We start from the raw sequence: 57,671 nt of genomic DNA on the forward strand, positions 1-57,671 counted from the left end.
AATTCTCGTCGAAGAGCAATTAATCTAATATAGAATAAGAAATTGGTGTCATTTTTATCTGCATTTTGATAGAATTAAATCCCGTTTACATGCGAATGTAATTTTCATGTATTTAAGGGCACAGGCCCTAATGAACTCAGCATTTTGAACGGGGTCAATATGACAAATTTTATTTTTATTACTGGTGGTGTTGTTTCTTCTTTAGGGAAGGGTATCGCTGCTGCATCTTTAGCTGCCATTCTTGAGGCACGCGGTCTTAGTGTTACATTAATCAAACTTGATCCATACATTAACGTCGACCCTGGCACAATGAGTCCTTTTCAACATGGAGAGGTTTTCGTAACCAATGATGGCGCCGAAACTGACTTGGACTTAGGACATTACGAGCGCTTTGTAAATACCATTATGACAAAGCGTAATAATTTCACTTCGGGGAAAATTTACGAAAACGTAATTAAAAAAGAGCGACGCGGTGACTATTTAGGCGGCACGGTCCAGGTTATTCCCCATATCACGAACGAAATCAAACGATGTATTAAATTAGGGGCTGATGGTTTTGATGTGGCCATGGTGGAAATTGGTGGAACCGTTGGGGATATTGAATCCTTACCTTTTTTAGAAGCCATTCGTCAGTTGCGTATTGAATTAGGCTCGCAACGAGCGATTTTCATTCATCTAACCTTAGTTCCTTACATTGCTACTTCAGGCGAAACTAAAACCAAGCCTACTCAGCATTCAGTGAAAGAGTTACGCTCTATTGGTATCCAACCCGACATTTTAATTTGCCGTTCTGAAAAGGCTTTATCAATGGCTGATCGCGCTAAGATTGCCTTATTCACAAATGTGGATAAAGAGGGAGTAATTCCCTTAGAGGATGCGCCTAGTATTTATCAAATTCCCATGATTTTACATGAGCAAGGTTTGGATGAAATTGTTGTTAAAAAACTGGCTCTCAATGCTAAACCTGCAGATCTAAGCGAATGGCAGCGTGTTGTTGATATGCAAAAGACACGTACCATGACAGTAAAAGTTGCTATGGTTGGTAAGTATATTGAATTAAATGATGCCTACAAATCCATCAACGAAGCTTTATTGCATGCGGGAATTCATACGCAAACTAAAGTGGAAATTGTGTATGTTGATGCCGAACTTATCGAAAAACATGGTACGGAATTACTGGACACAGTGGATGCGATTCTTGTTCCTGGTGGCTTTGGAGAGCGTGGTATAGAAGGTAAGATTAGAGCCATTCAATATGCGCGTGAACAAAAAGTCCCATTCTTGGGAATCTGCTTAGGAATGCAAACTGCGGTAATTGAGTTTGCCCGACATGTAGTCGGTTTAGCTGGAGCAAACTCTACTGAATTTGATAAAAATACTCCCTATCCGGTACTTGGGTTAATTAATGAGTGGATGGATGCTGATGGTTCTAAGCAATTACGTGACGAGCATACCGATTTAGGCGGCACAATGCGTCTAGGAGCTCAGTTATGCCAATTGGAAGAGGGTACTTTAGCGCGCCAAGTTTATGAAAAACCACAAATCATAGAGCGTCACCGTCATCGATATGAGGTGAATAACAAATTTGTGGAAAGCTTAGTTGAGCATGGCTTGATTATTTCCGGTCGTTCAGCGGATAACACTTTGGTGGAAATGGTTGAATTAGCGGATCATCCTTGGTTCTTAGCATGCCAATTCCATCCAGAATTTACGTCAACTCCACGAGGCAGTCATCCATTGTTTAAACAATTTGTACTTGCAGCGCGGACTAAACATCAAAACAAGGATAACGCATGAAATTATGTGGATTTGAAGTAGGCTTAGATAAACCTTTATTCTTAATTGCAGGTCCCTGTGTTATTGAAAGTGAAGGTTTAGCTTTAGAAACTGCTGGCTATTTGAAAGAATTATGCACTCAGTTGAAAATTCCTTTTATCTATAAATCATCTTTTGATAAAGCAAATCGTTCCTCTTTATCCAGTTATCGTGGTCCTGGATTTGAAAAGGGCTTGGCGATTTTAGAAAAGGTAAAGGCACAAATTGGAGTACCTGTATTAACCGACGTTCATGAGGATACTCCTTTAGTTGAAGTATCCAGTGTTGTTGATGTTTTACAAACCCCAGCGTTTTTATGCCGGCAAACGAACTTTATACAAAAAGTGGCGGCTATGAATAAGCCGGTAAACATTAAAAAAGGTCAGTTTTTAGCACCATGGGAAATGCAACATGTCATTACCAAAGCGAAGGCTGGAGGTAATGAACAAATTATGGCTTGTGAGCGAGGGGTAAGTTTCGGTTACAATAACTTAGTTTCTGATATGCGCTCTTTAGCAATTATGCGTGAAACTGGCTGCCCAGTAGTTTATGACGCGACTCATTCAGTGCAGCTTCCTGGTGGAAATAATGGTGTTTCAGGCGGGCAAAGAGAGTTTGTGCCTGTACTTGCTCGCGCGGCAGTAGCAGCAGGTATTTCGGGTATTTTTATGGAAACCCATCCTAATCCAGATCAGGCTTTAAGTGACGGTCCTAATAGTTGGCCTTTAGAGAAGATGAAGCAATTGTTAGAGTCGTTAATGGCTATTGATGAAGTATTTAAAAAGACTGGTGAAATTCTGTAGTTAGATAACCTGGTTGCAAGGCAACCAGGTTACATGATTTTAGAAGATATTATTTTTTAAGTTGGTATCAATAATTATTTCTTCATCCTGATGTTGTGCCAGGTTTACTTGCGGTTCAGCTTTTAGGGTTAAACCAGCAACATTTTTTTTCAGAGTCGATGCGGCATTATCTTTATTAAAAAAAGTAAAATTGCCAGTTGCCACGCGATTTACACCAGCGGCGATAATATAGCCAACAATTAATAAAGAAAGGGCCAATAGTATATTTGAAATAATATGTTTGGAGCTTTCATGTTTGTCTAGCTCTTCCCTAGGTTTTGATAACTCCAAAATACACTCAGTCTTAAAATCGGCTAGAGCTTCTTCTTCATTTTCAGTTGGATTATTACAATATTGAGTAATAATACCCTGAAGTGCAGAAATCAACTCTTCAGCTTCTTGTTCAGCGCGTTCTAGCCTTTGTTTGGCAAAATTATTCTTCAGCTCAACCAGATTATCGATATCATTTAGAATTGGAGCAATTCTTGCCATACGTGCTTGAGTTATTTTTCCTTGCTTTCTAAGTTGCTCATATTGTTGTTGCGCCTCTTGAATTTCAGCCTGCAGCTTTTGCTGTGCTTCTTCAAGTTGGCGTTGGAGCTGTTGCTGTGTTTCAAGATATTCACGTTGTAATCGTTGTTTTTCTGCTTCCATCTCTAACTTATAGCGTTCGAATTCTTGTTCAAGTTGCTGTTTCCTGTCTTTTTCTTGTTTTAATAATTCCTGTTGCTCATCCATTGCCGCTTGCGAGTACAGTTTAGGTGCTTGGTTCAAAAGAGCACGGCACTGTTTGATTTGCTGTTCTAAATTTCTAACTTTTTCTGCCCCAACTTCAGATACAGGATTAACTACGATTACGCTTAGCGTCAAATCAGTTTGGGTTACTTCTAAGGAATCATCCTGGGGTTTTAATAATAAAGATAATTGTTGCTCTAAATCAGAAAGAAATTTGATAATAACTGGATCTTTATTAATATAATCTGATTCAAAGTACTGTTTGATGGCAATTATGTTTTGCACCAGTTCATTGCGCTCATCCTGCAGCTCTTCAAATCGCGCTTTTAACATTAATTCTTGATGGGTGGCATTTAGTCCATTATCTAGTTTAAGTTGTAACTTAAACAATTCATCAATACGTTTAATCGCTTCTTTATATGGAGCAGGTATTGGTTCTGTTGATGTAATTTTATCAATTTGAATAAGAAAATCTTGATAGGCCCCAACGTTACCGTTCTGGAGTCTTTGAATCAATTCGAGCAATGCCGCCTGTAAGACTTGAAGTTCAACTTGCTGTATTTGACTCAAATTACTCTCTTTGATAAAGCTATTATAAACACGCTTTAAATAAGTTTTAAAATCAAGAGCGATATAACTTACATATTCTTGTTTTTCAGAACTAGCAGTTACAGGTTTTTTTAATAAATGCTCTAAGAGCTCACCTTCCGCGTGGCGGTTTGCCGCAGCCTTAAGCTCGTCTATAAAACCCTTAATGGCAGGCCAGTTCGCATCAGTTAGTTTAACTTGCATTGCACCGTATTTTTCAGGTGGGAAGCATCCCTTTTCCAAAACCAGTTTAGCTTGATACACCGGATCGCTAAAATATAATGAAGCAGCAGCTGTATATACATCAGAGGCTCCAATGAGCGAATGTCCTTGATCAAATTGGTCATGTTCCTGCTGTTCATTTGCATGGGATGTTTGATGCCCAGTAAATAATTCAAAAATAGATGCAGCAGGCGCACTTTGCTCCAGTCCAACCATTAATAAATTATCTGGCTCATTTTTGTGAAAATAAACATGCCCACTAAATCCATTAGCAGAAATCGTTTTGCCATAGAAATTCTTTTGGCCCTCACCACCCATGGCGATATTAACCCCGAAGTCACGAGGAGTATTGAGCATAGAGGGTAATTGCCCGCGCAAGCCAATCATTAATCCTTTCCCTTCAACAATAGTCTTTGCATCAGAACGGTATACATTATGAGTTGCTGAACGAGAAACTACAGTATTAGCTGAATTAGGATTAGGAAAATAGCTTAATAACTCAGCTCTATGAGTTTCAGAAAGCTCTTGGTAATCCAGAATAATACGGCTAGCGTGAGATAAATAATCCGCAATAGTTAATTGATCGTTCGGTGCGTGTAATTCTTCCGATGAAGAAAAAGCCGAGCGGGTTTTAAAGTCTCCCATCGCGACACAGGCACTTAATAATTGCATGATCTGCGTGCCCACATCATTGGGATTATTATGTAAAAATGTATTAGCCCATTGGCTCGCTACAGTTTGTTGATCTTGCTCAATTGAGGAAGCAACAATTTCTAATTTTTTATCAGCCATTTTCGTTGCACTTTTTCTAAATTCAAAACAATGTAATATAACAAACGGAGCTTAAGAAAATATTAATAAATGCTTTTTTTATTTTCTTTTTGCGCCTTTTCCATCTAAACGCATGGTAATTTTTTTTACGATATACGTCAATTTAATCACAAGTGAAAAAAAAGTGTAAAGTCACTTAAGTGGGGCAATTATTTAATATTTGGTTAACATTTCGTGATCTAAGATAGAGCATATTTATTTTACAAAGTGAACCAAATGCGAGATAAGGTTGATGGGCTTCATAACCGTGTAAATGGTATTATCGCCTACATAGAAAAAAATTTTCCCCATCCTGATGAAGCGGTTAATACGCATTTTATTTATATTAAATCGTTATTAAAACAAAGTTCTTCAAGTGATGAAGTTAATATTGCTAAGCTTTATGAGGCGGTACATTATATTGAAACCATAAAAATCAGACCTCAATCCTCTTTTTTTTCCTCACAAAGTAATAAAGTAATGACCATGGCTGATAAGATGGTGCAAAAAGGGGAGTTTATTCTTCCTGCTCAAGAGCGAGCTCAAAAGCCAATTAGTGTTATTTCCTCTGCTGGTCCTGTTCCAGTCAAGTCTGATGAGTATTTTGGTGCAGTACATCATGCTTTGGTTGAATTAATTTCTTCTCGTTATCAGTTTTTAAAAAATGAAGAAAAATATGAAAAGGTTAAAAAAGCCCCTGTAATTTGGAGTTATAACTATCCTCTTGATGAGGAGTTAGGTGAGGTTATGAATCAAAGTATAGGAGAGTGGCAGGCTCATCACACGCCGTTACAATCTGAACCGACAAAAGCTTATCGAGATTTTAAAAGAGATATTTGCATTCGAGGCATCACTGCGAGATCCGATGAAGAGGTACAGGATTTATTAGACTACCTGGTTAAGGGAAGTTCTTATTCATTAGAAGAACAAAAAGTTATTAAACAGTGGCTGGAGGCGAATGGTGGGCAAGATATGAATCGCTTTTTAGATTTATTATTGATAAGCGGTGAATTTACTCCGACACCATCTTCATTAGTAAATACGGAAAGCTTACAGCAAGCATGGAGCATCGAGAATGGTAAAGTGGTATTCTCCTACGAGTCTGTAATTTACTCTATTAATATGGATGCTAATGTATATGTGAGTAATGGCAAAGGCCAATTGATATTAGAAGAAAATCCGGAAAAGATAAAAGATAAATTAGGGAATTATCATGTTCCTCCATTAATGCGGGTTCAAAGTAAAATTGAATTAAATATCAATGATGGAGTAGTGACCCCATCCATTACCGCGTTAAGTGTACAGAGTCATAGTTCTGGATTAGTAGAGCCGAGCTCAAAAATATTGAATGATACACAGTTTTCCGTGTATAATTAATAATCATTTACTAAAAATATAAACAAACTATGGATAGCTTACCTGTCGAGATGATTGGGCATATACTGCAATTTTTAGATGCAAAATCATTATTAAGGGTAAGCTATGTATGTCGCGTTCTTAAAATCGTTGCGACCGATCAACTCCAGTGGATTAAGCTTTGCCTTACTGACCTTGCATGCCAACCTTTGGTACGCGCAGCCATGCTTAAAGAGGCTCTATTAAGTAGAGAACTTGACGCAAAATCCTTATATACGAGTATTATGGAAAGGGATAAAGCTAAAATTACGGACTTATTATTTTCTAATTTAGAAGTGAGGGAGTTTGCTCTCTATGCACCTTTTTATGAAAATACGATTCCTCAATTTTTCCCCCGGGCGGTATATCCTGTGAGAAAATTATATCTTACTGAAGAGGCTGCAAGGATAAATACACCTAATGCTGCAAAGGTAAAACATTGGCTTAGGGTGCAAATATCTCTTGATAAAGAGAGCTTTGAGGGGTTATATGATAAGCTGGAAGTACGCTCTGTGGACTCTGTAAAATCGATGCCAATTATTCCTTCGCAGAAGTGTGCTTTCGTCGCTGCTGATGAGCCTGGTCTCGAGACAAAGCTACAGCTCATCTCTTAACTTACAGCGTAGGCGTTCACGCTGTATGTATTCTAATTAAATGTCATTGCGAACAAAGTGAAGCAACCCAGTACTGAGTCTTAACGAAGTATTGTTCTGTTGCTTCGTCATGGCTCGCAATTGACGAAATTTACATATCTCATGAACGCTTACCTTACAGGTAATAATACATTTAGTTGTAGGAGAAATCCCTCTCCCGCGCTGAGGAGAGGGATTAGCTGTTGCTGTTTTTATTAAGCTAAATCACTCATTGTAGAAACGGCATGGTAACCCGCATCAACGTGCACCACCTCGCCAGTAATCCCCGATGCTAAGCTTGAACATAAAAATGCAGCGGTATTGCCTACCTCTTCAATGGTTACGTTTCTATGCAAGGGTGTGATATTGGCATATGCAGTTTGAATCTTACGAAAATCTTTGATGCCTGCTGCAGCTAACGTCTTAATTGGTCCTGCAGAAATAGCATTCACACGTAAACCTCGTTGCCCTAAACTTGATGCTAAATAACGTACAGAAGCTTCTAAGCTCGCTTTGGCAATACCCATAACATTATAATTAGGTACAGCTTTTTCAGCGCCATAGTATGTAAGAGTAATGATGGAACCTTCAGTTCCCTCCATCATGGGTAGGGCTGCTTGTGCTAGAGCAACTAGGCTGTATGCGCTGATGTCATGGGCAATTTTAAAGCCTTCACGCGTACAAGAGCTTACAAAGTCGCCGCTTATTTGATCTGCGGGTGCATAAGCTACAGAATGAACTAAGTTATCTAATTTATCCCAATGCTGTCCTAAGCTAGCAAAAAGAGCTTTAATTTCTTCATCATGAGCAACATCACAAGGGAAGACAAGCTTTGAATTAAATTCAGCAGCCATGGATTCAACACGCTCTTTTAAGCGGTCGTTTTGGTAGGTGAATGCTAATTCAGCACCTTGTTCATGAAAGGCTTTGGCAATTCCATAAGCAATGGATCGGTTGCTCGCTAGACCAATGATCAGTGCTTTTTTACCAGCTAAAAAACCCACAGTTATTCTCCTATCACTATTTGGTATTAGTATGTGAAGCTAATAATTCACGCATTTTTGCTTGAATCATTTCGATAGCAATTCTATTTTCACCGCCACGAGGAACAATAATGTCTGCATAACGGCTTGATGGTTCAATAAACTGCAAGTACATAGGACGTACGGTTGTCTCATATTGGTGAACTACAGACTCAAATGTTCTATGGCGTTCTACAACATCTCTTTTTAAACGTCGTGTTAGACAAACATCCAGTGGAGTAGACATGAAAATTCGAATGTCCATAATGTCACGTAATTCTTTATCACTAAAGAGTAAAATACCCTCCAGGATAATAATAGCATGTTTGCCAATTGTTCGGGTTTCGGGCAATCGAAGGTGTTTTGAATGAGAATAAATAGGAATCTCTACAGGCTTGCCTTCTCTAAGCTGGCGTAAATGCTCACATAAGAGCGCATGATCAAATGAATCGGGATGATCATAATTTATTTTTTCGCGATCCGCGAAAGGCAAATGCCCATTATCTTTGTAGTAAGCATCTTCAGAGATTACTACTACATGATCGGAACCTAACTCGTTAACAATAGTATTTGCAAAAAGGCTTTTACCAGACGCAGACGGGCCTGAAATCCCAATAATAATGACTTCTTTGTTCATGATGATATCGCTTAAATTTTGGTACAAATGTTAATTGTTTTTTGTATTAAATTCAATCTTTAATTCAACAACAATAGAGTCTGATTGCTTGAAACCAGGATTTTCTCCCCTGAATTTAGGTTTTTACACTGCTGTTTGGGAGATCTGATTATCAGCAACTAATGGCACTTACTTATTGCTTTGAACGGCTCGTCATTCCAAGTGCCGCGAGGGATCTCCTTAATGTGACATGGAATTGATACCAGCCAATTCAGGAGATTCTTCGTCGTAAATCCCGCAGGATCACTTGCTTTTCAACGCTTCTTGATGGTCATTAAACGCATCTAAGACTTCTTCTAATGGCTGCCCAACTGCAGCTGAAGGGGCTTTGATCATCAGCAAAGAAGATAAGGTTGTTGCAATATCTGTAGTATAAACTTTGCGGAAAATACGCTGAGCTTTAAAACTTGGATGTACAAACAATAAAGGCACATAACTGTCATAATTCCATGGACTACCATGGGAAATTCGATAAATGCCTTTAGCTCCATTGGATTGATTGGGAGGTTGTACTATGTACACATCTCCAGCTCGATATGGATAATACATTTTATTTACTTTTGCGCTTAGCCAATCTTTTTCAATTTGGGTAACAGGAAGAGGATAGGCTTTAAATATTCCGGGTTTCAACGTTAATTGCTGAGCCAGATAATTACTTACCTTACGAGGACTTAACTGATGTTTTTTTATTACGTGATGGTCCAGATAAACATAAGGCGGCATAACGGATAAGAGGGATTTCTTAGGAAGTTTGTAATGCTTTTTTAGAGTTTTATGAATGAATTGCTCAATCTCGGCAATTTTAACGGGCTGTATTTCAATGATATTATGGGCTTTAAGATAAGTAGGACCATCGTTAACGCCATGATCAGCGGTAAGTACAATTAACGTATTGTTTAATCCAACTTGCTTATCAATTACCCCAAGAAGATGTGTTAATGTTTTATCTAATTCTAATAAATTATCTTCAGCCTCAAGGCTGTTAGGACCAAATTGATGCCCAATTGCATCCACCCCAGAAAAACTAATGGCTAAATAATCAGTTTGGTTTACACTTAGTCCAAGCTTCTCTTCCGTTAATAATTGTTCGGCAAAGCTTGCCGTCAATTGATCTGCTTTTGGTGTTTTAGATAGTCCTTTGAAATAGTCTTGATTTTCTTGATGTCGTACATGATGAGGAAAACTTTGCCCAAAAGCTTGGTCTGCTTGAGGGAATATAGGGGCATTTGCATTTTGATACTCTGCTTTTGGTTTGCTTAGGTTCCAGTCAAAATTGGGAGATTGGTAGTGCTGATTCCAATTTTGTACCCAGTTGGGGTATTGGCGAGCATAATAACTACTGGTTATAAAACCACCATTAGTTGTATCAAACCAAAAAGCCTCGCCTGCATGCCCTGCAAGCGCTATTGCTGAACGATCTTTAAAGGAAACGCCAAAGGCTCGTCCTTTTTTTGCTAGGATTATTTCGTCACTTAGAGTTGAGGCGTATAAATTTCTTGGCGAGCGGCCGGGAATGTTTGTTTTAGTATGTTGTGTGGGTAAGATTTGCGTTTTCAAATCTTCCATGCAATAGAGCATTTGTTTGGATTTTCTGTCATACCAGTCATTATTGATAATGCCATGCATTGCCGGGTAACTACCAGTTGAAATCGTGGCATGTCCTGCACAAGTAGTGGTATTCGCATGAGGATGATGCGCATTATTATAATTGATAGAATGGGTTAATAAATAATTAAATCCTGCATTACCAAACTGGTGTTGATATTTATGAATTAAATCGCCGCGTAATTGATCAACTACTATTTGTACAACTAATTTAGGTTGATTGCTTTCGGCATAGATATTAAAACAGCTCAATGTTAACAGCGCAGAGCAGATATATTTTTTCATAAGAGGGCACCTCGAATGGGGGAATGGGTAACTTAACTTAATGTACTAGGTTAATGCAACCATAAATTAGGAATGAAGGGCGATCAAAATAGATTAGGTTTGCTATAAAAAATAACATTATTTTTTATATCGGACTCACATTAATTAGTTTAGAATTCATTGAGAACGGAATTTTTATCTAGGCCTCTCAGGTATAAATTTAGTAACGCGGTTGCTTTTTCTATTGCGCCTCCTATTGGTGCTTATGCGGATGGCTGTATTTAGAAGTTGATGAAGTTTATGGAGGAATGAAATGGCTTTTACATTAGTGAAATATGATTTACTAAAGCAAAATATTATTAATAGTATTAAGTCCTTAGCAAGGTATTACAAATATTATGACGTAACAGACCTCATTAATGCGTATTTAATAGAAAAAAATGTTGAGCCCTCTGTATGGGAAAAAAAATACAGTGAGATTTCCGCAATAAGGCGTTCTCAAATCGCTTTTTTATTAACAGTTATTCGCTGTTTGGATGAGCAGATTTTAACCCAGCCTGAGACATTAGGACATAGTGAATATTTACTTAATGCCGCTGCATGCTATGTTCGCGATATTATTAATCAGTCCTATGATTCAAAAGCTTCTTGGAGTAATTATTGGGCATCCTTTGTTACTTCGGTCGATAATAGTAAGTTCTTTAGTCTTTTGGGAACAGCACTGGGCATTAATCGTAGTAATTTCCCTACGAATAATGAAGCATCAGTAATGTATACTAGTTTAAAACTTTTTATTTTGAAGCAGACTTACCGAGATCCTCAGAACCCTGAACATGGATATTTAGTGATGGATAGATCACAAGAGCCCCAGGTTTCGAAAACGGTTGTCCCCTCCATAGCATTTTCGAGTGAACGAATAGAAGGATTTGTTGTGGAAGATTTTATTGGTGAATTAATTGCTCGTGTTGCGACACTAGAAAAGAAAGTCATGGATTTTGCAAAAAAAGAATGTAAAACCAAGGTAGAGGTAAGCAAAATTGGAATGTTTCGCACCGAAGTAGCGGAGGAAAGAGGGCAAATTTCGAACCATAATGATCTAGAAGCAGAACATAATTTATTTGTTCTTTGTGTGGAGTAACTTAAGCCTCTTAGTTATATCATCATAATAGCTTACAATGACGGATCTCCGTTAAGGCCTTATACATGTACGCCTGTTAGGAGATCCTCTGGGTAATTTATTGCTCTATAGGATAACCGAACATAGCCCATTCCATAATGCCGCCATCTACGGAATAAACTTCTTGATACCCTAAATCTATTAAACACTGAGCCGCATATAAAGAACGTATACCACCTTTGCAATGAAGATAAATGGGGCTTTCTTTATCCATCATATGTGCTTCAATATTTGAGCTGATGCTGTCTTTAGGAATATGAATTGCATTCGGTATGCGAACAGATTGCCATTCTTCTTGCTCTCGAACATCGATAAGGCATAATTGAGGGTTTTGTTCCATTTTATTTTTCAATTCATGCACATCAATCGTTTTTATCTTAGGGTTTGTCATAACGTACTTCTCTTATTTGGGGTCGTGTTAATGTGGAGTGATGTAATAGCCAGTAAATGGTTGCAGTGAATACACCACCGATTAAAGTTGCAAATGCCCAGGTTGATGCAGATACGAGGACTGTTTTCTGCCCCAGGCGATTCATGCTGCCTGCATCACGAGCAACAGCACCTGCAAAAACTAAATGCAAAATTCCATTAATGATCATAATTAGATAAAAAAAAGTTTGAATTTGAGTAGTAAACTGTTTTGCCAGCTCAGAGATCACTTGCTGTCTCCTTCTCTATAAAAATCAAGTAATAATATAATAACAGAAAATGGTTGAGATCTTTTATTTCTTTGCTAACCTCGGTAACATGCGGGTGAATAAAAATAATAAGAGAGATAACATGAACGCTTCTGAAGTCCCTGTTCCTCATTTAACCACAGCTAATCCAGGCCCTTTACATCACGTTGAAAAAGTTGTTTTAAATCAAGTTGCTGCAATTGAATCTTGGTTTAGAAAGCAATGGAAACTAACGCCTCCGCCTTTAACTTCTTCTGTTGATTTACGTCAAGCAGGCTTCAAATTAGCGCCAGTAGATACTAATTTATTTCCGGCAGGATTTAATAATTTAAATCCTGATTTTCTTCCTTTATGCATCCAAGCAGCCCAATCTGTTTTAGCTGATTATGTTCCTTACTGCACTCGGATTCTCCTGCTTCCAGAAAGTCATACGCGCAATAAATTTTACATGCAAAGTTTGCATGTATTGCGGACGATTTTTAGCAAAGCAGGCTTTGTTGTACGCATTGGCAGTTTGGATCCGGATCTTAAAGAGCCTACAGAAATTACTCTTGAAAGTGGTGATACGTTGTTAATTGAGCCAATACAAAGACAGGGTGATCGGGTTGGTTTATCTGATTTTAATCCCTGCTTTTTAATGCTGAATAATGACTTGTCTCAAGGAATACCGGAAATCTTACAAGGCTTACAGCAAACAATCAGACCTACCGAAAAATTAGGTTGGTCTTCCCGATTAAAATCCAGCCACTTTAGTTTTTTTGATGAAGTAGCCTCAGAGTTTTCTGAATTAGTCGGTATGGATTCTTGGCTTATTAATCCATATTTTAGTGCGATTGACGGAGTCGATTTTATGGCTCAGGAAGGCATTGAACAGTTGGCAATGGAAGTAGACAAGCTTCTTAAATCAATACAAGACAAATATGCTACTTATGGAATTAAAGAGAAACCATTTGTGGTAATAAAAGCGGATAATGGTACTTATGGAATGAGTGTAATGATGGTGCATAATGCCGAGCAAGTGCGCCAATTGAATAGAAAGCAACGAACTAAAATGTCTGCCAGTAAAGGCAGTCAAAAGGTAGAACGCGTGATCATTCAAGAAGGAGTCTATACTTTTGAAACCATGCCCAATGGAGCAGTTGCTGAACCTGTTGTTTATATGATTGGGCAATTTGTGGTTGGGGGTTTTTATCGAGTGCATCAGGAACGAGGTATTGATGAAAATCTTAATGCCCCCGGAATGCATTTTGAACCATTAGCCTTTGCTCAAGCTTGTAATATTCCTTCAGATGAATTGGAAGTAGTGGATTGTCCTAATCGCTTTTATGTATATGGTGTCATTGCGCGATTAGCTGCTCTTGCTGCAGCTCGTGAAATCGATGCAATTGGGGGCGAATAATGAGACTAGCCGTATTAATAGATCCCTTAGAACATTTAAAACCTTATAAAGATACGACTATCGCTATGATCAAAAGAGCGCAGGACCTAGGTTGGTCTTGCGTTTATTTTACCCAGCAGGATCTTTTTTGTCGTGAAGGCCGTGCTTATGCGCGTGTTTATGAAATCGCTATTGGGGATGAGCATAGCCGAGACTGGGCACAAACTAATGATTTGGGTGAAAAACCCTTAGCTGATTTTGACATTATTTTAATGCGTAAAGATCCCCCGTTTAATACTGAATATATTTACACAACCTACCAATTGGAGCTTGCTGAGCGTGAAGGGGTTCTGGTAGCAAATAAACCACAAAGCTTGCGCGATGCTAACGAGAAATTTTTTACGCTAAATTTTCCGCAATGTTGCCCAACAACTTTAGTTTCACGTGATATAAAGAAGCTCCGCTCTTTTTGGGAAATGCACCAACAAGTTATTTTTAAACCAGCCGAAGGGATGGGAGGGAGCTCCGTTTTCCATGTAGATGCGCACGGACGAAATCTATCCGTTATTTTAGAAGTACTCACAGAGCACCAGACACGAACTATTATTGCACAACGTTATATACCTGAAATTACAACGGCAGGGGATAAGCGTATTTTAGTCATTAATGGCGAGCCGGTACCTTATGCTTTAGCTCGTATCCCTGCTCAAGGAGAATTGCGTGGGAATTTGGCGGCTGGGGCACGAGGCGAAGTAGTGCCAATTAATGAGCGTGATCGTTGGATTTGCCAGCAAATTGGTCCCACATTGAAAGCTAAAGGCTTGTACTTTGTTGGCATTGATGTGATTGGCGATTATTTAACTGAAATTAATGTAACTAGTCCTACTTGTCTAAGAGAGATTACTGCTGCTACAGGATTAGATATTGCGGGTGATTTCTTGCAAGGTCTTAAACGTATTTGTTTATCTTAGTTTCCGAAAAAGTAGTCTGGTTGTTTGCAAGCGTGATTAAGTTCACGAGATACGTTTCACTGTCGTCATTGCTGTGCTAATAGCGATAACCCAGACGGGATTTGCGCGATTAGTCCCGCAATTTTAGTTCACTAATGATAGGGTGCGACATTCCATGGCGGTGCCACGTACCCTGGTTGCTTCGTCACTAAGTTTCTCGCAATGACGCGATTTGCGTAAAGTGGTGTGATTTTAAACAATTGGTCCTTAAATCCTGTCATCAGTAATGACGAGATTTACGTAAAATGATGGATTTTGAACAATTAGTCCTTAAATCCTGTCATCAGTAATGACGAGATTTACGTAAAATAATGGGATTTGCCCAATTGGTCTTCAAATCCCGTCATTGCGAACGAAGTGAAGCAACCCAGAGTTTCAGGCTTCGATCAATCAATCAGCAACATTTTCCTGAGTATTTACGAGAAACCCTGGTTGCAATTACTCATCTACGTAATCACTACCCGGATTTACTGCTGCCGCATTCTTATCAGCTTCAACATCATCAACATAAAGCTCGCCATTATCTTGCTCAGCGCCTGAAATGAGGTAGTTACGGTGTTGTAGATATGCATCGCGCATGAATGCGTATTTATCTAAAGCTTCATCCATAATGCGGTCAGTATCTAGCAACTGGGCACGTAGATCAACATAGCGTAATGCCAGTAAGCTATAGACCACCGCGTCATTATCAATGTACACGTAGGGACTGTACAGGGCGAATTGGAATAACCATCCTGCACCATCACGAATGGTACTTGGGCCTAAGAGGGGAAGAACCAAATAAGGAGAGTTCTTATCGCCCCATTTTGCCAAGGTAAGACCCAAATCATTAGAGTGCGGTTGCAAGCCAAATTCTTGAGCTACATCCAAAATACCACCCACTCCTAGAGTTGAGTTGATGAGGAAACGCCAGGTATCTCTAATGGCCCACTTGCCTTCAGCTTGTAAAAGGTCATTACCAACAGTGGGGATTAGATCCAGGTTACTGTAAAAATTATTTACCCCTTTGCGAACAAAGGCAGGAAGTACAGCGCGATATACTTTTGCTGATGGTTTTAAAACTACTTTATCAAGTGCCGAATTGAACTTATATACTTTGCGGTTAAATGATTCATAAGGATCCGCGGGGTTTGTTCCTTTAGTTACACAGCCCGCTAATGCAAGGCTTCCTGCCAAACTGATGCTTATTAATTTTAATCGCATGATTTTTATAACTTATTAAACTTAGGAATGATGTTACACGAGTTTACCGTTCTTGCAAACGAGTAGATTTAAAATTGCATTAAAAAGGTAACCGGACCATCATTGCATAAATGAACTTGCATGTCAGCACCAAAGCAACCGCTTTGTGTTCCTGGGTAAAGTTGTGCTGCCCGAGTCAATAAATGATCAAATAATTGCCGGCCTAACTCAGGAGGTGCTGCGTTTGAAAAGCTGGGACGTAATCCTTTTTGAGTATCTGCCATTAAGGTGAATTGAGGTACCAATAATAAACCACCGTTAACCTCTTTAAGGCTTAAATTCATTTTGCCTTGTTTATCATTAAATAGGCGATAGCTGATGCATTTTTGCAGCATTTTTTCTATGGTTTGTATACTATCACTAGGTTCAAAACCACAAAGTATCATCAACCCCTGATTTATTTGACCCACTGTTTCTTTATTAATATCAACACGAGCTTCACTAACTCGCTGAATTACAGTTAGCATGCATCAAGCCCTTGTTTGGAAATTTCTTTACTGGCATAAATGATCGCATCGATAATTCCTGATTCTCTATCCGAATGACCCGCATCACGTACAATTCTTAAATTAGAAGCAGGGATCGCCTGATGTAACTCATATGCTGCGGCAAGTGGCGAGATAAGGTCAAATCGTCCATGTACTATATAGGTCGGAATATGTCTTATTTTATGGGCATTCTCCAATACCTGATTTTCTTCAATAAAATAATTATTGATGATGTAATGTGTCTCCAAGGTTGCCAGAGCTAGTGCAAAATGTGGATCACTATACTGGTCAATCACGTACAGATGAGGTTGTAGGCTGCTGCATCGGGCTTCCCAAAGCGCCCAGTTTTTTGCGGCACTCATGCGAGCTAAGTCATTAGTACCTTGTAAGCATTGAGCATAATATTGAGGAATTGCATCGCGCATATGGTGTGGAACACAACTAATAAATTCTTGCCAATAATCAGGATAAACTAGGCTGGCACCTTCCCGATAGAACCAATCATCATCTTGCCGGCGACCTAAAAAGATTTGATGTAACAATAATGTTTTAATTTGTTGAGGGTACTTTTGCGCATAAAGCAGGGCGATTAAAGAACCCCAGCCGCCACCAGATAATATAAATTCGGATAACCCTAAATAGTCTCTAATAGCATCAATATCATCCAACAATAAAGGAGTCGTATTTTCCCTGATTTCTAAATGGGGAGTAGAACGACCACAACCACGTTGATCAAATAAAATTATGCGATAATGCTGTGGATCAAAAAAACGACGGAGGTAACCTTCTGATGAGCAGCCACCAGGTCCCTGATGCAAAACAATTACGGGGAGTCCTTCAGGATTGCCGGTTTCTTCTATATATAATGTATGCAAATCGCTGACTTTCAACTCATGTTGTTTGTATGGTTTGATGGCTGGGTAGAGAGAATGCATCTTAATCCTTTAAAGAATCAATGGGGTTTATGTCCTTATTCTGCTCTGGGAATCATCGGAATGCAAGGGCTCGCGGAAAACAGTAGGTGGCCTTGGTGCTGCTTACGGCCCTTGTCGGGCCATAGGCCTCCTGCAAAAGGCAATATTTTTATAGTTTTTATATACTAAATTGAAGATAATACGCCCACAGTTTTTTGTTGGAATAATAGTATGAGTATTGCTGCACTTCTCAATGGCCTGAATGAACGACAACGCGAAGCGGTTTCAGCACCGCTTGGTAACACTTTGGTTTTGGCTGGAGCAGGTAGTGGTAAGACGAAAGTTTTAGTTAGCCGTATCGCTTGGTTAATTGAAAAAGAACAGCTTTCACCCCATGGTATTCTTGCTGTAACGTTCACCAATAAAGCAGCAGGTGAGATGCGTACGCGACTTAACAACATATTAGCAACTCCAGTATTGGGTTTATGGGTAGGTACATTCCATGGCTTATGCCATCGCTTATTACGTCGTCACTATAAAGAAGCGAATTTGCCCGAGCAATTTCATATTCTGGATTCCGAAGATCAGGCCCGGGTAATTAAACGGGTTATTGCTGCATTAAATTTAGATTCAGAGCAATGGCCAGTGAAACAGGCCCAAGCCTTTATTAATGGACGCAAAGATGAAGGTATCCGACCACAACACGTACACACGCTAAGTTATGGTCCTGGTAGAACCTTGTTGGCGATTTATACTGCCTATGAGCAAGCATGCCAGACAGCAGGAGTTATTGATTTTGCTGAATTATTACTTCGTACACATGAATTACTGCGTGATAATCCAGATATTTTGGCACATTACCGGCAGCGTTTTCAGGCAATCTTGGTTGATGAGTTCCAAGACACCAATACGATTCAATATGCTTGGATCCGCCTTTTAGCAGGAGAAAACACTGCCGTGCTGGCAGTAGGTGATGATGATCAGTCTATTTACGGTTGGCGCGGAGCTAAGGTTGAAAATATACAACAATTTGCTCAAGACTTTAAAGGAACACAAATTATTCGCCTAGAGCAAAATTATCGTTCCACATCGACTATTCTCGATGCAGCCAATGCCCTAATTACACATAACAACTCACGTATGGGGAAAGACTTATGGACGGCAGGTGGTGCTGGTGAAAAGATTTTAGTGTTTAGCGCGTTTAACGAGTTGGAAGAGGCGCGCTTCGTGAGCGAACGCATTATGATGGAAATTAACCAAGGCGCTAGCGCTGATGAAATTGCTATTTTATATCGTTCCAATGCGCAGTCACGGGTAATTGAAGAAGCGCTTTTGCGCGCGGGTATTGCTTATCGTATTTATGGTGGTTTGCGCTTCTTTGATCGAGCCGAAGTGAAAGATACTTTAGCCTATTTACGTTTACTGGTTAATCCAGGAGATGATACTGCGTTTGAACGGGTAGTAAACTTCCCAACGCGAGGCATTGGTGAAAAAACTTTGGACGACATACGTCTTCATGCAAAAACAAAAGAATCTTCTTTATGGCATGCTGCTAAAGATTTACTGCAATCCGGAGCTTTACCACAACGGGCAGGTTCCTCATTAATGAAATTTATTGATCTCATTGAGGAGTTACAACGTAATACAGCTGATATGGAACTGGATGAACAATTATCCTCAGTAATTCAAATGAGCGGCCTATATGCACACTTTAGTAAGATCAAAGGAGATAAATCAGAATCTCGTCTTGATAACTTGCAAGAATTGATCAATGCCGCGAAGCAATTCCGTTATGAGCAAGAAGAAGATGAAGAACTGCCCTTAGTTAATGCCTTCTTAGCGCATGCTTCTTTAGAGGCAGGTGAACTGCAAGCTGATGATCATGAACGCTCTGTGCATTTAATGACCTTGCATGCTGCTAAAGGTTTGGAGTTTCCTATCGTCTTTTTAGTAGGTTTGGAAGAGGGAGTATTTCCCGGAAAACAATCTATGGAAGAGCCTGGCCGTTTAGAGGAGGAACGTCGCTTATGTTATGTAGGCATGACTCGGGCAATGAAGAAACTAATTTTGTCTTATGCTGAAGTAAGACGGCAATATGGGCGGGAAGAGTATCATCGTCCGTCTCGATTTTTAAGGGAATTGCCGCAAGAGCTGTTGGATGAAGTGCGTGTTAAAGCACGTTTTCAATCATCGACTCCTACGAGTTATGCTCCACGAAATAAAGAGCCGATGATTGCTAAAACCCAAGCTCAAGAAGCAGGATTGCCTTTGGGGCAGAGTGTATCTCATGCAAAATTTGGGCAGGGGGTCGTTCTTGCCGTTGAGGGAAGCGGGGCGCATACCCGAGTGCAGGTTAAATTTAGTGAACATGGGGTTAAGTGGCTTGTTCTGGCTTATGCAAATTTGGTGGTAGAGGCTTAGCGTGCCATGTTTTAAAATACCCTAGCTATTGAATTTTTTTTAAGTGAATGCTAGGGTGCCGGGTGGAAGTATATAACTATTAAATAAGGGGAATTGTGTGAAATTTACAAATCTATTAACAGTTGGAGCGCTAACAGCATCTTTAGTATCACCTGCAGTAATGGCAGATGATAATACTGCTCCTGCTATGTCTGATGCACAAAAAAAAGAAGTTGAAAAAGTTGTGCATGATTATTTAGTAGCTAATCCAGAAGTATTGCTAGAAGCATCACAAGCGCTGCAACAAAAACAACAACAAAACATGCAGCAACAAGCACAATCTGCTATTAAAGAAAATACTGACCAATTGTTCATGGGCAAAACCACAATCGTTGGTAACCCAAAAGGCAATGTAACTATTGTTGAATTTTTTGACTACCAATGCATACATTGCAAAAAAATGGCACCTGTTATCAGCAGCCTACTTAAAAAAGACAGCGACTTAAGAGTAATTTACAAAGAATTCCCAATTTTTGGTAAGAGCTCAGAATTAGCTTCAAAAGCAGCTTTAGCGGCTGGTATGCAAGGCAAATACCAACAAATGCATCATGCATTGATAAGCATTGATAAGCGCTTAAATGATAAGATGGTTATGGATGCAGCTAAGTCAGTTGGTTTAGACATGAAGAAATTCAAAACTGATATGGATAGCAAAGAAGTTGCTCAAATATTAGAAGCAAACCGCGCATTAGCTGAAAAATTGCATTTGATGGGAACCCCTGCATTTATCGTTGCTTCTACTCCAGATGGCCAATTTAAAGCAGGCACTGAGCCTTCATTCATTCCTGGTGCTGCGAGCGAAGAATCATTGCAAGAGTTAATTAAGAAAGCAGCTGGCAATTAAGCCTAATATATAATTCTTGGAATTGTATGAGCTGTAGGCCTTAGTACCACTGTCGTTATGAAGCTGTCGTCATTGCGAACGGAGTGAAGCAACCCGGATTCGTGTTCCATATTCCTGGGTTGCTTCGTCACTACGTTCCTCGCAATGACGAAGCATCAGTATTTTCCTTTAACTTCATCTTAGTGGTTCTCCGTGCTGGTTATTCCTGCATAGGTCGAGTTACAGTTCATATTTCATATATTCTGCGTTAAAATAATCACCATCGCTTTTTTTTGAGATTTTCATGACAAAACCAACTACATTTCAGGATATTATTCTCACCCTGCAACAATATTGGGCGGCTCAAGGATGCGTTATCTTGCAACCCTTTGATATGGAAGTAGGCGCAGGTACTTTTCATCCAGCAACTTTTTTACGCGCAATAGGGCCAGAGCCCTGGTATGCTGCCTACGTACAGCCTTCCAGAAGGCCTACTGATGGTCGTTATGGAGATAACCCAAATAGAGTGCAACACTATTATCAATTTCAGGTTGTGCTAAAGCCGTCTCCTTTAGATATTCAAGAAAAATATTTGGATTCCTTGCGTGCATTGGGTGTTGATCCTTTAGCTGATGATATCCGTTTTGTGGAAGACAACTGGGAATCGCCTACACTAGGGGCCTGGGGTTTAGGTTGGGAAGTATGGCAAAATGGCATGGAAGTATCTCAATTTACTTATTTCCAACAAGCTGGAGGCTTGCCATGTAAACCTGTAACCGGTGAATTAACCTACGGGCTTGAACGATTGGCAATGTATATTCTGGGCGTAGATAATTTATTTGATTTGCCATGGAGCAATACGGCAAATGGCATGGTGACCTACGGAAATGTGTTCCATCAAAACGAAGTGGAAATGTCTGCTTACAATTTTGAACATGCCAATGTAGACGAGTTATTTAAGCAATTCGATTATTATGAAGGAGAGGCGCAAAAGTTAATTGCGTTGCAATTACCACTTCCTGCATATGAGATGGTGATTAAGGCATCTCACTCGTTTAATCTTCTTGATGCACGTAAGGCGATTTCTGTTACTGAGAGACAACGCTATATTTTACGTGTACGGCAATTATCAAGAGCGGTAGCGCAAGCTTATTATGAGGCACGTGAAGCATTGGGCTTCCCTATGGCAAAAGGTGTGTAATGGTCAATGATTTTATTTTTGAATTAGGTTGCGAAGAGTTACCTTCTGGTTCCGTTTGGCCTCTGGCAGACGAATTTGCAAATCAGTTATTAGCTGCTTTAGATAAAGCACAATTAAGTTATGGGCAGGTAAAACGTTTTGCTACTCCGCGACGTATTGCTCTGATCATTCAAGATTTACAAGCAGAACAAAAAAGCCAACTCGTGACCCGGAGAGGTCCTGCGGTGGCTGCTGCATACAAAGATGGGAAACCCGCTCCAGCATTACTTGGTTTTGCTAAATCTTGTGGCGTGGAGTTGGAACAGCTTTCTCGTATCGCTACGGATAAAGGAGATTGGATTATTTATGAAAGCCATAGCGATGGAAAAAAAACAACGCAATTATTGCCCGAATTAGTCAGCCAAGCCTTAGCCGCCTTGCCCATTGCAAAACCTATGCGTTGGGGCGATGGTGATGAGGAGTTTGCCCGTCCGGTGCATTGGGCTGTCATGTTGTATGGCGATGAGGTAATTGAGCATCAACTATTAGGTATCAAAACGGGCCGTCACAGCCGGGGACATCGTTTCCACCATCCACAGCCAATAGAAATTACCTCTGCACAAAGCTATGAAGCGCAAATGAGAGAAGGGCTGGTTCTTGCCGATTTTTCGCTTAGAAAGCAAGTAATCAAAGAGCAAATTGAAAAACTGGCTGCTACACGCCAGGCTACTGCGGTAATGCCAGATGATTTGCTGGATGAGGTTACATCCATTGTTGAATGGCCTCAGGCCTTAATGGCAAACTTCGAAGAAAAGTTTCTTGAAGTTCCTGCTGAATCCTTAATTGCTTCGATGCAATCGCATCAAAAGTGTTTTGCTTTAAAAGATCAGCAAGGAAAGTTATTGCCTCATTTTATTACTGTATCGAACATTGTAAGCACAAATCCGCAACAAGTTATTTTGGGCAATGAAAAGGTAATGCGTGCTCGTTTAAGCGATGCCGAGTTTTTCTTTAGACAAGATAAAAAACAACCCCTAAGTACTCATATTGCCGCAACAGAACATGTTGTTTTTCAAGCTAAGCTGGGTAGTCTTCAGGATAAAGCATTACGTGTTAAATTGATGATGAGCTATTTAAGTCCTGTATTGGATTTGTCTTTAAATCAGGCTGGACGTGCGGCAGAGCTAAGCAAGTGTGATTTGTTAACAGGAATGGTGGGTGAATTTCCAGAGTTGCAAGGTTTAATGGGCTATTATTATGCGTTGCATGATGGTGAAAGCCCAGCGGTTGCGCAAGCCTTGAATGAGCAATACATGCCACGTTTTGCTGCAGATGCATTACCGGAGTCTACCTTAGGCTTGGCTTTATCTTTAGCAGACCGAATTGATACTTTAGTAGGAATTTTTGCAATTGGGCAAAAGCCATCCGGTGCAAAAGATCCATTTAAATTAAGACGTCATGCTTTAGCGGTGGTACGGTTGTTAATTGCAACTTCTGCGCCTTTAAGCTTAGACATGCTCATTGAGCAAGCAGTCGTACATTATGGGAAGACGTTAACTATTGATCCGAATTTAATTCTTGAGTTAAAACCGTTTATCCTGGAACGTTTACAGTCTTATTATCAGGCTCAGGGTTTGAGTGTGGATTTAGTTCATGCGGTACGCGCGCGCCAAGATGATTGGCTTTATGATTTAGATAAGCGTTTATGCGCATTACAAACCTTTATTACACTACCAGAAGCTGCGTCGCTTTCAGCCGCATGTAAGCGTGTAAATAACTTATTGAATCATGCTGGAGAACAGGCATTAGTTGCTACGATTAATGAATCTTTACTGGAGGAAGGGGCTGAAAAGGCTTTGTTTAACCACATTAATCAAGTAAAACAGGCAGTAGATCCTTTGTACGCATCTGCAAATTATGGAGATCTATTGAAGCTATTAGCAAGTCTTAAAGAGCCTGTTGATGCCTTCTTTGATAAAGTTATGGTAATGGTCGACAATGAGGCAATCAAAGCAAATCGTTTAGCCTTACTAGCGAGCCTACAAAAGTTACTGCAGGGCGTTGCTGATATTTCTTTATTACAGCTCGCATGATTACTGTTTCTGCCGTAGGTTATGCTGATGATAATTTACGTGACCAAGCCCTGGTTTTGGCAGAACAGCTCCATTTTGATTTAGACAAGGATGCAAATCCTTGTCTTTTTCTAAGTGAGGATGGGCTTGCTTTAAAAATGCATCGTTTTTCATTACTTTCTCCTGATTTTCATGCAACGCACTGGCTTAAACGCAGGCAAGAAGGGAAAAAGCAGGGGCTAGTAAGGGCATGTAAGCCTGTGCCGGGTCTAAGGATTATCGATGCGACCGCTGGTTGGGGACGTGATGCGGCCGTTTTGGCCAGTTTTGGTGCGCAAGTACTAATGTTAGAACGGCATCCAGTGATGGCTGCTCTATTGGCAGATGCTTTATCTCGTCAAGACGAGCAGGATAAACAGTACTTACAATTATCACTACAAGCCGGTAATACATTGTCTTTTTTAAAGAAATTACCGGAAGCAGCATATCCTGATGTTATTTACATCGACCCAATGCATCCTGAACGCAGCAAATCCGCGTTAGTAAAAAAGGACATGCAAGCTTTGCAACAAATGATAGGCGCTGATGAGGATGCATTAGAGTTAATCGAAACAGCCATTACCAAAGTAAAACAAAAGGTTGTGGTGAAATGGCCGCAAAAAATAAAACCTTTATTACCGGCCAATGCGAATATTGAAGGTAAGACTGTACGCTTTGATATATACACACCTAACTAAACACGTTGATCTATAAAGGGCAACAATCATGAACGAAGCCAATAGAGGCTAATTAAGCGCCGTATAATTAACTGTTTATTAATTGAAATAGTAAGCGTTCACGCTGTATGTATTCTACTAAAATTAAATAAAAAATTGCTGTCATTGCGAACAAAGTGAAGCTACCCAGTACTGAGTCTTAACGAAGGATCGTTCTGGGTTCGCAATGACGAAATTTGCATATCTCATGAACGCTTACATTGAATATCAGGGATAGAAGGGAATAGCAACCTGAGTTAAGCTCATATAGTCTAACTCAGGTTTAAAATTAGCCGAATTCTGCCAGCTCTTCTCTTAAGAGTTTTTCTTCCAGTAATTCCTCTATTTTTCGTCTACGTTCCAACTTTGTAGAGGGATTTGCTTCTGTAGCGATTGTAGCGCTGGCGCTATAATCTTCCAGTTCATTTTCTTCTTCATCAAAACCACGAGCACTCATAGCCATCTCCTTTTAGCCTTAACCCGTTATTTTCGCGTATAAAATAACAGAATTAAGGACTCAGGGACAGTGATATTTTTTGAGCACCTCTAATTATGAAGAAAAAGTTAGCGTTATACGCTCTGGAACAAAGTTTATCCACTGTGCGTTGGCACTACTATTTCTTCTTCATCATCATCTGCATCATGTTCTAATGGAGCCATCCCCATTTCAACTTCACGTCCTTTACGTTTCATTTCTTCCAGATCTGCTTTGATTGATGCAAGATCACGCTCTGGACCAATAAGTTTATCCATCCTTTTTTGGATTAGATCATCTAAAGCTTTCTTATCCTCTGCTCCATGTTTGATAGCCGCCTCATATCGTGCTCTTTTACTTTTATCTGGATTCTTATCATCAAAATAAAGGCTTGAAATGGCTGCATTTACTTTTTTACCGTCTTCTTCTTTGGGTTCATAGGTATAGAGTGTACCGTTAACCTTGATGTTGATTTTTTCGGGAGGAAAACCGCTTTTTAAACAAGCCTCAAAAGCTTCACGTGCTCTTTCTTCCGCAATTTTTTGGTTTTGAAACGTCAGTGACATGGTAATAGTTTCTGAGCCAGAAGCACGGATTGCTTGTGCCATTGTCAGCATGTCTTTTTTATGATGATCATTAAAATAATAACGGGGATTACTAAACTTCATCCCCATATCTAATGAATAGGTAAGATTGCCATCCTCATCTTTACGTTTTATTTCTCCTCCACCCAGCCGTTGAATGAACTTCAACTGATCAAGGTTGACACAGCTTACCGTGGTCCTATCTTTACCAATATCTATAACCACATCGTCTGCATCTGGCCGATTCGCTCTAGCAAGGCTATCAATCATGGCCTGCATTTTAGGATCATTTCTATGCAAATCAGCCATAAATAAAAAGGCTTTTAACTGTTGCTCTGCAGCTTTATGTAAGGTGATTTCAGCTTGTTGAACTTCTTTGTTATATTCCTCTAACTGTGTTTTATGCCTCTCTTTCAAATCCTCAAGCATGCTTTCTTTAACAGCGGCTAAAGCCTCGGCATTTTCCTCCTCATCCTCAGGGAGGTTAAGTGCTGTTGTCAGATGCGCTTGAAAATCTTCATCCTGAAATAGAGTTTCCAGATCATCAATTTCTTTTTGTTGTTGCGCTTCAATGGCGTTGCGGCCAGAGTTAGAAATGTCTTCTAATAATCCCTTAGCTTCTTGTGCGTGGTACTTTTTGGGGCCTTCTATTAATTTTTGGAAAGCCACCATTGATTCTTTATATTCCTTCTGGATTTTTTCAACATCCTCGCCGCCTAATACTTCATTAAACCCGTCTTTTACTGCTTTAATGGCTGCTTTTTTGGCAGGATCTTTATCACTTAACAGTTCATGAACCAAAGCGCCATCAGGTGTTTGTGCTTTGTCTAACTTTAGAACATCATCAATGCGGCTAGCAGCATATTTGTCCATGGCATCCATAGCTAATTTAGCATTTGACCCTAAACCAATGCTAGGTAGATAACCCTCATACTCCTCGTCAACCTGTTGCATTGCCTGAGGACTAAATCGTGGATGAGTGACTCGATCACCAATAAACTTATTTAGTAGGCGACGGTCTTCAGGTTTTACGGGGTTTAAATCAGGACCACCAATTAAGGGAGCTGATGGAGTTAACTTATCTCGTAGGGCCTCTGCAACACGATTGAAAAAACCAGTAGCCATAATTTCATACCTCTATGCTTGATATTAAATTAAGTATAACACTTTTTTTATTAAGGTAGGATTAAGATATTGGATGTGAAAAGGAAGTTAGCTTACTTGTAACTTGGGTTTATTTTTAATTATTTAAGTATTAAGCCCGTCACCCTGAGGAGAGTATATAATGAGGTTCCTGAATGGGCACGAATTAAATTCCTGCCAGCCTCAGGAGATCCCTCGCAATGCTCGGGATGACGAATCACTGAGGCCAAGAGGCGTTAAAGGCACATCATTCAGGTGTTTAGGAGGAAGGAGCTTCTGAATGGGGCACGAATTAAATTCCTGCCCGCCTCGGGAGATCCCTCGCAATGCCCGGGATGACGAATCACTGAGGCCAAGAGGCGTTAAAGGCACATCATTCAGAGGTGTTTAGGAGGAAGGAGCTTCTGAATGGGGCACGAATTAAATTCCTGCCCGCCTCAGGAGATCCCTCGCAATGCTCGGGATGACGCATTACTGAGGCCAAGAGGCGTTTAAAGGCACGTCATCCAGAGGAGTTTACGACGAAGGAGCTTCTGAATGGGACACGAATTAATTCCTGCCAGCCTCAGGAGATCCCTCGCTATGCTCGGGATGACGAAACACTGAGGCCAAGAGGCGTTAAAGGCACGTCACTCAGAGGTATTTAGCGGGAAGGAGCTTCTGAATGAGGCACGAATTAATTCCTGCCAGCCTCAGGAGATCTCTCGCTATGCTCGGGATGACGGCTCACTTAGGCAAAGCGGCGTTAAAGGCACGTCATCCAGAGGAGTTTACGACGAAGGATCTTCTGAATGGGGCACGAATTAATTCCCGCCTGCCTCAGGAGATCCCTCGCTATGCTCGGGATGACGAATCACTGAGGCACAGAGGCATTAAAGGGACGTCATCCAGAGGAGTTTACGACGAAGGCTCTTCTGAATGGGGCACGTATTTATTCCAGCTTTTCCCTCACGAAGCTTGGGATGACGTGACTCTCAATGGCTAAGCTGGTTATTTACCAGGCAGGAAGGGCTGCATCACCGAATAAAGTTTTCGCTTTTTCTTTTACTTCCTCTGAATTCAGTGCCTTCACAAATAGTTCCAGTTGCGCCTTTTTAGGGCTGTCACTGCGAATGACTATGACATTAGCATAAGGAGAGTCTTTATCCTCAGTAAACAGCGCATCATGTGATGGCGTTAAACCTGCTGGTAGAGCAAAGGTGGTGTTAATAACCGCAGCGTCTACATCAGGCAATACTCTTGGCAATTGTGCCGCATCCATCTCTTTAAATTGAAAACCATGAGGATTTGTAGCGATATCTTTTAAACCACTACTCTCATTATTTTTTAGTGTAATTAAATGAGCTTTTTCTAATAATTGTAAGGCGCGTAATTCATTACTAGGATCATTAGGCACCGCAATCACTGCCTTTTCAGGTAAGTCATTTAAATTTTTGAATTTCTTAGAGTAAATACCTACAGGGTAAACGAAAGTGCGACCAATTGTTTCGATATTATAATGGTGTGCCTTAATTGCTGCTTGAAGATAGGGTAGATGTTGATAGACATTGGCATCTAAGCTTCCATCTTGTAATGCTTCATTCGGTAAGTTGTAGTCGTTAAAAGAGACAATTTTAACATCAATTCCATATTTTTTTTGAGCAACTTCTTTCGCTGTTTCAATGAGCTCTGTTTCAGGCCCAGCAATTGCTCCTACAACTAATGTATTAGGGGAAGGCTTATTGCATGCAACAAGACTAAATAATAAAACTATATAAGTTAAAATCCGCATCTACAACTCCAATAATTAATTATGTACAAAACGTTTTGCTAAATAATCACCGAACATTTGTGTTAACTGCACCATAATTATTAACACGATTACAGTGGCGAGCATAACTCCTGCATCGAATCGTTGATAACCGTAGTTAATTGCTAAAGTACCCAGCCCTCCAGCGCCTACTGTACCGGCCATTGCCGAGTAATTTACTAAAGTAATTGCGGTAACAGTGATTGCGTGGATTAATGCGGGTTTGGCTTCGGGAAGCAAAATATGAAAAATAATTTGTTTCGTATTCGCACCCATCGCATAACCTGTTTCGATAAGTCCATTGGGTAAACTTTGATAGACATTATCAACAAGCCTGGCAAAAAAAGGAATTGCACCTAAAGTTAAGGGTACGATTGCTGCGTTCATCCCAATTGAAGTACCCACAATGAGCCGAGTAAATGGAATGATCGCCACTAGTAATATAATAAAAGGTATGGAGCGTGCCATATTAATAAAAACAGATAAGGCCTTATGTAATTTGGGCATGTGCTTTATATGATTCGACGAATAGAGTAGGGTGCCTAAGGGTAAGCCCAGTAATACTGCAAATACAGTACTGGTAATCACCATATAAAGCGTTTCACCTGTTGCAATTAATAAATCATATGCCATCGGGAAGGACATAACCTAAAACCTCCACAGTTAATTTTGCTTGCTCACAACGCTCAATAAAGGCTTCGAGTAATAAGGGATGAGCAGTTAACTCAACGATTAAAACGCCACAAGTTACCGTATCAAAGCGATCAATGTTTGCTAGTAATATATTGATATCCAGATTTAATTCACGGCTAGTTTGGCTAATGAATGGAACAGTTGCTTCCTCACCTTGGAAAAATAAACGCAGTAAAGGCTTATCTGTAACATAAGAGGCAAGCCGGCTAGTTAAGCATTCTGGAAGCTCTGGACTCAATTGAGCATAAAGCATACTGCGGGCCATACTGTCTTTTTTGTTAAATACATTGGCTAAAGAAGTTGTTTCAGTCAGACGACCATGTTCAATAACTGCAAGTCGTTTGCAAATACGTTTTACTACATCCATTTCATGGGTAATCAGAATAATGGTAATTCCATAAAGACCATTAATCTTTTTTAATAACGCTAAAATTGAATCCGTGGTTTCAGGATCTAAAGCAGAGGTTGCTTCGTCACAAAGCAATATTTTAGGTGAACAGCTTAAGGCACGTGCAATTGCTACACGTTGCTTTTGGCCACCACTTAGTTGACTTGGGTAAGCTAATTTTTTATCGGTCAGTTCAACAATAGGCAATAGCTCTTCAATTTTAATGCGGATGGCTTCTTCATCTATGCCTTGGATGCGCATGGGTAGGGCAATGTTATCATAGACTGTTTTCGAGCTAAGCAAGTTAAACTGCTGAAAGATCATTGCCATCTTATGACGTGCACGTGCTAAATCTTTGCGTGAAAGACTAGTTAGGTATTGTCCGTCAATGACAACATCGCCTTGATCCGGACGCTCCAGTAGATTCATACACCTTAATAAGGTGGATTTCCCTGCACCACTTTTACCAATGATGCCAAAAATTTCACCTTCTTGGATGAACAAGTTAATGTCCTGCAGGACAGGTTTGCCAGAAAAGGATTTGTTTAATCCTATTAATTCGATCATTATTATAACCTGAGATTACGTATTTATGCTTGCGGGACGCTTTGGAGGGAATGATGTTCACTACCCGCTTTAGCCGTATTTTCAAAAAAGAAGACTTTTTTGAGCGTCCGCAAGCTGAATTTCAAATCGACGCCATGTTTAGAATTATACACAAACTGTTTGCTTAAACAAAGGATTATTTTGGCAGTTACGGGGCAACGAACTTAAAAACTACGTCAATTACCTCTAAAATCTATTGCCAGAACAGTTCGCTACATTGTATGATTTTTCCTTTTTGTCACAAGGATGTTCCATGTATTTGGGTAACACGAAGCACCACGCAGCAATCTTAGCATTGTTCTCTACTTTGAGTTGTTCCGCAGCATTTGCAGGTACAATGGGACCTGTAAGCTCAGCTTTTAAAGGCCATTTCCTTGCTCAAATCGGGGGATATTCTGCGATTCAAGGAAAGGCACAAACAATCCATATGACCGAGAATTTAATCGGTAATCGCTATACGGTAACTACGCATAATCAAGGTAATGGTCTTGTTGGGTTGGGGTATTTGCTTGATGGCCCCATAATTCAAGGACGCTTCCCAATTTCTTATGGAATTGATGCCTTTTTCTTAGGCCAAACTTCTGTTCGTGGGTACATAATTCAAGAAGAGGAATTTACCAATCTTTCTTATCGCTACAAAGTACAACATATTCCACTTTATTTTGTTGCTAAAACGGTACTTGATACCAAGGTTGAAAAGGTGAAGTTAGCTTTTGATGCAGGGATTGGTCCCAATTTCATGAGTGCAAGCCATTATAAAGAGGAGGCATTGGCGGCCTTCGTTATCCCTGATCGTGCCTTTTCCGGCCGAAATAACACTACATTTGCTGCAACAGTGGGGGCAAGTCTTCGCTACGTGAACTCACCTGATAGCATTCCTTTAGAATGCGGTTATCGCTTTTTCTATTTAGGACAAGGGAAGTTTCAGACCAATAATGAGCAAGTGCTTAATACCGTTAAAACAGGCGATAATTACGCAAATGCTTTTGTGTGTACGGTTACTATTTAAAAAGCTTGCTTAATTACCTAGACAAACTTGCAATTATAGAATGTGCAGGAAGCGATCAATTAAAAAATTAGGTAAGCGTTTACGCTGTATGTATTCTATTAAAATTAAATAAAAAACTACTGTCATTGCGAACAAAGTGAAGCAACCCAGTACTGAGTCTTAACGAAGCATCGTTCTGGGTTGCTTCGCCATGGCTCGCAATGACGGAATTTACATATGTCGTGAACGCTACATGCGCAAACGCCCAGCTATATGAGCGTTTTGCGCACGAAGAATACTTAACTCATAAGCTCTTTGCGATTTTTATAGTCTTCCAGGGCTTGAGGGTTAGCTAAGGATTGTACGTTATTTACCGGCAAGCCGTGCACCACTTGTCGCACAGCTACCTCAACTATTTTTCCACTAATGGTGCGAGGAATATCATTGACCTGGACTATTTTAGCGGGAACATGACGGGGGGAGGCATTTTGGCGAATGATTAAACGGATTTTATTCATCAGCTCTTTAGTTAACTCGATACCTTCACGTAGTTTAACAAATAAGACTACGCGAACATCATCTTCCCAATCTTGACCAATTACAATGCTGTCGAGGATCTCATCAATTTTTTCTACTTGGCGATAAATTTCCGCAGTACCGATGCGTACTCCGCCTGGATTTAATATTGCATCGGAGCGACCGTAAATAACTAAGCCGTGATTGGCAGTTATCTCTGCAAAATCACCATGGGCCCAAACACCAGGGAAATGCTCAAAATAGGCACGATGATATAGTTCGCGATGCTTATCGTTCCAAAAACCAACGGGCATTGATGGAAAAGGCATAGTACATACTAATTCTCCTCGTTCTTGCTGAATGGAGTTCCCTTCATCATCAAAGACCTCAACTGCCATTCCTAATCCTAAGCATTGTAGTTCTCCGCGGTAAACTGGCAACATAGGATTGCCTAGAGCAAAACAGGAAATAATATCGGTACCGCCAGAAATAGAGCTCAATTGGAGGTCACTTTTTATTTGTTCGTAGACATAATCATAGTTTTTAGGTAGTAAAGGTGAACCGGTGGAAAGAATGCAACGCAAAGCGCTTAAATTAAACTCTTCTTTCGGTTTGACTCCAGCTTTTTCAACACTAGAAATAAATTTGGCGCTGGTGCCAAAAACAGTAACCTTTTCTTCTTCAAGTAGTTTGAACAGACGATTGCTTTCCGGGTAAGTAGGGGAACCTTCATATAAGGTTAGAGTAACTCCTAATGCTAAGGCGGAGACAGTCCAGTTCCACATCATCCAACCGCAGGTTGTATAAAAGCATAAATTATCTTTAGCTTGTAGATCCGTATGCAATCCTAATTCTTTAATATGTTGAACTAAGGTGCCTCCAGCGCCATGAACGATGCATTTAGGTTTTCCAGTAGTACCTGAAGAAAACATAATATAAAGCGGGTGCTCAAAGGGAACAGAGGCAAATTCACATTCTTTGGCAGGTTTTAGAAACTCATCCCAATAACTGGCTTTAGGTAAGTCTGCTAAATCAATTCGTTCATTAATATTAGGACAGATGACGGTATGTTTCAGTGTGGTCATTGCCGAACTAAGTTGCTTAATTTTTTCCGAACCGCTAAATTTTTTACCATTATATTGATGACCATCACAAATAAATAAGACTTTAGGGTCAACTTGCCCTAAGCGATCCATGGCCGCTTGGGTACCAAAGTCAGGTGAACAAGAAGACCATATTGCCCCCAGAGAGGTTGCAGCTAACATGGCAATAATGGTGTAATGAGTATTAGGCATTAAAGCAACAACACGATCCCCATTAATGACTCCAGCAGCTGCTAAACCTGCAGCACATTGTGCTACAGCAGCATATAATTCTGCGTAGGTCATTACGTGGCGCTCATCATTCTCATTCCTGCTGATTAAGGCGATGTGATCATCTCGTCGAGATAAAAGTTTTTGCGCAAAATTGAATTTGGCTCCCGAGAACCAACGCGCCTCCATCATGTCACTGTAATAATTTAAAATTTGATGGGGCGGCATATCAAATTTTAAATGAAAAAAATCGCATAAGGTTAACCAAAATGAGTCTGGATGCTTAATAGACCAAGTGTGTAAATCCTGATAGCTTTCAAAAACTTGGCAATGCTTTTCGGCAGCAAAATCCATAAATTGACACATTCTTGTAGCTTGGGGGTTTTGAGGTTTCCATACTAACTCACTCATTCTTTTATTCTCTATTTCTTGGGTTGTTTCCATTTCGCCTAAAAGATGCACCCATTTAAAGCGACTTATCGATTCAACCCTATTTAGTTACAAGGATTTGCCAATAAGGCATTGGCAACTTTTGATTGATTTTTGCGACCGAGAATCTTACAAATAAGATCACCTACAGCTACAATTTTAAATACGTCAATGCCAGTTTCTATTCCTAAACCATGCATTAGGTATAAAACATCTTCCGTTGCCACATTGCCCGTAGCCCCCAAGGCATAAGGACAACCACCAAGACCGGCAACGGAACTGTCAAAACGATGGACTCCATGGTGTAATGAGGCATAAATATTGGCGATAGCCTGACCATAGGTATCATGAAAATGCATTGCTAATTGTTCTAAAGGTAGTATTTTAAGTATTTCATCTAAAAGTAATTGGGTTTGCTTCGGTGTGCCTACACCAATCGTATCTCCTAAAGACACTTCATCTACACCCAAATCCCAAAGCTTTTGTGTCACATTAACTACTTGAGCAGGAGAAATGCTGCCTTCATAAGGACAGCCTAAAACACAAGAGATATAAGCACGCACCTTAATGTGGTGTTCTTTAGCTAACGCAAGAACAGGCTTAAAGCGCTCAATGCTTTCATCAATAGAACAATTAATGTTGCGCTCATTAAACGCTTCACTGGCCGCAGTAAATACCGCGATTTCTTTAACGCCGGACTCTAATGCTTTTTGCATGCCCCGTTCATTGGGGACCAATGCTGAATAATGTATAGACGGTACTTTATTGATCGCACGAAAGACTTCCTCATTATCTGCTAACTGGGGAATGGCTTTTGCAGACACAAAACTGGTGACTTCAATATATTCCAAACCCGTTTGACTCAACGCATTGATTAACTCAATTTTATGCTTACTGGACACAAAAGCAGATTCATTTTGTAGTCCATCACGTGGTCCTACTTCGATAATTGTCACGCGCTGTGGATAGTCCATATTTATCTCTTTGTGTTCACTGTTATAGTTGAATTAGGTGATAACCATCATCAAGAATTAATTAGGGTCGCTTAAAGATAATAGCTCTTCACCTTCATTAACTTGCGCGCCTACCGCATAAAAAATATCAGCGAGAACTCCATCACTTGGGGCATGAATAGTATGCTCCATTTTCATGGCTTCTAGCACAATGAGGCGATCCCCTGCTTTAACTTGCTCACCTATATTTTTTAGTATAGCTACTACCGTTGCGGGCATAGGTGCAGTTAATTGGCCTTTATGTGTTGATGAGTGCGCACCTAGTGCATTCCAGTTAAATCGCTCAAGAGTAATGTGACCTTGGGTAGTATATAAGGTTAACGCTTCTCTTTTATTGTCTACAATGGCTGTGTATTTTCTTTGATTCAATTCAATCGTCAGTTGCATCCCGTTTAAGGATACGCGAAGATTCTGTTCTTGTTCATTAATTTTTACCTTAAATTGGCTGGCGTTAATAGGGGTAATCGTGGCATCAACTTGTCCTTCATCATCTTGATAGCGGTATACCCAATTGCCTAGGCCATGAGCTTGCCAAGAAAAAGCATCGCGTAATAGGGGATCGGTAATTTCTTTGATGGTATTTAAATAATCAAAGCTTATTGCCATAAGCTGCGCAATTTCTTTATCAGGAGCTGCTAGCTGAATCGATTCTTTAGCTAAAAAGTCAGTACTTAGTTCTGCATTACTAAATTTTGGGTGTTGGCAGATTGCTTTAAGGAAAGGAATATTGGTTTTTAAACCGCCAATATAGTAATGATCTAAGGCTTGCTCTAAGCGTTGTAATGCTTCTTCACGATTTGCACCCCAAGCAATAAGCTTGGCAATCATGGGATCATAATACATGGTAATTTGAGAATGGCATTCAACACCAGTATCAATACGAATACCTTTTCCACTTGGTTCTTTTAAAAAATGAATTTGCCCTATAGAAGGAATAAACTCATTATAGGGGTCTTCGGCATAAATACGGCATTCAATGGAATGTCCCTGGGATTTTATTTCCTCTTGAGTTAGTGGCAAGGGCTCTCCGGCAGCAATCTTTAATTGCCAAGAAACTAAATCAAGACCGGTAATCATTTCGGTAACAGGATGCTCAACCTGTAACCGCGTATTCATTTCCATAAAGTAAAATTGTTCTTGGGAATCCACCAAAAATTCTACGGTACCAGCACCCCGGTATTGTATGGAACGAGCAACCTCACAAGCCGCGTCCGCTAGCTTTTTACGTAAAGCAGGGGAGAGATTCGGAGCAGGAGCTTCTTCTATAATTTTTTGATGGCGGCGTTGAATGGAACAATCACGTTCAAATATGTGGACTACATTGCCATGATTATCAGCCATAATTTGCAATTCCACATGACGAGGATGCAAAACCAATTTTTCGATAATCATCGTATCGTCAGCAAAACTTGCCATTGATTCACGTTTTGCTCCAGCTAAAGCAGCACTAAACTCTTCTTCAGAAGAAACGGTACGCATCCCTTTACCGCCACCACCATTTGCTGCTTTAATTAAAACTGGAAAGCCAATTTTTTTTGCTTCGTTAAGTAGGTGCTCTTCTGATTGCTCGCTACCATGATAACCCGGAGTCAGAGGGACATGAGATTTTTCCAGAAGCTGCTTGGCTAATTGCTTCGAAGCCATGGCTTCCATGGCAGCTACAGACGGGCCGATAAAGATAATTCCTGCATCTTCACATGCTTGGGCAAACTCAGGATTCTCAGATAAAAAACCATAGCCTGGATGAATGGCTTGAGCACCACTTTCTTGGGCGACACGGATAATGGCATCAGTATTTAAGTAGCTATCTTTAGCAGCTGCTTCACCCACGTAATAGGCACTGTCAGCACTACGTACATGAAGGCTATCTTTGTCTACGGAAGAATAAATCGCTACTGTATGAATGCCCATAGAGCGTGCTGTTTTGATTATTCTGCAGGCAATTTCTCCGCGGTTAGCAATAAGAATTTTATTAAACATGCAAGCCTCTAATTCCAGTTAGGTGTTTCTTTATTCAAAAACGCATTAAGACCTTGTTGTCCTTCAGGCGATACTCTTTTTTTAGCAATCAATGAGGCGGTGTAATAAAGCAACTCTTCGTCGATTGGTTGATTAGCCACATGAGCCGCCAATTTTTTAGAGTCTTTAACCGCTTCTGGCGCATTATTACTAATTTGTTTAGCATAATTTAAGGTGAAATCTAATAATTCCTCTTCGGTAACACAGTGTTGTACTAAACCTAATGTTAGCGCTTTACTGGCATCAAATACCTCTGCGCTCATGAATAAAGCTTTTGCATTGCGCTCGCCAATAGCATTCACTACATAGGGGCTAATAACCGCAGGAATTAATCCTAATTTTACCTCCGAAAAACAAAAGCGCGCAGAAGTTGCTGCAATGGCTATATCGCAAGCCGCAGCCAATCCGGCACCACCACCAAAGGCGGCTCCATGCACCATAGCTAATGTTGGTTTAGGGCTTTGATTTAATGTAAACATTAAACGTGCGAGAACCATAGCGTCTTTAAGATTTTCTTCTTCGCTAAAACGGGCCATATCTTGCATCCATCCCAGATCAGCGCCTGCAGAAAAATGTTTGCCATTTGCCTTAATGATAATAATGCGCACTTGTGGATCAGCAATTGCAGCATCAAGCTTGATTTGCATCTCTGCTAATACAGTGTTATCAAAGGCATTATGTTTACTGGTGCGATTTAATGTCAGCAAACAAAGATGATTTTGGATTTCAAATAATAAGTCGCTCACGTGTTATCCCTTACATGCGAAATACGCCAAAGCGTGTTGGTTCAATAGGGGCATTTAAGGCGGCAGACAAACCCAAGCCTAATATTTTACGTGTATCTTGTGGGGCAATCACGCCGTCATCCCACAAACGTGCACTCGCATAGTAGGGATGACCTTGAGTTTCATATTGAGAGCGCATTTGTTTTTTAAATTGCTCCTCTTCTTCTACAGACCATTCATGACCTTGTTTTACGAGTTTATCACGATTAACTTGAGCTAGAACATTTGCTGCTTGCTCTCCGCCCATTACGGAAATTCGCGAATTAGGCCAGGACCAGATAAAACGAGGTGAGTAAGCACGCCCACACATGGCGTAATTTCCTGCACCAAAACTGCCGCCGACAATAACAGTAAATTTGGGGACATTGGCATTAGCAACAGCAGTCACCATTTTAGCCCCATGTTTGGCAATACCAGAAGCCTCATATTTAGATCCCACCATAAAGCCGGTGATGTTTTGCAAAAAGATTAATGGGATCTTTCGTTGGCAGCATAATTCAATAAAATGACTTCCCTTAAGAGCGCTTTCACTAAAGAGGATGCCATTATTGGCGATAATTCCCACTGGATAACCATATAAATGGGCGAAGCCACACACCAAAGTGATACCAAAAAGCGCTTTGAATTCATCAAACTCAGAACCATCAACAATGCGTGCAATGATTTCTCGTATATCAAAAGGTTTTCTTGGATCAGAGGGAACAATACCTGTAAGTTCTTTACTGTCATACAGTGGAGCAATCGTTTCTATACGTTTTATGGGTATTTCTTTTTTTCGATTTAAATTGGTAACTGCAACTCGGGCCAGATGCAATGCATGCGCATCATTTTCTGCATAATGATCAGATACACCTGAGTGTCGGCAGTGTACTTCAGCACCGCCTAATTCTTCGGCACTAATTACTTCTCCAGTCGCTGCTTTGACTAGAGGCGGTCCGCCGAGGAAAATAGTGGCTTGGTTTTTTACCATAATGGATTCATCAGCCATTGCAGGTACATAGGCACCTCCCGCAGTACACGAGCCCATCACTACAGCAATTTGAGGGATGTTTTGTGCGGACATTTGTGCTTGATTAAAAAAGATACGGCCAAAATGATCTCTATCAGGAAATACTTCATCTTGATGGGGTAAGAAGGCACCTCCAGAGTCAACCAAATAAATACACGGCAAGTTATTCATTTGCGCAATTTCTTGGGCGCGTAAATGCTTTTTAACGGTGAGGGGATAATAAGTGCCGCCTTTAACCGTTGCATCGTTCACGACAATGACGCACTCCACTCCGGAAACCCAGCCAATACCAGTAATAATTCCAGCCGCAGGTACTAAGTCATCATATACTTCAAAAGCTGCTAATTGGGAAAGTTCCAGAAAAGGACTTCCTGGATCAAGCAATTGTTGTAAGCGTTCCCTGGGTAATAATTTCCCATGCTTTAGATGTCTGGCACGAGCTTTTTCATCACCGCCAAGCACTATGCGTTCAATATGGCTTTGCAGGTCATCAACTAATGCTTGCATTGCAGCTTGATTTTCTTTGAACTCTTGACTGCCTGTATTAATTTGACTGATTAACTTTGCCATGCTTTAGTCCTTAACGTACCAAAATATCGCTTAAAACGATTACCGTCCAAATGGTCCATGTGATTGCAATAAAGTGAGGCATTTCGCTGCCTTTAATTGCTTTATATAAGAGCGCTGGAATGGCTGTCAGAGTAACTGGTAGAAGTACCAATACTAGAATTTTACGAATTACCAGCCCCCAGCCAGTTTGACTGAATATAGGCGTTAATTTTACATTCACATAAGTAAAAAACATATCAACATAAACGACGATAAGATGGGCGTATTTTGCAAATATGACTACCAGGATACTAAGTCCCAGATAGATAAGACTTTGTCGTAGCATGTACTTCCTTCAAAGGTTATTATTTTTATCAACGGCACAGCTAATGGTGTCAACTTAAAAAACGTAGGCTGGGCTGTTAAGCCCAGCAAACATGCTATGCAGCTTACACTGCTGGGCTTAACAGTCCTACGGTCTCTGCTTCACAAAGCTTCGGTGTTTTTGAGTTGATGCCGTTAACAGCCCGCTTTCTTATAAGCGTTGGTAAAGCTGCCATAATAGCAGGCCTTATACCAATTCAATCGCCATTGCTGTTGCTTCTCCACCACCAATACATAATGCAGCAATCCCGCGTTTTTTACCTTGATGCTTCAGAGCATGAAGTAGGGTAACTAGAATACGGGCACCAGAAGCACCGATTGGGTGGCCTAAAGCACAAGCTCCGCCGTGAATATTAACTTGTTCTGGATTTAATTCAAGTTGTTGAATAGCTGCCATAGCAACTACTGCAAACGCTTCATTAATTTCGTATAAATCTACATCGTTTTGCTTCCAATTTGCTTTGTTCATTACTTTGCGAATTGCATCGATTGGCGCCGTAGTAAACCATTGAGGAGCTTGTGCATGAGTCGCATGAGCAACAATGCGGGCTAGAGGGCGAATACCCCGTTTTTCTGCTTGTGCTGCGGTCATGAGAATTAAGCTGGCTGCGCCATCAGAAATAGAGCTTGAATTGGCGGCAGTGACAGTACCATCTGATTTAAATGCAGGTTTTAATTGCGCGATTTTAGACAGTTTAGCGGCATCAGGGCCCTCATCCGTAGTAATGCTGACATCCCCTTTGCGAGTATTAATGGTTACGCCAGCAATTTCTTCAGCAAAAGCACCACTTTCAATCGCTTTTAGCGCTTTACTCATTGATTGAGCTGCATATTCATCTTGCTGTTCGCGGCTAAAATGGAAATGTGCTGCAGTTTCCTCCGCAAAGCATCCCATGAGTTGTCCGCGAGTATAGGCATCTTCAAGTCCATCAAGAAACATATGGTCTTTCACTTCGCCATGCCCCAAACGGTATCCCGCACGTGCTTTAGGCAAAAGGTAGGGGGCGTTGCTCATACTTTCCATACCGCTAGCTAAAACGATATTTGCTGAACCTGCTTTAATTAAGTCATGAGCCAACATGACTGCTTTCATACCTGAACCACACATTTTATTAAGGGTTGTTGCACCTGCTGAATCTGGAATACCTGCTTTGATTGCGGCTTGTCTGGCTGGCGCTTGGCCAATACCTGCTTGGAGTACGCAACCACTGATTACTTCTTCAATTTCTGCAGGATTAATGCCTGCCTGCTCTAAAGCGGCTTTATGAGCAATTGCATTTAATTCTGGTGCGCTTAGTGCAGAAAGAGTTCCTAAGAGACCTCCCATAGGTGTTCTTTTGGCTGCAACAATTACTATATCATTCTGATCCATGTCGATATTCCTCATGCTGTTTCTTTAAAAAGTTCTCGTCCAATAAGCATTCTTCTAATCTCAGAAGTGCCAGCCCCAATTTCATACAGCTTAGCATCACGTAATAGACGACCTGTTGGATACTCATTAATGTATCCATTGCCACCTAGAATTTGGATTGCCTGTAATGCCATTTGTGTTGCTTTTTCTGCAGTATACAAAATCACACTTGCAGCATCTTTACGGCTGACGTTCCCACCATCACAGGCTTTAGCAATTGCATATAAATAAGCTCTACTTGCATTTAAATCTGTATACATATCCGCCAATTTGCCTTGGATAAATTGGAATTCACCAATAGGTTGTTCAAACTGTTTGCGTTCATGCACATAAGGTAGAACAACATCCATGCAAGCTTGCATAATGCCTACAGGACCTGCCGCAAGAATAGTACGTTCGTAGTCAAGACCACTCATCAATACTTTAACACCCTGATTTACTTCGCCTAAAACCTGCTCTGCAGGAACTTCGCATTGTTCAAAAACCAATTCACAGGTATTTGAGCCACGCATCCCTAGCTTATCTAGTTTTTGAGCGGTTTTAAATCCGGACATGCCTTTTTCAATTAAAAACGCCGTGATGCCTTTACTGCCTGCCTGCTTGTCTGTTTTAGCATAAACTACTAAAACATTCGCATCAGGACCATTGGTAATCCACATCTTGGTGCCATTGAGAATGAATTTGTCGCCGGAAGCTTGAGCATGTAATTGCATACTGACTACATCAGAACCTGAATTGGATTCACTCATTGCTAGAGCGCCAACATATTCTCCGCTAATAAGTTTAGGCAAATATTTTTCTTTTTGCGTAGTATTGCCATTTAAATATATTTGATTAACACATAAATTGGAGTGAGCACCATAACTTAAGCCTACAGAGGCTGAGGCACGAGAAATTTCTTCCATGGCAATGGCATGAGCTAAGTAGCCCATATTGGCTCCGCCGTACTCTTCACTGACGGTAATACCCAATAGGCCCATATCGCCTAATTTTTGCCATAGATGATTGGGAAAAGTATTGCTGGCATCAATTTCTGCAGCCAAGGGAGCGATTTCGGTACGAGCAAATTGGCGTACACTGTCTCGTAAAAGATCATAGGTTTCGCCCAATTGGTAGTTTGGCCCTGTATACATAGATGACTTCCTGTAATTTTTGTAAATGTACTAACTATACCCAATCGCATCGAAGTTGTAACCAGAATTTTTTCGCTTTTTGGTTCTATCTAGTTACTGGTTAATAAACCCGTATTCGCATAAAGATGTAAAGGATCTCAGTTGGCTTATCTTGGTAGCAAAACGGAAAAAATAAAGTCACTTTGGATGATATTGGTGTCATTAATCACATGAATTTATTAAAGAAAGATGAAAATTTATCGCGTTAAGGTTAGCATACGCTATCTTGATTAAAATGGGCACAGACTTCCAGCACGGTAGCATTTATTTATGACGAAAATGATAATCGGTTTTTTTTGTGGTACGGATTATATTCGCAAAAATGATAAGCTCTATGAGAGCCTTCGTTCTAACGTTAATATGAGTAAAACAACCTTATTAGCTTATGATGGCTGCCAAAGTCACGGAGGGCTATTTGCGTTTGGAATACAAAGTTTGGCTGATGCATTTATCAACGACTTAAAAAAAGAAATGGAATCTTTGGATGAAAGAGAAAACATCCAAATTAATTTTATTGCTCATTCCCATGGCTGTTTTTCTGCTTTATGGGCAATTAAAAAAATTCATGCTGATCCTGAGTTAAAGGCTCGAATTCGCATTACTGTCGATTTGCATGAGTTGGTTCCGCGTAATTTTCGTTGGTCTACCGCCATTGGTGGCAATTTATTCATTGCGAATATGGTTCATAATTTGAGTGATTGTGAGCAAGTTAAATATGCCCATGTAACCTTACATGAGAGAGGGTTAGGTTTTGCGGGATGGGATGCGTTCATTCCTAAATTCCATGCGGCCACAAAGGTTGAGGTGGAAGCCTTGCCTGGCTGGTATGATGTCCAGCATAGTGGACAAATTCGGCCCGAGGTTGAGCATCCCGCACTGTTTCGGCTTGGGGAGGCTAAGACCCTAGCTATTCTTGATGCGGATGAGCATGATGTTGGTAGTGATGGAAATACATTAAGGCGCCAACAAATTGATGCATATAAGGAAATCTTGTCATGGGTAAAAAATAGGGCGATCCCCTTTGAGGAAAGAAATCTTCACTATGGGGGCCATCTCATTGCAAATAATACAGAAAAAGAAATTTTGGAAGTAATTAATTGGCGGCATGCTCAGTTGACCGCTGCTGTTCCAGAACATGTTTTATATGGGGTTACCCATACTTTTTATAATTATAAGAAAATGGACCTGGAACACTATTGCAACTTTACATTAATACTGGATGCTTATTTAACAACTCACCCAGAGCAAAATCTTCTAGTTCAAGAGCTTAAGGATTGTGCTCAAGCATATATTGCTGATGGGCATACCGGCTTGGAAAATTTTTACACGAAATGTCAGAAAATCCTTAATAAGGCAGCAGCTCACGACAAACAGCTTTATATGGCAATTAATTCTTTGGGCATGAATGGCTATTTTCTAGAGCTGCACAAGGTTTTAGATCAAGCATCAGGGGATAATGCGCTTCATTATTATTTATTAGCGCTAATATCTGTATTAAAGGAAGAATTAAATTTTGAAATTTGTTTAGGAAAAAGCATTACTCTTATCCAAAATGCGGAAGCATTAAAGGTTGCAAAAAATACAATAGACTTCCTTAAAATTATTTATAGCCCCAACGTAAGTCTGGAAGTTATTCTTACTGCGGCTACTGATTATGCTGAAGCAAATATGTGCTGGGGAAGACATTGGCGTGTCGGAAATAAGGTGCTTGCAAGTTTAATACTGGGCCTTGCTGCGGTCGCAGTAGGCTGTATGGTTGGAGCGGCAATTGGCTTGGGTATTGGGTTAGCCGTTGGAGCCATTACAGGTCCATGCACATTAATTACCGCAATTGTTAATGCGTTTTTAGGTAATTTTCAAGGGGCAATGATTGCCACTACAGCTGTTGGTGCTGCAATGGGTCTTGTTAGTGGTGGTAAGACAGCCTATAGCTTCTTTGCCCCTTCAGCCAGAGAGCAGAGGGTCCAAGAGTTTGCTGATGCAGTTATTCGTAATGAAGGTCTTGTACTGAAATAGTTGAGTCTAATATCGAATTAAAATCCTACCCTGCATTAAGGCAGGATGGGATGAACACGATGCATATCGTGTTTTTTTTTCATCCAGCTTTGATATTTATTTTATAAAAAGCTCCTTTACCTGATTAAAAAAATCGCCTAATCTTAAGCCAAAGTTATGGGGCGTACATAAGAGTGGAATGCCTAATGCTGTTGTAGCCTGGATGGAGCGCGCAGGAATAATCGTTCATGCAAAGCCCTTACCCAGATTACAATTCAGATTTATATTATTAAGGAGAGTTGCTTATGCGGAAGTTAGTGCTCTGGGGACACAGTGTTGATGAGTATCGTGAGATGTTTGATTTATCTCAAGAAGATATGAATTCTCGAATTTTAGAGTATGGATGTGGCCCAAGTGCAGTCAATGCGCAACAAGTTCATGAAGCGCATGAAGCTGTAAGTTGTGATCCTTTGTTTGTTTTAGATAAAGATACCTTATCTTCTAAAGCCGTGATGATTTTTTCTGAAATGGTAGAGGAAGTACAAAAAGCTCAGGATAAATTTGATTTTAGTGAATACGGTAGTTTGGAGCAGCTCATTGAGAAGCGCCAAAAAGGCATGAAAGAATTCTTTGCTGATTATGAGCAGGGTAAGGCCGAAGGGCGTTATTATGGTGCTGCGGATTATCATCTTCCTTATCCCGATTTTTCTTTTGATTTTGCGTTAAGCGCTCATTATCTTTTTGCTGATTTAGAGGATCAAACAGTAGATTTTCATTTAAATGTAATCCGTGAATTAGCTCGAGTAGCGAAAGAAGTACGAATTTTTCCGCTTATCGATCGCGAAGGCAAAAACTCAGATTTTTTAGGTCCTGTTTTATTGCAACTTCAACAAGAAAATTATGGAGTTGAAGTTCGAGAAGTGAATTATCATTTACATAAAGCAGAAAATGCGATGCTTCGAGTGTGGGCGCAGAAGTGTGATGTCTAATTTGTATTCTATTGTACGCCCTTTATTGTTTTGCATGAATGCGGAAAGGGCACATTCATTTAGCCTATCCGCCTTGCATGTTATTCCTTCAGCCTGCTTTAAAACGGTAAAGCCAAATCCGGTTCAGGCCATGGGGATACAGTTTCCTCATGTGGTAGGATTAGCCGCCGGGCTCGATAAAAACGGCGAGCATCTGGATGCTTTGGCCAAAATTGGGTTTTCGTTTATTGAATTAGGGACGGTAACGCCTCGACCTCAAGATGGTAATCTTAAACCACGCCTGTTTCGCATACCCCAAGCGCAAGCCATTATTAATCGTATGGGATTTAATAATCAGGGTGTAGATGCCTTAGTCGCTCATGTGAAAAAGTCGCATTATCAAGGGATTTTAGGTATTAATATTGGTAAAAATAAAGACACGCCTCTAGAGCGAGCCGCTGAAGATTATCTTTATTGTTTAGAAAAGGTATATGAGCATGCTACTTATGTAACTATTAATATATCGTCACCAAATACCCCTGATTTACGCCAATTACAGCAAAAGGCCTATTTTGCTGAATTGTTATCTCGATTACAGCAAGCACAAAAGCATTTGGCTGACAAGTTTCAACGTCATGTTCCTTTGGTTGTTAAAGTATCTCCTGATGAAGATATTGAAACGCTGAAACAAATGACAGAAGTGATTTTAAATCATGGCATTGAAGGAATTATTGCGACAAACACCACTTGTTCTCGTGATGGCGTAGCTAATTTGCCTTATGCACAAGAGGCTGGTGGATTAAGTGGCCAACCTTTAGAGGCGCGCTCATTGCAGTGCTTACGTTTGCTTAAAGAATATGTTGGCAATGCGGTAACTTTAATTGGAGTTGGTGGCATTAATGGCTGTGCCAATGCCCAAGCTAAACTAGATGCCGGAGCTTCGCTAGTTCAGGTATATAGTGGTTTAGTTTATCAGGGACCTGGGTTAGTCCACGAACTGGTTGCTGGATTAAAAACAAAATGAGATGCATCACTAAAGACTTGGCAGCCCAGATGGAAGGGTGTATTAAACAGACTCATATAGAAGTGACCAAGCTATATCCTCAAGGAAAAATATTAAATGTTAATGGCGGAGCCGCTTGTTTTTCCGGCTCTGATTCTTACCTATCTCAGGTGGTAGGGTGGGGATTTACGACTGAGCCGAAACAGTTTAAATCTGAGATAGAAGGCATTGAACAGTTTTATCTGAACCAAAGTCATGGACGTGTGGATATTGAGTTATGCCCTTATGTGGGTAATGAATTAACTCTTTTTTTAAGCAAGCGAGGCTATCAGGTTACTGAGCTTAATAATGTATCGGCTTTGTGTTTAAAAGAGTACGTACCTTTCGATTATCACTCTGAGCCCTTTGAAATTAAGGAAGTACCTGGAGCTCAATTGGATGAATGGGCTACACGAGTGGCTGTAGGTTTTGGCTATCCTGATGCGCGCGAGCAGTTTTTCCAATATGTTCAGGCTAATGGCGTTAAAGCTTTTGCAGCATATGATAAGGGGAAGGTGGTTGCTGGTGCGGTCATTGCTGTGTATGGCGATTTTTGTGATTTAGGGGTTACTAGTACGCTACCTATTTACCGAGGTAAGGGATTGCAAAAAAAATTGTTACAGGCACGACTTAATTTCGCTAAAAAATTAGGGCTTTCTTGGGCTATAGTGACAACTGAACCGGGGACTGTTTCTGATGCAAACATACAAAAGATTGGTTTTCGCTGCGCTTATACGCGCGTAAAAATGACCTGCATGTTGGATTGATGGAAACGATAAGTGCTGAAATTCATGTAGCCTGGCTGTCATCAGCTAGGTTACATTAAACTATTAAAACAATTCTAAGTGTAACTTATTGTTTTAATATTAAAATTATGAAAAAAACACACATTAAGGGCGATCTAATGTATTGATCATTAGCACTTCGGGTTAATAAGCGATACAATCTGAGCCATTTACTAACAACCAAATTCCTTTTGATGAAAACTAAACTTACGGTTAAAACCAGCGTTTTATATAAGCGTTTACTTTCTTATGTCAAGCCATTTTGGCCAGTTTTGGTATTGGGTATTGGTGCTAATATCTTTTATTCGCTAATCGATGCCGGTTTTACGTACATGATGAGGCCATTTTTTGATAAAGGCTTTATTAACATCGATATGGAGTTCATTAAAAAAATTCCCTATATTGTTTTAATTGGGATTACCTTAAGAGGGTTAGTAAGCTCTCTGGGTAGTTATTGCATGACCTGGGTTGCTCGCTCTGTAGTTAAAGTGCTTCGAGAAAAAGTATTTACTCATGTTTCACGTTTGCCTGCTGATTTTTATGACGAAGCTACCTCAGGTCAATTGCTGTCCAAAATTCTTTATGATGTCGAGCAGGTGGCCCAGGTTAGTGCCGAGGCTTTAACTGATTTTGTACAAAATACCTGCTTAATTCTAGGCTTATTGACCGTTATGATGGTAATTTGTTGGCAATTATCACTCATGTTTTTATTAACCATCCCCTTTGTTGGATTTATTGTCAGCTATACCAATAAACGTGTACGACGTATTAGTCATAAAGTGCAAAAAACGATGGGGGAAGTTACCGAGATTGCTAGTGAGGCAATTGATGGTTACCGCGTGGTTCGTATTTTTGGTGGTCTTGATTATGAAACTACGAAATTTAGTAAAGCCATAGAGCGTTCACGACAAAATGACATGAAAGTTGCGGTAAGCAAAGCAATTAATGTGTCTGGTGTGCAAATCGTGATTGCAATTGGCATTGCCGCCATTATTGCTGCGGCAATTCAGCTCTCAACAGTTGTAATTGTATCTGCCGGTTCTTTTTTAGCGATTATTGCGGCAATGCTGCAATTAATTAAGCCGATGAAAACACTAACCACCTTAAATGCAGTAATTCAAAAAGGATTAGCTGGGGCTGAAAGCGTATTCAATTTATTAGATCAGCCCATTGAGCGCGAGCAGGGTACAGTGCTGGCACAAAGAGCACAAGGTGCGATCGCGTTTAAGCATGTTTCCTATGCATACCGTCAAGGGCAACAAGTATTACATGATGTGAGCTTTACTGCTGAGGCAGGTAAGACCATTGCTTTGGTAGGGCATTCGGGAAGTGGTAAAACCACAATTGCCAGCTTACTACCACGCTTTTATGAGATATCTCAAGGAGAGATTACCCTCGATGGTATGCCAATTAATCAAATTAATTTACGCAGTTTGCGTGAGCAAATGGCTTTGGTAAGTCAAAACGTTACCCTGTTTAATGATAGCTTAGCGAACAACATTGCTTACGGCCGTTTGGATGTGAATCGAGAACAAATTATTCATGCAGCAAAATTAGCCTTTGCTGACGAGTTTATTAGTAAATTACCCGATGGTTATGATACACGTGTCGGTGAAAATGGTGTTTTATTATCGGGTGGACAGCGACAAAGAATTGCAATTGCACGGGCAATTTTAAAAGATGCTCCTATATTAATTTTGGATGAAGCAACATCGGCTTTAGATAGTGAGTCAGAACGTTATATTCAAATTGCTTTGGAAGAGGTAATGAAAAATCGCACTACTTTAGTGATTGCCCATCGACTTTCTACCATTAAACATGCAGATAAAATTATCGTGATGCAACATGGGCGGATTGTTGAAGAAGGAACTCATCTAGACTTATTAGCGTTACAAGGACATTACGCCCAATTACATGGAGTGCAACAGACTAATTTACGATATGAGGAAGCGTTGATTTGATGTCTTCATTCATCGAAAATTTATGGTATGGAAATCATGCATTGCGATGGGTTCTCAGCCCTTTTTCTTGGGTTTACCAGTGTATTACTTCTTTTCGGCGTTGGTACTTAGAGCGTTATTGTCAAATTAAATGTCCAGTACCCTTAATTGTTGTAGGGAATATCAGCGTAGGTGGAGTAGGTAAAACACCTTTGGTTGTTGAATTAGCCCGGCAATTCCAAGCTAAAGGATTATCTGTAGGTATTGTGAGTCGTGGGTATGGGGCAGCAATAAAAACTTTTCCTTATGAAGTTCGTGTTCAAGATGGAGCGAATGGCGTGGGAGATGAGCCCTTATTATTGGCACAACGAACTCAATGCCCTGTGGTAATTGCACCGAAGCGCACCGAAGCCGTGCAGTATCTTTTAGAAAAACATCAGTGTCAAATCATCATCAGTGATGACGGGTTACAACATTATCGCATGGGGCGTGCGATTGAAATCGCAGTAATCGATGGAACCCGCGGCTTAGGAAATGGTTTGTGTTTACCTGCAGGCCCCCTGCGGGAACCTGCCGCTCGTTTAGACCAAGTTGATTTTATTATTGTAAACCAGGGTCGCTGGAAAAATGCCTATCCGATGCAGCTAAGGCCTGGTAAAATAACGCAACTTAGTACTGGCAAAGAAATAAATCCACAGTCAGTTAATGGAAAATGGGAAGCGATTGCCGCAATAGGGAATCCGCAACGTTTTTATTCCACTTTAAGTCAATTAGAGATAGAATTCGATACCTGTTCTTATCCAGATCATTATCAGTTTAAGCCGCAGGATCTGAACTATTTGAGCTCGCCTATTATTATGACCGAAAAGGATGCAGTAAAATGCCGCTCATTTAGTTCTGATAATATGTATTATTTGCCCGTAAACGCAGTATTGGATGATGCATTTTGGAACGCATTGTGGTCACATCAACAGTTAAAAGGTTATTACTAATATGTTACCTATTCGACGTTGTGCTTTTTTGTTTGGGATCTTGTTGTTCATTAGTACTTGCTTGTTTGCAGCTGCAACAGAAGAAATAAAACCTGAAAACAAACCAGTTGGTCCAACCATTGGCAGTTGGACTTTTTCGGGAATGGTTAATAATGAAAGTGGTGATAAGTACGGCTATTTTTTTGAGATGCAACGTCAAGGCGAGAAGTTCCATACTAAAGCAGCACTGATTGATGGTCAGACCAATCAGCTTGTATTTTTCTATGAAGGTAATGAAAAAATTGAACAATCCTCTACCTCTTCTTTAGACTGGCACGTGGGCCATTCATTTATCCGTTATAATCCCATTAATGACAGTTGGATTTTTGGAGTCAAGGATCAGGATAAGAAAGGATTTAATTTTAAAGTCGATATGCTAAAACAAGAAAATCACAGCAGTGAAACTTTAGTTTTACGTCCAGGGGTTAAATTACAAGCGTTACAAACCAGCCAATTAAACGGGCATATTCAGGTTGATGGCAAAGAGCAGTTTGTAACCGGAAATAAAACTTGGTTTGGTAAGTTGGTTTTAAGTGAAGGTCAAAAAGACTCACATGATATTAGCACTACCTTTTGCCGTTTAAATGATGATAATGGCTTTTATTCTGCGAACTTAAAAGAAAAAGATGCAACCAGTGCCGCGGTGGCAGGTTGGCTTGATCCTACCGGGAACAGGGTAAAAATGTCGCAATTTGTTTCCATTAAATCTTTAGATAAAGATCAATGCATTGTTAATGTAGGACTTCCTAAATTAACTTTAAAATTGTTAAATACATTGAAATCGGATGATTCCTCTCATTCTATTGCTGGTTTTTCCAAAGAAAATAAAGGCGCTTTTTGTTTTGTAACAGAGCAATCCTTTAAAGAGCAAGCGACTGCATAATGAATTTGTTCTCAATTTAGGCCTTGTATGAGATTGTCTAGGAATGACCAGTACTGGGTTGGGAAACCCAGCATCAATTGAATTTACTGGGCTTAAAGGCCCAGCTTACGGTTGCCCTTCAATCTGTAAGCTAGGATTATCATTGGGAATATTCTCTATTCCATTGCCATCCTTCTCTGGGAGGCATTGTGACAAAATACTGGCAATAACCAATGCTATCGGAACAGTCAAAAGTGCAAATTGGTAATCAGCTAAAGCATAATGTCCTGAATTATTACTCGAATGATCTAACAGAAAGCCTACTAGTGGCTGCATGAGTGGTGCTGAGAGCATTCCTAAGGTGTTTGTAAATCCAGTACATGCAGATAATGACTCTACTGGAGCAAGTTCATTAGCAATAGTAAATGCAAGCATATAAGCGCCACAAAGTAAACCAATCATAAAGAGCAGGAGTCCAGTAATCAGGGTACTGTGCATAGGCAAATAAAGAACTACTAAGAGTAGTAGCGCTGTTGAAATGCAGGAAAAATGAATTAGCGGTTTACGTTTGCTAAGTATGATGGACAACCAACCATAAATAGGGCAGCTTAAGCCTGCCCCGAATAAAACCATTGAGGTTAGAATACTTGCTGTTTTAATATCGCAATGTAATTTAAGTTGAATAAAAGGAACGGCCCACATTGCCGCAAAAACAGTAATTACGGAAAACTCCAGCCCGACAAATAAGCCATTAATCCAAACCAATTTATCTTTTAGCATGAACACTAATTGCTTGTTATATTGTTGTTGGTTTTGCGGTTCAGGCTTATTGCTCGGGATAACCAAACGGCATAAGCTGGCAATGAATATTCCTGTAATGCCCGCAAGAGCAATAAAATACCGCCAGCTAATTTGGCTAATCAGAGCCCCCATGCCTATCATTCCGGTAACGGTAACAGTAAACCCTAAGGTTTCAGACAAACCTATCATAAATGCGTATTGTTTTAGGGGGAAATTTTGTCTTAGGACTCGCGTTAAACCGACAAAAGCAAAGGCAGAACCGGTACCAATAATGAGCCGACCAAAAAATAAAACAGGCAGAGTATGCCCCATAGAAAAGATAAAACAACCACAGGCGCATAACAGTGCATTTACGGATAATAAGGTGCGAGTATTATAGCGATCAAACAGTAAGCCTACAGGGATTTGTAAGCTGGTATAAACATAGTAAAATGAACTGCTTAACAGACCTGCAGTAAATGCAGACAGACCTTGTTCGTGCATGATGGCACCGATAACGATACCAGATGATAATTGTAAAAAAAATTGAAATAATAAAAAAGAAACGCCAACTAACCAAATAATAATACTTTTTGAGTTCTGTGATGATATATTCAATACGATCATGCCCCATATTAAGCCGTGTACTTAGAATACACATTTTAACTAAAAGCCGGAATATATAGGATTGCGCGTGATGTGTAAATTTATTTTAGGTGTAGAACTTAATTATCCTTATTTTACAAACCAGGACTGAATTATTTCTAATGGAAGCACAAAATTAATTGGCATCTTGTTATTCAATACTTCTTCAGCACTAAAATTGGGAACCAAATTCATCACAGACGCTAAGGTTAGCTAGGATTTTTGTTTTTAAAGCAAGGCTTTGCACTGTTGTGAAAGAAATCCCCACCCCCATGTCGGTAAACGAAACCGGGTTGTATATTTAAGGGATTTTGTAGGCTGGTGCTGAGTGCAACGAAGCCCGGCGCCGAGGCTCAATGCCACATCCATGCTGGGCTTCGCGATGCTTAGCACTAGCCTATACTTCATGCTTGAGCTTAAGGGAGTGTCATTAGTTGCAAACCAGGTTTCATTTTAAGGCATAGATGCCAGCTTATCTTTGTTCTCTCCACTAAACAAATGAGTAAGCCAATGCCAAAAGCCAGTTGGTTGTGCAGGTTCTTGAGCTTGGAAAAACGAATGCTGTTCTAAAGCACTTCGTGGCTTACATATTTTTCTTAAACTTGCTAGTTCTTCTTGGAATAGGTCTGCTGTTGCGGCTGAATCATTCGCGTTTGCTTTTTTGTTAATACGCTCAATAATGTCGTCTAATTGAGATAAGTGTTTACTTAAGCGGGAGTTTTTGATACTTCTTTTTAATTGCTCTTTGGCACTTTGCTCATTACTAAATTGAAGCCCTTGAACCATATCCTTTTTAAATTGCTTGCTGTGTGCATTAATTAAAATAGCATATTCAATTACATAAATTTCTTCTTTAGTTTCTGCTGACTTAATGAGGTTTTCGTAATGTTCAGCTCGCGTTTTGCCACGTTTATAATCAAAAAGATAAGAGAAATAACCTAAGGTCTTATCTCTATGGCTGAGATAATGCTCAATCGCTTGGGTGCATTTTTCTTGTTGTGTTGTTAACTCGCTAAAGGCATGGCGATAAATTTGATTATTCAAATTAAGATTGGTTTCAATCATTGCTAATTCAATGCTCGTTAGACCTTCTTGGATTGCCTGATTCCAGGGCGATGCAATTTGCTGCAGTGCATTAGTACTCTGAGCTAAAAGCAAATTAAATAAGCGAGGTCGCATATCCTCTTTATCGAAATGAAGCTTTAAATTTGCAATATAAGCCTTCATAATTTGGCCAGACTGTTCCTGGATTTGTTTTTGCTGTTCCGTATTCAGATCATTTAATTGAGATTGTTCCAATAGATTAGCAACAACATCCCATTTCTGTTGGCCCAGAGCTTCAGAGAGTAAGGCCTCTAATGTATATTTTCGCAGAAAAAGAGGTAATATTTTGGCTGTAGTTACTGGATTTTGTAAGTACGTTAGTACATTTTCATCCACATGCTCAGGTAAATCATTTGCCTCACCAAACATGATATGAAACCGCTCTTCATTTTGTTCTTTTAGTGCTCGTTTTAAAGGTGATAAATAGAGGCTAGTTTTTTGAAACCTATGATCTGTTTCTGGATGCTTAATGGTGTTTAGAAGTTCTTCTCTTGGGTTTTTTAATCCTATTTTTAATAAAAGTTGATACAGTCTGCCATAGCCTTGCTGATAAGTGATTTCAAAATAAGTAGATTGAGGCTGTTCATCAAAAAGCTGTCTAATTGCCTCACTTGTTTCCTCGGTATCAAGGCTAGGTTCTTTGGCAAGCAGCAAGTTTGCTATTTTTCCTTGCTTTAGCGCGCAACTATAAAGAAAAAGCGCTTTATAATCTAAGCCTAAATCAATTGATGATTGGAGCAGATTTTCGATGACCTCATAATGCCCGCGAGTAATAGCTTGTTCAACTAAGCTTATCAGCGGTTGTTCCAGTGTAGCAATACGTTCAGCAGTTAAAAATTTTTCTACTAAATCTTTTTTGTTATTAATAAGCGACGCAATCAACAGTTCTTCAGATTGTTTGCGTGTGAGCTCACGTTCCTCAGGGGCCAAATGAATAACCGCATCCAACAAGTTATTTTGAATTAATAGCGGAATTAATTCTGGTCTTTGTTTTAATTGAGGATATATTTTAATTAACTGTATTACGGCCTCTTCATTTTTATCGCTAATTAAGTCATCGCATAGTTCATTTAATTCTTTTGCAGTCCAATGAACGTTCTGGGTTAATGCGCTTGCCAAGTGAAGTAATTTTTGTTTAAAACAATTCGCAATAAATGTTTTATTTTCTGGCTCTTGCCGTTCGACGATTAGTACTCCAGGAGGAATAAAACGGGCAGCCTGATTTAATTTTTTTAATGCAGGGTTGTTATTTAATGAATTATTCAAGGCAACATTAAAAAATTGTGGAGCATGTTGTGCATAATGTCTGGCCACAGGCACAAGGTTCATGCGTAGACTACTGTCCACAATATATTGTCTTACTTCTGGCTTTGCAGTATCAAATGAATTAAAAATGATGGAGTAATCATTATTATTACGACATAAAGCTAATAGTTTATCAATATTTTTTCCTAAGGGGAGAACATTAAAACCGATGTCTGCAAGAATATTCAACATAGTTAAATTTTCTTTCGTCAATGCCTCTTCATAAAAGTGCTGTAAAGTATCCACATCAATAGAATATCCACATTCCAGCAATTTATTATGCAGCCACATGCTCATTTCGGCATTATCATCCATAAGTGCAATTATTAGTGCACTTTGTAACTGCTCTTGGGAAAAATTAGCAGGCGCCGCTTTAATAAGATACTCTTTATGCAGAAAGACCAAAATCCCTAGAAGAGAAACAGACCCGATTTGTGTCCTTAGGTCGAGTTCTTGAGCTTGCCCTTTTGTAATTTGCTCCCATAGATTTTGTTGCTTGCTGCATTCCATCCAGGCATTTGCCATTAATTTAAATATGGATTTATCTTTTCTATTCATGCAGCGTGGCAGCAGTTGATTATCTTGGATATTTGGAATAAATCCCTTATCGAGCAGTTTTTTTAAACTAGCAACACCAATATGCGTAATTACGTTGGGAGTAAAAACAGTGGTTCGATATTTTGAAGCGATAGGAATGTTAAGTAGTATATCTAATAATTGCTGTTGATTAGTAATTGCAGCATATTGGATATGTTTTACTAGCTCTTCAGAGGGTAGGGTACTTAAAAAATGTTCGAGTTTTATTGAGTTATTATTGTGTACGAGCGTTAGAAAGTGCAAATGATTAAGATAGGTTTGATGCTCTTGGGTAAGTCCTAAGTGTTCGCAGAGGCTTAAAAATTCGCTAAAATCAGCTATTGTTTTCATGCATCGCGTATGGTCGGTTACCGGACTAATAAGTAATTGCTGGATTTGGTTTTTTAAAAGGGCTTGCCCTTCGGCGCTAGGATAGTGTCTTTGATAATGAGTAATCAGTTTATTGGTAGCTTCAATATTTCCCACATAAAAATTAATCCCAATACTTCGGAGTAAAGCTTTTTGCACAGCGGCGGATTTGGGTTGCTTTAACAATAATTCGATGACTTCTTGAATTAAATGGGCCTTAGTTAAATCATCCCAATAAGCAGCATCTTTCTGGGTTAAATAATCTAGGGTTGAAATGTCATGTGCTACAGCTGCAAATTCACAGGCATGTTGTTCTGTTTGGCTCATCGGTCTTGGTCTGACCAGCCGATGAAGTTCGGTTGGAGTAGGGTAGGTTACTGCGGATGAATTGGGATTTGCAAAGGCACGAATGGTAAGGCCAAACACTTTATTTTTATACCCGAAGCAATTTTTAAATTCTTGAATGACCTCTTGGGCTGATGCAAACTCTTTTGTTCTTTGTTGGTAGTTGGGATCATAGATAGAATAGTTCCCATTTTTAAAGGAAACCGCAATCGCATGATCGTTGCTGCAAATATAATAAGCCCTATCACCATGGGTAATTTGCTCCAGGATTTGCGCCCATTCCTGTTCTTCAGCTATTAAGCCAAAATTAAACTCATTACTCAGAGGTTTCGTACCGATATGGAGTATTCGGTCCAAATCACCTTGAATCAGTTGATGTCCACTATAGTCTTCGGGGTTGTATACCTTCTCTATTTGTATAATAAAATCATCAACTACTGGGTCATTGCCGATGCGATAATTCGGAGGTAAATTTGCTAAACGTTCAATGATGGAAAAAAATTGATGAGTTTTGTTTTCAACACTGTATTTGACATACAAGCCGGCAAGGCCTGCGCAAACACCAGAACGATTTAAGAAAAATTCACTATTTTTTTTCTGTCGCAGACATAGATTAACTGCATTAATAATTCGAATTTGGCTTGGCATAAGAACCTAGATTACAATGAACCGTTGGTAAAATTGTAATCAATCTGTTCTTGAAATACAATTTATTTTAAGAAAGGTAGTGTTTTGCGCAGATTAAGCATGCTTACAATAGTCTGCTACGATACCTGATGAATCTTCACAATCATCCCTAGATGATCATTATCTAAATAATAAACCGTATTTCCTTTTAAACGCTGTTTTTGACTTATTGTAAATGATGCATATGGGTTGCTGGGAGGAGAAACCTGCAAATGGGCATCGAAATTATAATAATTGCCTTGAGTTATGCGCAAAGTTCCTTGCATCTGCCAGCCATTATGTTCTGCTAGAGGTAGTGCCACAGTGCTTTGGCTATTGGCTGGTTGTCTCCAAGAATAATGTCCTAAAACGGGGTGAGGAGAGCGGCGGCTGAGTAAATAATATTGATCTTTTAAGCTGGAATAGGAGTTAGAGAGCAAGCAATAAGGTTTCGGTGTTTTTGCTGCGCTGGGCTTGAGGGAAATAGCATTCGAGTGGGTCATAGGAATAATAGGCGAATCTAAACTTGACCCGGAGCTTTGTGCTGCTAAGGGTTGTTGCGCAAAGACAATGAGGTCAATCTGATAATTTGGTTTTGCGAAACTAAAGCAAGAATACAGTAAGGCTATTGTTATTATTAGTAATCGTTGCATGATTCAAATTCTTTGGTTTTTCAGCATTATATACTCAAAAAATACTAAAACGCTATTAGCCTTTAAGGCTTTTGAGAGGTGCGTCATCCCCAACAGCGCGAGGCGGCTGTTTAGGGGGATGTCTTTAAATTAAGAACGCTTAAGCTACCCATTAGGCGCTCCTTATATTCCTTTATTGAAGCACGCAGCAGCTATCCCTTGTTTTTTCTTTCTTAACTGAAACGGTTTGATCATCTTCTGGTGGTTGCGTGAAAAATCCATTCCTGTTTTGGCTTACAGGACTTGCTTCTTTTTCCAGGGCATTCATCGCCAGCACCACTTGCTGCTTAAGCTGCGTAATATGTTCAGTAGGGCTGGTTTGCTGTTGCTCGTTAACCCAATTTAATAATTTATACAAATCGGCAAGGGGATTAATTACAAAATTAAGCATGCTAGAGTATGTTTTATGTTGTTGTATAGCGACAGGGCTATATTCAGGAAATCCTAATGTTTCACATAAGAATGGAGTTAAAAATGGGGAGCGCTCAATGTCTAACCCATTATCTTGGTGGTATTTT

Annotated in this window: 46 protein-coding genes (1 of these 46 cut by a window edge); 20 read left to right on the plus strand and 26 right to left on the minus strand. The window is 39.9% G+C overall.

The features are described 5' to 3' along the window. The first annotated feature begins 159 nt into the window (after positions 1-159). Together BN3124_RS10575 and kdsA are read left to right on the plus strand one after the other, a co-directional pair. On the plus strand, positions 160-1,797 hold the full coding sequence (locus BN3124_RS10575; protein ID WP_058534768.1) for a CTP synthase: 1,638 nt from the start codon (positions 160-162) through the stop codon (positions 1,795-1,797). Next, entirely contained in the window at positions 1,794-2,618 is an 825-nt protein-coding gene (kdsA, locus tag BN3124_RS10580; RefSeq protein WP_058534769.1) for a 3-deoxy-8-phosphooctulonate synthase, read from the plus strand. The genes BN3124_RS10575 and kdsA overlap by 4 nt, the downstream gene beginning before the upstream one ends. Positions 2,619-2,657: 39 nt before the next feature. Here kdsA and BN3124_RS10585 read toward each other — a convergent pair whose 3' ends face one another. Continuing rightward, the gene (locus tag BN3124_RS10585) at positions 2,658-4,994 is read right to left on the minus strand and encodes a hypothetical protein (RefSeq protein WP_058534770.1); all 2,337 of its coding nucleotides are present in this window, start codon (positions 4,992-4,994) and stop codon (positions 2,658-2,660) included. Between the two features lie 255 nt (positions 4,995-5,249). On the opposite strand from BN3124_RS10585, the gene BN3124_RS10590 reads away from it, so the two are divergent. Both BN3124_RS10590 and BN3124_RS10595 read left to right on the plus strand, forming a co-directional pair. Beyond that, the gene (locus tag BN3124_RS10590) at positions 5,250-6,389 is read left to right on the plus strand and encodes a hypothetical protein (protein ID WP_058534771.1); all 1,140 of its coding nucleotides are present in this window, start codon (positions 5,250-5,252) and stop codon (positions 6,387-6,389) included. Between the two features lie 29 nt (positions 6,390-6,418). Next, positions 6,419-7,021 (plus strand): F-box-like domain-containing protein, encoded by a 603-nt coding sequence (locus BN3124_RS10595; RefSeq protein WP_078061541.1) that lies wholly within the window; start codon positions 6,419-6,421, stop codon positions 7,019-7,021. Positions 7,022-7,254: 233 nt separating this feature from the next. Here BN3124_RS10595 and BN3124_RS10600 read toward each other — a convergent pair whose 3' ends face one another. The 3 genes from BN3124_RS10600 to BN3124_RS10610 all read right to left on the minus strand — a co-directional run bounded on the left by BN3124_RS10600 (position 7,255) and on the right by BN3124_RS10610 (position 10,627). After that, positions 7,255-8,043 carry an enoyl-ACP reductase FabI gene (locus BN3124_RS10600; RefSeq protein ID WP_058534772.1) on the minus strand — a complete coding sequence of 263 codons (789 nt, stop codon included), beginning with the start codon at positions 8,041-8,043 and terminating at the stop codon, positions 7,255-7,257. Between the two features lie 16 nt (positions 8,044-8,059). Then, positions 8,060-8,698, minus strand: a complete 639-nt coding sequence (gene udk, locus BN3124_RS10605; RefSeq protein ID WP_058534773.1) for a uridine kinase — start codon at positions 8,696-8,698, stop codon at positions 8,060-8,062. Between the two features lie 282 nt (positions 8,699-8,980). Then, entirely contained in the window at positions 8,981-10,627 is a 1,647-nt protein-coding gene (locus BN3124_RS10610) for an alkaline phosphatase family protein (RefSeq protein ID WP_058534774.1), read from the minus strand. 292 nt (positions 10,628-10,919) lie between these two features. Between BN3124_RS10610 and BN3124_RS10615 the strand changes: the two genes are divergently transcribed. Next, positions 10,920-11,744, plus strand: coding sequence for a hypothetical protein (locus tag BN3124_RS10615; RefSeq protein ID WP_058534775.1), 825 nt, complete (start codon positions 10,920-10,922; stop codon positions 11,742-11,744). A 97-nt stretch (positions 11,745-11,841) separates the two neighbouring features. On the opposite strand, the gene BN3124_RS10620 is transcribed toward BN3124_RS10615, so the two are convergent. Together BN3124_RS10620 and BN3124_RS10625 are read right to left on the minus strand one after the other, a co-directional pair. Then, positions 11,842-12,174 (minus strand): rhodanese-like domain-containing protein, encoded by a 333-nt coding sequence (locus BN3124_RS10620; RefSeq protein ID WP_058534776.1) that lies wholly within the window; start codon positions 12,172-12,174, stop codon positions 11,842-11,844. Further along, the gene (locus tag BN3124_RS10625) at positions 12,161-12,442 is read right to left on the minus strand and encodes a hypothetical protein (protein ID WP_058534777.1); all 282 of its coding nucleotides are present in this window, start codon (positions 12,440-12,442) and stop codon (positions 12,161-12,163) included. The genes BN3124_RS10620 and BN3124_RS10625 overlap by 14 nt, the downstream gene beginning before the upstream one ends. A 121-nt stretch (positions 12,443-12,563) precedes the next feature. Between BN3124_RS10625 and gshA the strand changes: the two genes are divergently transcribed. Both gshA and gshB read left to right on the plus strand, forming a co-directional pair. Further along, complete coding sequence (gene gshA, locus BN3124_RS10630; protein ID WP_058534778.1) at positions 12,564-13,859, plus strand: glutamate--cysteine ligase; 1,296 nt, start codon at positions 12,564-12,566, stop codon at positions 13,857-13,859. After that, a complete protein-coding gene (gshB, locus tag BN3124_RS10635; RefSeq protein ID WP_058534779.1) occupies positions 13,859-14,809 on the plus strand; it encodes a glutathione synthase in 951 nt (316 codons plus the stop codon). Before gshA ends, gshB begins: the two co-directional genes overlap by 1 nt. 477 nt (positions 14,810-15,286) lie before the next feature. Here gshB and BN3124_RS10640 read toward each other — a convergent pair whose 3' ends face one another. The 3 genes from BN3124_RS10640 to pip all read right to left on the minus strand — a co-directional run bounded on the left by BN3124_RS10640 (position 15,287) and on the right by pip (position 17,513). Then, positions 15,287-16,051 (minus strand): MlaA family lipoprotein, encoded by a 765-nt coding sequence (locus BN3124_RS10640; protein ID WP_058534780.1) that lies wholly within the window; start codon positions 16,049-16,051, stop codon positions 15,287-15,289. Positions 16,052-16,119: 68 nt separating this feature from the next. Next, on the minus strand, positions 16,120-16,557 hold the full coding sequence (gene dtd / locus BN3124_RS10645) for a D-aminoacyl-tRNA deacylase (RefSeq protein ID WP_058534781.1): 438 nt from the start codon (positions 16,555-16,557) through the stop codon (positions 16,120-16,122). After that, positions 16,551-17,513, minus strand: coding sequence for a prolyl aminopeptidase (pip, locus tag BN3124_RS10650; RefSeq protein ID WP_058534782.1), 963 nt, complete (start codon positions 17,511-17,513; stop codon positions 16,551-16,553). Before pip ends, dtd begins: the two co-directional genes overlap by 7 nt. 210 nt (positions 17,514-17,723) lie before the next feature. Between pip and uvrD the strand changes: the two genes are divergently transcribed. The 5 genes from uvrD to BN3124_RS10675 all read left to right on the plus strand — a co-directional run bounded on the left by uvrD (position 17,724) and on the right by BN3124_RS10675 (position 24,764). Then, complete coding sequence (gene uvrD, locus BN3124_RS10655) at positions 17,724-19,913, plus strand: DNA helicase II (protein WP_058534783.1); 2,190 nt, start codon at positions 17,724-17,726, stop codon at positions 19,911-19,913. Between the two features lie 97 nt (positions 19,914-20,010). Next, positions 20,011-20,796 (plus strand): DsbA family protein, encoded by a 786-nt coding sequence (locus BN3124_RS10660; RefSeq protein ID WP_058534784.1) that lies wholly within the window; start codon positions 20,011-20,013, stop codon positions 20,794-20,796. A 283-nt stretch (positions 20,797-21,079) separates the two neighbouring features. Then, entirely contained in the window at positions 21,080-21,976 is an 897-nt protein-coding gene (glyQ, locus tag BN3124_RS10665; RefSeq protein ID WP_058534785.1) for a glycine--tRNA ligase subunit alpha, read from the plus strand. Continuing rightward, positions 21,976-24,048, plus strand: coding sequence for a glycine--tRNA ligase subunit beta (glyS, locus tag BN3124_RS10670; protein ID WP_058534786.1), 2,073 nt, complete (start codon positions 21,976-21,978; stop codon positions 24,046-24,048). Before glyQ ends, glyS begins: the two co-directional genes overlap by 1 nt. Further along, a complete protein-coding gene (locus BN3124_RS10675; protein ID WP_058534787.1) occupies positions 24,045-24,764 on the plus strand; it encodes a class I SAM-dependent methyltransferase in 720 nt (239 codons plus the stop codon). The genes glyS and BN3124_RS10675 overlap by 4 nt, the downstream gene beginning before the upstream one ends. 307 nt (positions 24,765-25,071) lie before the next feature. Here the strand turns inward: BN3124_RS10675 and BN3124_RS17200 are convergent, their stop codons facing one another. The 5 genes from BN3124_RS17200 to BN3124_RS10700 form a co-directional block, all read right to left on the minus strand. Then, positions 25,072-25,239, minus strand: a complete 168-nt coding sequence (locus BN3124_RS17200) for a PA3496 family putative envelope integrity protein (protein WP_196398924.1) — start codon at positions 25,237-25,239, stop codon at positions 25,072-25,074. A gap of 134 nt (positions 25,240-25,373) precedes the next feature. Beyond that, on the minus strand, positions 25,374-26,966 hold the full coding sequence (locus BN3124_RS10680; protein ID WP_058534788.1) for a hypothetical protein: 1,593 nt from the start codon (positions 26,964-26,966) through the stop codon (positions 25,374-25,376). 1,012 nt (positions 26,967-27,978) lie between these two features. Beyond that, entirely contained in the window at positions 27,979-28,755 is a 777-nt protein-coding gene (locus tag BN3124_RS10690) for a MetQ/NlpA family ABC transporter substrate-binding protein (RefSeq protein ID WP_058534790.1), read from the minus strand. Between the two features lie 15 nt (positions 28,756-28,770). Further along, positions 28,771-29,418: a methionine ABC transporter permease gene (locus BN3124_RS10695; protein WP_058534791.1), complete on the minus strand. Its 648-nt coding sequence runs from the start codon at positions 29,416-29,418 to the stop codon at positions 28,771-28,773. Continuing rightward, a complete protein-coding gene (locus BN3124_RS10700; protein ID WP_058534792.1) occupies positions 29,396-30,421 on the minus strand; it encodes a methionine ABC transporter ATP-binding protein in 1,026 nt (341 codons plus the stop codon). Before BN3124_RS10700 ends, BN3124_RS10695 begins: the two co-directional genes overlap by 23 nt. Before the next feature lie 292 nt (positions 30,422-30,713). On the opposite strand from BN3124_RS10700, the gene BN3124_RS10705 reads away from it, so the two are divergent. Further along, positions 30,714-31,469, plus strand: coding sequence for a hypothetical protein (locus tag BN3124_RS10705; RefSeq protein WP_058534793.1), 756 nt, complete (start codon positions 30,714-30,716; stop codon positions 31,467-31,469). Between the two features lie 278 nt (positions 31,470-31,747). Here BN3124_RS10705 and BN3124_RS10710 read toward each other — a convergent pair whose 3' ends face one another. The 8 genes from BN3124_RS10710 to BN3124_RS10745 all read right to left on the minus strand — a co-directional run bounded on the left by BN3124_RS10710 (position 31,748) and on the right by BN3124_RS10745 (position 42,009). Beyond that, on the minus strand, positions 31,748-33,688 hold the full coding sequence (locus BN3124_RS10710; RefSeq protein ID WP_058535874.1) for an acetoacetate--CoA ligase: 1,941 nt from the start codon (positions 33,686-33,688) through the stop codon (positions 31,748-31,750). A gap of 83 nt (positions 33,689-33,771) precedes the next feature. Beyond that, the gene (locus BN3124_RS10715) at positions 33,772-34,680 is read right to left on the minus strand and encodes a hydroxymethylglutaryl-CoA lyase (RefSeq protein WP_058534794.1); all 909 of its coding nucleotides are present in this window, start codon (positions 34,678-34,680) and stop codon (positions 33,772-33,774) included. Positions 34,681-34,737: 57 nt separating this feature from the next. Then, positions 34,738-36,699: an acetyl-CoA carboxylase biotin carboxylase subunit gene (locus tag BN3124_RS10720; RefSeq protein ID WP_058534795.1), complete on the minus strand. Its 1,962-nt coding sequence runs from the start codon at positions 36,697-36,699 to the stop codon at positions 34,738-34,740. Between the two features lie 8 nt (positions 36,700-36,707). After that, entirely contained in the window at positions 36,708-37,484 is a 777-nt protein-coding gene (locus BN3124_RS10725; RefSeq protein WP_058534796.1) for an enoyl-CoA hydratase-related protein, read from the minus strand. Between the two features lie 10 nt (positions 37,485-37,494). Then, positions 37,495-39,102, minus strand: a complete 1,608-nt coding sequence (locus BN3124_RS10730) for a carboxyl transferase domain-containing protein (protein WP_058534797.1) — start codon at positions 39,100-39,102, stop codon at positions 37,495-37,497. 10 nt (positions 39,103-39,112) lie between these two features. Then, on the minus strand, positions 39,113-39,427 hold the full coding sequence (locus tag BN3124_RS10735; protein WP_058534798.1) for a hypothetical protein: 315 nt from the start codon (positions 39,425-39,427) through the stop codon (positions 39,113-39,115). A 225-nt stretch (positions 39,428-39,652) separates the two neighbouring features. Further along, positions 39,653-40,837 carry an acetyl-CoA C-acyltransferase gene (locus tag BN3124_RS10740; RefSeq protein WP_058534799.1) on the minus strand — a complete coding sequence of 395 codons (1,185 nt, stop codon included), beginning with the start codon at positions 40,835-40,837 and terminating at the stop codon, positions 39,653-39,655. An 11-nt stretch (positions 40,838-40,848) separates the two neighbouring features. Further along, positions 40,849-42,009 (minus strand): isovaleryl-CoA dehydrogenase, encoded by a 1,161-nt coding sequence (locus BN3124_RS10745; protein ID WP_058534800.1) that lies wholly within the window; start codon positions 42,007-42,009, stop codon positions 40,849-40,851. A 309-nt stretch (positions 42,010-42,318) separates the two neighbouring features. Here BN3124_RS10745 and BN3124_RS10750 point away from each other — a divergent pair, with 309 nt between their 5' ends. The 7 genes from BN3124_RS10750 to BN3124_RS10780 all read left to right on the plus strand — a co-directional run bounded on the left by BN3124_RS10750 (position 42,319) and on the right by BN3124_RS10780 (position 50,692). Beyond that, positions 42,319-44,064 (plus strand): glycine zipper family protein, encoded by a 1,746-nt coding sequence (locus BN3124_RS10750; RefSeq protein WP_058534801.1) that lies wholly within the window; start codon positions 42,319-42,321, stop codon positions 44,062-44,064. Between the two features lie 284 nt (positions 44,065-44,348). Next, positions 44,349-45,032: a class I SAM-dependent methyltransferase gene (locus tag BN3124_RS10755; protein ID WP_058534802.1), complete on the plus strand. Its 684-nt coding sequence runs from the start codon at positions 44,349-44,351 to the stop codon at positions 45,030-45,032. A 1-nt stretch (position 45,033) separates the two neighbouring features. Beyond that, positions 45,034-46,035 carry a quinone-dependent dihydroorotate dehydrogenase gene (locus tag BN3124_RS10760; protein WP_058535875.1) on the plus strand — a complete coding sequence of 334 codons (1,002 nt, stop codon included), beginning with the start codon at positions 45,034-45,036 and terminating at the stop codon, positions 46,033-46,035. Continuing rightward, on the plus strand, positions 46,032-46,820 hold the full coding sequence (locus BN3124_RS10765) for a GNAT family N-acetyltransferase (RefSeq protein WP_058534803.1): 789 nt from the start codon (positions 46,032-46,034) through the stop codon (positions 46,818-46,820). Before BN3124_RS10760 ends, BN3124_RS10765 begins: the two co-directional genes overlap by 4 nt. A 212-nt stretch (positions 46,821-47,032) precedes the next feature. Next, positions 47,033-48,799, plus strand: a complete 1,767-nt coding sequence (gene msbA / locus BN3124_RS10770) for a lipid A export permease/ATP-binding protein MsbA (RefSeq protein ID WP_058534804.1) — start codon at positions 47,033-47,035, stop codon at positions 48,797-48,799. Further along, positions 48,799-49,770, plus strand: a complete 972-nt coding sequence (gene lpxK / locus BN3124_RS10775; RefSeq protein ID WP_058534805.1) for a tetraacyldisaccharide 4'-kinase — start codon at positions 48,799-48,801, stop codon at positions 49,768-49,770. Before msbA ends, lpxK begins: the two co-directional genes overlap by 1 nt. Position 49,771: 1 nt before the next feature. Further along, positions 49,772-50,692 (plus strand): hypothetical protein, encoded by a 921-nt coding sequence (locus BN3124_RS10780; protein ID WP_058534806.1) that lies wholly within the window; start codon positions 49,772-49,774, stop codon positions 50,690-50,692. A gap of 105 nt (positions 50,693-50,797) precedes the next feature. On the opposite strand, the gene BN3124_RS10785 is transcribed toward BN3124_RS10780, so the two are convergent. From BN3124_RS10785 to BN3124_RS10800, 4 genes are all read right to left on the minus strand, one after another. Continuing rightward, on the minus strand, positions 50,798-52,069 hold the full coding sequence (locus BN3124_RS10785) for an MFS transporter (RefSeq protein WP_269057625.1): 1,272 nt from the start codon (positions 52,067-52,069) through the stop codon (positions 50,798-50,800). A gap of 480 nt (positions 52,070-52,549) precedes the next feature. Further along, positions 52,550-56,443 carry a hypothetical protein gene (locus tag BN3124_RS10790; protein ID WP_058534807.1) on the minus strand — a complete coding sequence of 1,298 codons (3,894 nt, stop codon included), beginning with the start codon at positions 56,441-56,443 and terminating at the stop codon, positions 52,550-52,552. Positions 56,444-56,559: 116 nt separating this feature from the next. Then, positions 56,560-57,114, minus strand: coding sequence for a CsiV family protein (locus tag BN3124_RS10795; RefSeq protein WP_058534808.1), 555 nt, complete (start codon positions 57,112-57,114; stop codon positions 56,560-56,562). A gap of 172 nt (positions 57,115-57,286) precedes the next feature. Then, positions 57,287-57,671: the 3' end of an FAD-binding protein gene (locus tag BN3124_RS10800; protein ID WP_058534809.1), read on the minus strand. The gene runs 1,739 nt beyond the window's last position; 385 of the gene's 2,124 nt are visible here — the last part of the coding sequence; the start codon falls outside the window, past its right edge — the gene reads right to left on this strand; its stop codon occupies positions 57,287-57,289.

The organism is Legionella saoudiensis (assembly GCF_001465875.1).
In the GTDB taxonomy this organism is placed as follows: Bacteria; Pseudomonadota; Gammaproteobacteria; order Legionellales; family Legionellaceae; genus Legionella; species Legionella saoudiensis.

Excerpts from the sequence above, each read along its gene's own strand:
- BN3124_RS10575 (WP_058534768.1), top strand. The coding sequence starts at position 160 with ATGACAAATTTTATTTTTATTACTGGTGGTGTTGTTTCTTCTTTAGGG.
- kdsA (WP_058534769.1), top strand. The coding sequence starts at position 1,794 with ATGAAATTATGTGGATTTGAAGTAGGCTTAGATAAACCTTTATTCTTA.
- BN3124_RS10585 (WP_058534770.1), bottom strand. The coding sequence starts at position 4,994 with ATGGCTGATAAAAAATTAGAAATTGTTGCTTCCTCAATTGAGCAAGAT.
- BN3124_RS10590 (WP_058534771.1), top strand. The coding sequence starts at position 5,250 with ATGCGAGATAAGGTTGATGGGCTTCATAACCGTGTAAATGGTATTATC.
- BN3124_RS10595 (WP_078061541.1), top strand. The coding sequence starts at position 6,419 with ATGGATAGCTTACCTGTCGAGATGATTGGGCATATACTGCAATTTTTA.
- udk (WP_058534773.1), bottom strand. The coding sequence starts at position 8,698 with ATGAACAAAGAAGTCATTATTATTGGGATTTCAGGCCCGTCTGCGTCT.
- BN3124_RS10610 (WP_058534774.1), bottom strand. The coding sequence starts at position 10,627 with ATGAAAAAATATATCTGCTCTGCGCTGTTAACATTGAGCTGTTTTAAT.
- BN3124_RS10615 (WP_058534775.1), top strand. The coding sequence starts at position 10,920 with ATGGCTTTTACATTAGTGAAATATGATTTACTAAAGCAAAATATTATT.
- BN3124_RS10620 (WP_058534776.1), bottom strand. The coding sequence starts at position 12,174 with ATGACAAACCCTAAGATAAAAACGATTGATGTGCATGAATTGAAAAAT.
- gshA (WP_058534778.1), top strand. The coding sequence starts at position 12,564 with ATGAACGCTTCTGAAGTCCCTGTTCCTCATTTAACCACAGCTAATCCA.
- gshB (WP_058534779.1), top strand. The coding sequence starts at position 13,859 with ATGAGACTAGCCGTATTAATAGATCCCTTAGAACATTTAAAACCTTAT.
- BN3124_RS10640 (WP_058534780.1), bottom strand. The coding sequence starts at position 16,051 with ATGCGATTAAAATTAATAAGCATCAGTTTGGCAGGAAGCCTTGCATTA.
- dtd (WP_058534781.1), bottom strand. The coding sequence starts at position 16,557 with ATGCTAACTGTAATTCAGCGAGTTAGTGAAGCTCGTGTTGATATTAAT.
- pip (WP_058534782.1), bottom strand. The coding sequence starts at position 17,513 with ATGCATTCTCTCTACCCAGCCATCAAACCATACAAACAACATGAGTTG.
- uvrD (WP_058534783.1), top strand. The coding sequence starts at position 17,724 with ATGAGTATTGCTGCACTTCTCAATGGCCTGAATGAACGACAACGCGAA.
- glyQ (WP_058534785.1), top strand. The coding sequence starts at position 21,080 with ATGACAAAACCAACTACATTTCAGGATATTATTCTCACCCTGCAACAA.
- glyS (WP_058534786.1), top strand. The coding sequence starts at position 21,976 with ATGGTCAATGATTTTATTTTTGAATTAGGTTGCGAAGAGTTACCTTCT.
- BN3124_RS10675 (WP_058534787.1), top strand. The coding sequence starts at position 24,045 with ATGATTACTGTTTCTGCCGTAGGTTATGCTGATGATAATTTACGTGAC.
- BN3124_RS17200 (WP_196398924.1), bottom strand. The coding sequence starts at position 25,239 with ATGAGTGCTCGTGGTTTTGATGAAGAAGAAAATGAACTGGAAGATTAT.
- BN3124_RS10680 (WP_058534788.1), bottom strand. The coding sequence starts at position 26,966 with ATGGCTACTGGTTTTTTCAATCGTGTTGCAGAGGCCCTACGAGATAAG.
- BN3124_RS10690 (WP_058534790.1), bottom strand. The coding sequence starts at position 28,755 with ATGCGGATTTTAACTTATATAGTTTTATTATTTAGTCTTGTTGCATGC.
- BN3124_RS10695 (WP_058534791.1), bottom strand. The coding sequence starts at position 29,418 with ATGTCCTTCCCGATGGCATATGATTTATTAATTGCAACAGGTGAAACG.
- BN3124_RS10700 (WP_058534792.1), bottom strand. The coding sequence starts at position 30,421 with ATGATCGAATTAATAGGATTAAACAAATCCTTTTCTGGCAAACCTGTC.
- BN3124_RS10705 (WP_058534793.1), top strand. The coding sequence starts at position 30,714 with ATGTATTTGGGTAACACGAAGCACCACGCAGCAATCTTAGCATTGTTC.
- BN3124_RS10710 (WP_058535874.1), bottom strand. The coding sequence starts at position 33,688 with ATGAGTGAGTTAGTATGGAAACCTCAAAACCCCCAAGCTACAAGAATG.
- BN3124_RS10715 (WP_058534794.1), bottom strand. The coding sequence starts at position 34,680 with ATGGACTATCCACAGCGCGTGACAATTATCGAAGTAGGACCACGTGAT.
- BN3124_RS10720 (WP_058534795.1), bottom strand. The coding sequence starts at position 36,699 with ATGTTTAATAAAATTCTTATTGCTAACCGCGGAGAAATTGCCTGCAGA.
- BN3124_RS10730 (WP_058534797.1), bottom strand. The coding sequence starts at position 39,102 with ATGGCAAAGTTAATCAGTCAAATTAATACAGGCAGTCAAGAGTTCAAA.
- BN3124_RS10735 (WP_058534798.1), bottom strand. The coding sequence starts at position 39,427 with ATGCTACGACAAAGTCTTATCTATCTGGGACTTAGTATCCTGGTAGTC.
- BN3124_RS10740 (WP_058534799.1), bottom strand. The coding sequence starts at position 40,837 with ATGGATCAGAATGATATAGTAATTGTTGCAGCCAAAAGAACACCTATG.
- BN3124_RS10745 (WP_058534800.1), bottom strand. The coding sequence starts at position 42,009 with ATGTATACAGGGCCAAACTACCAATTGGGCGAAACCTATGATCTTTTA.
- BN3124_RS10750 (WP_058534801.1), top strand. The coding sequence starts at position 42,319 with ATGACGAAAATGATAATCGGTTTTTTTTGTGGTACGGATTATATTCGC.
- BN3124_RS10755 (WP_058534802.1), top strand. The coding sequence starts at position 44,349 with ATGCGGAAGTTAGTGCTCTGGGGACACAGTGTTGATGAGTATCGTGAG.
- BN3124_RS10765 (WP_058534803.1), top strand. The coding sequence starts at position 46,032 with ATGAGATGCATCACTAAAGACTTGGCAGCCCAGATGGAAGGGTGTATT.
- msbA (WP_058534804.1), top strand. The coding sequence starts at position 47,033 with ATGAAAACTAAACTTACGGTTAAAACCAGCGTTTTATATAAGCGTTTA.
- lpxK (WP_058534805.1), top strand. The coding sequence starts at position 48,799 with ATGTCTTCATTCATCGAAAATTTATGGTATGGAAATCATGCATTGCGA.
- BN3124_RS10780 (WP_058534806.1), top strand. The coding sequence starts at position 49,772 with ATGTTACCTATTCGACGTTGTGCTTTTTTGTTTGGGATCTTGTTGTTC.
- BN3124_RS10790 (WP_058534807.1), bottom strand. The coding sequence starts at position 56,443 with ATGCCAAGCCAAATTCGAATTATTAATGCAGTTAATCTATGTCTGCGA.
- BN3124_RS10795 (WP_058534808.1), bottom strand. The coding sequence starts at position 57,114 with ATGCAACGATTACTAATAATAACAATAGCCTTACTGTATTCTTGCTTT.